General features: G+C 71.7%; 54 protein-coding genes, 3 tRNA genes, 1 pseudogene and 1 riboswitch (2 of these 59 only partly in view). Of the genes and pseudogenes, 39 read left to right on the top strand and 19 right to left on the bottom strand.

Annotated features, from left to right (window positions below; genetic code table 11):
- From AB0K03_RS03570 to AB0K03_RS03605, 8 genes are all read left to right on the top strand, one after another.
- Nucleotides 1-771 carry the 3' portion of a discoidin domain-containing protein gene (locus AB0K03_RS03570; RefSeq protein ID WP_364679909.1) on the top strand. Its footprint begins 972 nt before the window's first position, so only the last 771 of its 1,743 coding nucleotides appear in the window; its start codon lies off the left edge, out of view; its stop codon occupies nt 769-771.
- A gap of 82 nt (nt 772-853) precedes the next feature.
- Nucleotides 854-2,107 carry a DUF1996 domain-containing protein gene (locus AB0K03_RS03575; protein ID WP_364679911.1) on the top strand — a complete coding sequence of 418 codons (1,254 nt, stop codon included), beginning with the start codon at nt 854-856 and terminating at the stop codon, nt 2,105-2,107.
- Between the two features lie 164 nt (nt 2,108-2,271).
- Nucleotides 2,272-3,318, top strand: coding sequence for a LacI family DNA-binding transcriptional regulator (locus AB0K03_RS03580; RefSeq protein WP_364679914.1), 1,047 nt, complete (start codon nt 2,272-2,274; stop codon nt 3,316-3,318).
- Nucleotides 3,319-3,351: 33 nt separating this feature from the next.
- A complete protein-coding gene (locus tag AB0K03_RS03585; protein ID WP_364679917.1) occupies nt 3,352-4,056 on the top strand; it encodes a hypothetical protein in 705 nt (234 codons plus the stop codon).
- A 4-nt stretch (nt 4,057-4,060) separates the two neighbouring features.
- Complete coding sequence (locus tag AB0K03_RS03590; RefSeq protein ID WP_364679919.1) at nt 4,061-4,702, top strand: SDR family oxidoreductase; 642 nt, start codon at nt 4,061-4,063, stop codon at nt 4,700-4,702.
- 38 nt (nt 4,703-4,740) lie between these two features.
- Nucleotides 4,741-5,442 (top strand): tetratricopeptide repeat protein, encoded by a 702-nt coding sequence (locus AB0K03_RS03595; protein ID WP_364679922.1) that lies wholly within the window; start codon nt 4,741-4,743, stop codon nt 5,440-5,442.
- A gap of 199 nt (nt 5,443-5,641) precedes the next feature.
- Nucleotides 5,642-6,037, top strand: a complete 396-nt coding sequence (locus AB0K03_RS03600; RefSeq protein ID WP_364679925.1) for a hypothetical protein — start codon at nt 5,642-5,644, stop codon at nt 6,035-6,037.
- A gap of 83 nt (nt 6,038-6,120) precedes the next feature.
- The gene (locus tag AB0K03_RS03605; protein WP_364679927.1) at nt 6,121-6,795 is read left to right on the top strand and encodes a DUF6766 family protein; all 675 of its coding nucleotides are present in this window, start codon (nt 6,121-6,123) and stop codon (nt 6,793-6,795) included.
- Between the two features lie 49 nt (nt 6,796-6,844).
- Here AB0K03_RS03605 and AB0K03_RS03610 read toward each other — a convergent pair whose 3' ends face one another.
- The gene (locus tag AB0K03_RS03610; RefSeq protein ID WP_364679929.1) at nt 6,845-7,738 is read right to left on the bottom strand and encodes a hypothetical protein; all 894 of its coding nucleotides are present in this window, start codon (nt 7,736-7,738) and stop codon (nt 6,845-6,847) included.
- Nucleotides 7,739-8,087: 349 nt separating this feature from the next.
- Between AB0K03_RS03610 and AB0K03_RS03615 the strand changes: the two genes are divergently transcribed.
- Nucleotides 8,088-8,993, top strand: coding sequence for a TIGR03619 family F420-dependent LLM class oxidoreductase (locus tag AB0K03_RS03615; RefSeq protein WP_364679932.1), 906 nt, complete (start codon nt 8,088-8,090; stop codon nt 8,991-8,993).
- 73 nt (nt 8,994-9,066) lie between these two features.
- Entirely contained in the window at nt 9,067-9,600 is a 534-nt protein-coding gene (locus AB0K03_RS03620; protein ID WP_364679935.1) for a DUF3558 family protein, read from the top strand.
- A 3-nt stretch (nt 9,601-9,603) separates the two neighbouring features.
- Here the strand turns inward: AB0K03_RS03620 and AB0K03_RS03625 are convergent, their stop codons facing one another.
- Nucleotides 9,604-10,794, bottom strand: a complete 1,191-nt coding sequence (locus tag AB0K03_RS03625; protein WP_364679937.1) for a glycoside hydrolase family 64 protein — start codon at nt 10,792-10,794, stop codon at nt 9,604-9,606.
- Between the two features lie 327 nt (nt 10,795-11,121).
- Between AB0K03_RS03625 and AB0K03_RS03630 the strand changes: the two genes are divergently transcribed.
- The gene (locus tag AB0K03_RS03630; RefSeq protein ID WP_364680719.1) at nt 11,122-11,769 is read left to right on the top strand and encodes a carbohydrate-binding protein; all 648 of its coding nucleotides are present in this window, start codon (nt 11,122-11,124) and stop codon (nt 11,767-11,769) included.
- 150 nt (nt 11,770-11,919) lie between these two features.
- Here the strand turns inward: AB0K03_RS03630 and AB0K03_RS03635 are convergent, their stop codons facing one another.
- Nucleotides 11,920-12,336: a cupin domain-containing protein gene (locus AB0K03_RS03635; protein WP_364679940.1), complete on the bottom strand. Its 417-nt coding sequence runs from the start codon at nt 12,334-12,336 to the stop codon at nt 11,920-11,922.
- A 34-nt stretch (nt 12,337-12,370) separates the two neighbouring features.
- On the opposite strand from AB0K03_RS03635, the gene AB0K03_RS03640 reads away from it, so the two are divergent.
- Entirely contained in the window at nt 12,371-12,832 is a 462-nt protein-coding gene (locus AB0K03_RS03640) for a YfbM family protein (protein ID WP_364679946.1), read from the top strand.
- Between the two features lie 64 nt (nt 12,833-12,896).
- Here the strand turns inward: AB0K03_RS03640 and AB0K03_RS03645 are convergent, their stop codons facing one another.
- From AB0K03_RS03645 to AB0K03_RS03655, 3 genes are all read right to left on the bottom strand, one after another.
- Nucleotides 12,897-13,883: a hypothetical protein gene (locus tag AB0K03_RS03645; RefSeq protein ID WP_364679949.1), complete on the bottom strand. Its 987-nt coding sequence runs from the start codon at nt 13,881-13,883 to the stop codon at nt 12,897-12,899.
- A 185-nt stretch (nt 13,884-14,068) separates the two neighbouring features.
- The gene (locus tag AB0K03_RS03650) at nt 14,069-15,238 is read right to left on the bottom strand and encodes an ISL3 family transposase (RefSeq protein ID WP_364679951.1); all 1,170 of its coding nucleotides are present in this window, start codon (nt 15,236-15,238) and stop codon (nt 14,069-14,071) included.
- 167 nt (nt 15,239-15,405) lie between these two features.
- Complete coding sequence (locus AB0K03_RS03655; RefSeq protein ID WP_364679954.1) at nt 15,406-15,996, bottom strand: SMI1/KNR4 family protein; 591 nt, start codon at nt 15,994-15,996, stop codon at nt 15,406-15,408.
- Between the two features lie 195 nt (nt 15,997-16,191).
- Between AB0K03_RS03655 and dinB the strand changes: the two genes are divergently transcribed.
- The gene (dinB, locus tag AB0K03_RS03660) at nt 16,192-17,382 is read left to right on the top strand and encodes a DNA polymerase IV (RefSeq protein WP_364679956.1); all 1,191 of its coding nucleotides are present in this window, start codon (nt 16,192-16,194) and stop codon (nt 17,380-17,382) included.
- A 26-nt stretch (nt 17,383-17,408) separates the two neighbouring features.
- Nucleotides 17,409-18,161: a precorrin-6A synthase (deacetylating) gene (cobF, locus tag AB0K03_RS03665; RefSeq protein WP_364679959.1), complete on the top strand. Its 753-nt coding sequence runs from the start codon at nt 17,409-17,411 to the stop codon at nt 18,159-18,161.
- Nucleotides 18,162-18,305: 144 nt separating this feature from the next.
- Here the strand turns inward: cobF and AB0K03_RS03670 are convergent, their stop codons facing one another.
- From AB0K03_RS03670 to cobN, 3 genes are all read right to left on the bottom strand, one after another.
- The gene (locus tag AB0K03_RS03670; RefSeq protein ID WP_364679960.1) at nt 18,306-20,795 is read right to left on the bottom strand and encodes an FtsX-like permease family protein; all 2,490 of its coding nucleotides are present in this window, start codon (nt 20,793-20,795) and stop codon (nt 18,306-18,308) included.
- A 3-nt stretch (nt 20,796-20,798) separates the two neighbouring features.
- Nucleotides 20,799-21,590, bottom strand: a complete 792-nt coding sequence (locus tag AB0K03_RS03675; RefSeq protein ID WP_364679962.1) for an ABC transporter ATP-binding protein — start codon at nt 21,588-21,590, stop codon at nt 20,799-20,801.
- A 70-nt stretch (nt 21,591-21,660) separates the two neighbouring features.
- Nucleotides 21,661-25,206: a cobaltochelatase subunit CobN gene (gene cobN / locus AB0K03_RS03680; RefSeq protein WP_364679965.1), complete on the bottom strand. Its 3,546-nt coding sequence runs from the start codon at nt 25,204-25,206 to the stop codon at nt 21,661-21,663.
- A gap of 49 nt (nt 25,207-25,255) precedes the next feature.
- Nucleotides 25,256-25,330, bottom strand: a riboswitch (cobalamin riboswitch).
- A 200-nt stretch (nt 25,331-25,530) separates the two neighbouring features.
- Here cobN and AB0K03_RS03685 point away from each other — a divergent pair.
- From AB0K03_RS03685 to AB0K03_RS03695, 3 genes are read left to right on the top strand one after another with little or no spacing between them, the layout of a single operon-like run.
- Entirely contained in the window at nt 25,531-26,790 is a 1,260-nt protein-coding gene (locus AB0K03_RS03685) for a precorrin-3B synthase (RefSeq protein WP_364679967.1), read from the top strand.
- Between the two features lies 1 nt (nt 26,791).
- Nucleotides 26,792-27,409, top strand: coding sequence for a precorrin-8X methylmutase (locus AB0K03_RS03690; protein WP_364679970.1), 618 nt, complete (start codon nt 26,792-26,794; stop codon nt 27,407-27,409).
- A 2-nt stretch (nt 27,410-27,411) separates the two neighbouring features.
- Entirely contained in the window at nt 27,412-28,917 is a 1,506-nt protein-coding gene (locus AB0K03_RS03695) for a precorrin-2 C(20)-methyltransferase (RefSeq protein WP_364679972.1), read from the top strand.
- 86 nt (nt 28,918-29,003) lie between these two features.
- On the opposite strand, the gene AB0K03_RS03700 is transcribed toward AB0K03_RS03695, so the two are convergent.
- The 3 genes from AB0K03_RS03700 to cbiE all read right to left on the bottom strand — a co-directional run bounded on the left by AB0K03_RS03700 (nt 29,004) and on the right by cbiE (nt 31,815).
- A complete protein-coding gene (locus AB0K03_RS03700) occupies nt 29,004-29,741 on the bottom strand; it encodes a cobalt-precorrin-6A reductase (RefSeq protein WP_364679975.1) in 738 nt (245 codons plus the stop codon).
- Complete coding sequence (gene cobM, locus AB0K03_RS03705) at nt 29,729-30,472, bottom strand: precorrin-4 C(11)-methyltransferase (protein ID WP_364679978.1); 744 nt, start codon at nt 30,470-30,472, stop codon at nt 29,729-29,731. Before cobM ends, AB0K03_RS03700 begins: the two co-directional genes overlap by 13 nt.
- 128 nt (nt 30,473-30,600) lie before the next feature.
- Complete coding sequence (cbiE, locus tag AB0K03_RS03710; RefSeq protein ID WP_364679981.1) at nt 30,601-31,815, bottom strand: precorrin-6y C5,15-methyltransferase (decarboxylating) subunit CbiE; 1,215 nt, start codon at nt 31,813-31,815, stop codon at nt 30,601-30,603.
- Between the two features lie 456 nt (nt 31,816-32,271).
- Between cbiE and AB0K03_RS03715 the strand changes: the two genes are divergently transcribed.
- From AB0K03_RS03715 to AB0K03_RS03725, 3 genes are read left to right on the top strand one after another with little or no spacing between them, the layout of a single operon-like run.
- Complete coding sequence (locus AB0K03_RS03715; RefSeq protein WP_364679983.1) at nt 32,272-33,801, top strand: ferric reductase-like transmembrane domain-containing protein; 1,530 nt, start codon at nt 32,272-32,274, stop codon at nt 33,799-33,801.
- 39 nt (nt 33,802-33,840) lie between these two features.
- Nucleotides 33,841-34,383: an FMN-binding protein gene (locus AB0K03_RS03720; RefSeq protein ID WP_364679986.1), complete on the top strand. Its 543-nt coding sequence runs from the start codon at nt 33,841-33,843 to the stop codon at nt 34,381-34,383.
- A 9-nt stretch (nt 34,384-34,392) separates the two neighbouring features.
- Nucleotides 34,393-35,142, top strand: a complete 750-nt coding sequence (locus AB0K03_RS03725; protein ID WP_364679988.1) for an FAD:protein FMN transferase — start codon at nt 34,393-34,395, stop codon at nt 35,140-35,142.
- A 17-nt stretch (nt 35,143-35,159) separates the two neighbouring features.
- Here the strand turns inward: AB0K03_RS03725 and AB0K03_RS03730 are convergent, their stop codons facing one another.
- On the bottom strand, nt 35,160-36,347 hold the full coding sequence (locus tag AB0K03_RS03730; protein ID WP_364679990.1) for a GNAT family N-acetyltransferase: 1,188 nt from the start codon (nt 36,345-36,347) through the stop codon (nt 35,160-35,162).
- 243 nt (nt 36,348-36,590) lie between these two features.
- On the opposite strand from AB0K03_RS03730, the gene AB0K03_RS03735 reads away from it, so the two are divergent.
- The 3 genes from AB0K03_RS03735 to AB0K03_RS03745 all read left to right on the top strand — a co-directional run bounded on the left by AB0K03_RS03735 (nt 36,591) and on the right by AB0K03_RS03745 (nt 36,861).
- Nucleotides 36,591-36,663, top strand: a tRNA-Gly gene (locus AB0K03_RS03735).
- Between the two features lie 37 nt (nt 36,664-36,700).
- Nucleotides 36,701-36,771, top strand: a tRNA-Cys gene (locus AB0K03_RS03740).
- A 15-nt stretch (nt 36,772-36,786) separates the two neighbouring features.
- Nucleotides 36,787-36,861, top strand: a tRNA-Val gene (locus AB0K03_RS03745).
- A 264-nt stretch (nt 36,862-37,125) separates the two neighbouring features.
- On the opposite strand, the gene AB0K03_RS03750 is transcribed toward AB0K03_RS03745, so the two are convergent.
- Nucleotides 37,126-37,347, bottom strand: a complete 222-nt coding sequence (locus tag AB0K03_RS03750; protein WP_364679992.1) for a hypothetical protein — start codon at nt 37,345-37,347, stop codon at nt 37,126-37,128.
- Nucleotides 37,348-37,667: 320 nt separating this feature from the next.
- On the opposite strand from AB0K03_RS03750, the gene AB0K03_RS03755 reads away from it, so the two are divergent.
- A complete protein-coding gene (locus tag AB0K03_RS03755; protein WP_364679994.1) occupies nt 37,668-38,720 on the top strand; it encodes an IS630 family transposase in 1,053 nt (350 codons plus the stop codon).
- A 34-nt stretch (nt 38,721-38,754) separates the two neighbouring features.
- A complete protein-coding gene (locus tag AB0K03_RS03760; protein WP_364679997.1) occupies nt 38,755-39,096 on the top strand; it encodes a DUF488 domain-containing protein in 342 nt (113 codons plus the stop codon).
- On the opposite strand, the gene AB0K03_RS03765 is transcribed toward AB0K03_RS03760, so the two are convergent.
- Nucleotides 39,009-39,779 (bottom strand): hypothetical protein, encoded by a 771-nt coding sequence (locus tag AB0K03_RS03765; RefSeq protein ID WP_364680000.1) that lies wholly within the window; start codon nt 39,777-39,779, stop codon nt 39,009-39,011. The genes AB0K03_RS03760 and AB0K03_RS03765 overlap by 88 nt on opposite strands.
- On the bottom strand, nt 39,776-40,771 hold the full coding sequence (locus tag AB0K03_RS03770) for an ABC transporter ATP-binding protein (RefSeq protein WP_364680002.1): 996 nt from the start codon (nt 40,769-40,771) through the stop codon (nt 39,776-39,778). Before AB0K03_RS03770 ends, AB0K03_RS03765 begins: the two co-directional genes overlap by 4 nt.
- A 139-nt stretch (nt 40,772-40,910) precedes the next feature.
- On the opposite strand from AB0K03_RS03770, the gene AB0K03_RS03775 reads away from it, so the two are divergent.
- The 6 genes and pseudogenes from AB0K03_RS03775 (at nt 40,911) to AB0K03_RS03800 (ending at nt 45,622) form a co-directional block, all read left to right on the top strand.
- Nucleotides 40,911-42,155 carry a histidine kinase gene (locus AB0K03_RS03775; RefSeq protein ID WP_364680005.1) on the top strand — a complete coding sequence of 415 codons (1,245 nt, stop codon included), beginning with the start codon at nt 40,911-40,913 and terminating at the stop codon, nt 42,153-42,155.
- A gap of 13 nt (nt 42,156-42,168) precedes the next feature.
- The gene (locus tag AB0K03_RS03780; RefSeq protein WP_364680007.1) at nt 42,169-42,813 is read left to right on the top strand and encodes a response regulator transcription factor; all 645 of its coding nucleotides are present in this window, start codon (nt 42,169-42,171) and stop codon (nt 42,811-42,813) included.
- A gap of 112 nt (nt 42,814-42,925) precedes the next feature.
- Nucleotides 42,926-43,018, top strand: a pseudogene (locus tag AB0K03_RS03785) (VOC family protein); the annotation flags it as partial.
- Between the two features lie 222 nt (nt 43,019-43,240).
- Nucleotides 43,241-43,978: a hypothetical protein gene (locus AB0K03_RS03790; RefSeq protein WP_364680010.1), complete on the top strand. Its 738-nt coding sequence runs from the start codon at nt 43,241-43,243 to the stop codon at nt 43,976-43,978.
- 104 nt (nt 43,979-44,082) lie between these two features.
- Complete coding sequence (locus AB0K03_RS03795; RefSeq protein ID WP_364680013.1) at nt 44,083-45,024, top strand: hypothetical protein; 942 nt, start codon at nt 44,083-44,085, stop codon at nt 45,022-45,024.
- Between the two features lie 76 nt (nt 45,025-45,100).
- The gene (locus AB0K03_RS03800) at nt 45,101-45,622 is read left to right on the top strand and encodes a DUF4262 domain-containing protein (RefSeq protein ID WP_364680015.1); all 522 of its coding nucleotides are present in this window, start codon (nt 45,101-45,103) and stop codon (nt 45,620-45,622) included.
- Between the two features lie 29 nt (nt 45,623-45,651).
- Here AB0K03_RS03800 and AB0K03_RS03805 read toward each other — a convergent pair whose 3' ends face one another.
- Nucleotides 45,652-46,500 (bottom strand): aminoglycoside phosphotransferase family protein, encoded by an 849-nt coding sequence (locus AB0K03_RS03805; protein WP_364680018.1) that lies wholly within the window; start codon nt 46,498-46,500, stop codon nt 45,652-45,654.
- Between the two features lie 177 nt (nt 46,501-46,677).
- Here AB0K03_RS03805 and AB0K03_RS03810 point away from each other — a divergent pair, with 177 nt between their 5' ends.
- The 6 genes from AB0K03_RS03810 to AB0K03_RS03835 all read left to right on the top strand — a co-directional run bounded on the left by AB0K03_RS03810 (nt 46,678) and on the right by AB0K03_RS03835 (nt 51,972).
- Nucleotides 46,678-47,379 carry a class I SAM-dependent methyltransferase gene (locus AB0K03_RS03810; protein ID WP_364680021.1) on the top strand — a complete coding sequence of 234 codons (702 nt, stop codon included), beginning with the start codon at nt 46,678-46,680 and terminating at the stop codon, nt 47,377-47,379.
- The gene (locus tag AB0K03_RS03815) at nt 47,376-47,729 is read left to right on the top strand and encodes a hypothetical protein (protein WP_364680023.1); all 354 of its coding nucleotides are present in this window, start codon (nt 47,376-47,378) and stop codon (nt 47,727-47,729) included. The genes AB0K03_RS03810 and AB0K03_RS03815 overlap by 4 nt, the downstream gene beginning before the upstream one ends.
- A complete protein-coding gene (locus AB0K03_RS03820) occupies nt 47,729-48,529 on the top strand; it encodes a nitroreductase family protein (RefSeq protein ID WP_364680026.1) in 801 nt (266 codons plus the stop codon). Before AB0K03_RS03815 ends, AB0K03_RS03820 begins: the two co-directional genes overlap by 1 nt.
- 4 nt (nt 48,530-48,533) lie before the next feature.
- The gene (locus tag AB0K03_RS03825; protein ID WP_364680029.1) at nt 48,534-50,153 is read left to right on the top strand and encodes an alpha/beta fold hydrolase; all 1,620 of its coding nucleotides are present in this window, start codon (nt 48,534-48,536) and stop codon (nt 50,151-50,153) included.
- A 69-nt stretch (nt 50,154-50,222) separates the two neighbouring features.
- Nucleotides 50,223-51,371: an FAD-dependent monooxygenase gene (locus AB0K03_RS03830; protein WP_364680032.1), complete on the top strand. Its 1,149-nt coding sequence runs from the start codon at nt 50,223-50,225 to the stop codon at nt 51,369-51,371.
- Nucleotides 51,372-51,402: 31 nt separating this feature from the next.
- The gene (locus AB0K03_RS03835) at nt 51,403-51,972 is read left to right on the top strand and encodes an OsmC family protein (RefSeq protein ID WP_364680035.1); all 570 of its coding nucleotides are present in this window, start codon (nt 51,403-51,405) and stop codon (nt 51,970-51,972) included.
- A gap of 75 nt (nt 51,973-52,047) precedes the next feature.
- Here AB0K03_RS03835 and AB0K03_RS03840 read toward each other — a convergent pair whose 3' ends face one another.
- A complete protein-coding gene (locus tag AB0K03_RS03840; RefSeq protein WP_364680038.1) occupies nt 52,048-52,632 on the bottom strand; it encodes a DinB family protein in 585 nt (194 codons plus the stop codon).
- A 200-nt stretch (nt 52,633-52,832) separates the two neighbouring features.
- Between AB0K03_RS03840 and AB0K03_RS03845 the strand changes: the two genes are divergently transcribed.
- Nucleotides 52,833-53,627 carry an ABC transporter ATP-binding protein gene (locus AB0K03_RS03845; RefSeq protein WP_364680040.1) on the top strand — a complete coding sequence of 265 codons (795 nt, stop codon included), beginning with the start codon at nt 52,833-52,835 and terminating at the stop codon, nt 53,625-53,627.
- Nucleotides 53,621-56,200 carry an FtsX-like permease family protein gene (locus AB0K03_RS03850; protein WP_364680043.1) on the top strand — a complete coding sequence of 860 codons (2,580 nt, stop codon included), beginning with the start codon at nt 53,621-53,623 and terminating at the stop codon, nt 56,198-56,200. Before AB0K03_RS03845 ends, AB0K03_RS03850 begins: the two co-directional genes overlap by 7 nt.
- 17 nt (nt 56,201-56,217) lie before the next feature.
- On the opposite strand, the gene AB0K03_RS03855 is transcribed toward AB0K03_RS03850, so the two are convergent.
- Nucleotides 56,218-56,225: the 3' end of a transporter substrate-binding domain-containing protein gene (locus AB0K03_RS03855; protein ID WP_364680046.1), read on the bottom strand. The gene runs 874 nt beyond the window's last position; the window shows 8 of its 882 coding nt (coding positions 875-882); its start codon lies off the right edge, out of view; it ends in the stop codon at nt 56,218-56,220.

Consider the following 56,225-nt stretch of genomic DNA (forward strand, 5'->3'; position numbering starts at 1 on the left):
ACCGGCGGCGCGCCGACCACGCCGCCGGCCAAGCCCGCCGACCCGGCGTTCCCGGCCACCCGGCTGGTCTTCCAGGACGAGTTCAACGACCCGGCCGGCACGAAGCCGAGCACCGCGAAGTGGACCTACGACCCGGGCTTCCCGCAGAACGGTGAGGTCCAGTACTACACCGAGAACAGCAACAACGCGCAGATGAACGGCCAGGGCCAGCTGGTGATCGAGGCCCGCAAGGAGAGCGTCAACGGCCGCGACTACACCTCGGCGCGGATGAACACCGGCAACAAGTTCCACGTCCAGTACGGCCGCATCGAGGCCCGCATCAAGGTCCCGAAGGGCAACGGGCTGTGGCCGGCGTTCTGGATGATGGGCGCCGACTTCCTCACCGGACGCCCGTGGCCGTACAACGGCGAGGTCGACATCATGGAGGTCCTCGGCCGCAACACCAGCGAGGCCTACTCGACGCTGCACGCCCCGCAGTACAACGGCGCCGGCGGCTACGGCCAGAAGTACGCCACCGTGGACCTGTCGCAGGACTTCCACGTCTGGGCGGCCGAGTGGGACAGCAAGGGCATCAAGTTCCTGCTCGACGGCAACCAGGTCTTCTACGCCGGCAAGGCGACCGTCGAGGCGACCCGCGGTCCGTGGATCTTCGACCACCCGTTCTACATCATCCTCAACCTCGCGGTCGGCGGCGACTTCCCCGGCCCGATCGACGCTTCCACCCCGTTCCCCGCCCGGATGCTCGTCGACTACGTCCGGGTCTATCAGTGACCTGACGGCGGCATCCATCTCGCCGGGGCGGAGCCCCCATCTCCGCCCCGGCACCCCTTCTCCCCCAGGAAGAGGACACCCCATGCGCCTAGCTCTGGCGGCTTCCGCCGCCGCCCTCATGCTTCTTTCTCCGGTCACCGCCCAGGCCGCGGCGGACAGCCTGCTCTCCCAGGGACGTACGGCCACCGCATCGTCGACCGAGTCCGCGGCCTTCCCCGCCTCGAACGCCGTCGACGGCAACCCGGGCACCCGCTGGTCCAGCGCGTTCAGCGACCCGCAATGGCTCCAGGTCGACCTCGGCGGCACGGCCACCGTCTCGTCCGTCGTGTTGAACTGGGAGGCCGCGTACGCGAAGACCTTCAGCCTGAGGATCTCGGCGAACGGCAGCACCTGGACCGATCTCAAGACCGACGTCGCCGGCACCGGCGGCCGGCAGAGCGTCGCGGTCTCCGGCTCCGGCCGCTTCGTCCGGCTCGAGGCGCCGGCCCGCGCCACCCAGTGGGGCGTCTCGCTCACCGAGTTCGAGGTGTACGGCACCGGCGGCGGCACCGCTCCCCCGCCGACGATCCCGCCGGGCGCCGTACGCGTCGCGGAGTTCCTGGCCGACTGCCCGGCCAGTCACCGCCTGCCCGACGACCCGATCGTCTTCCCGAACATGCCCGGCGCCTCGCACATGCACAGCTTCTTCGGCAGCGAGACGACCAAGGCGAGCACGACGGTCACCGACCTGCTCAACGCGAACAGCAACTGCAACCCGTCGGTGGACAAGTCGGCGTACTGGATCCCGACCTTCTACGACAACGACGTCCCGGTCGAGCCGGCCACCGGCGTCTTCTACTACCTCGGCGAGGGGGTCAGCGACGCGCTGATCGCCCAGACCCAGCCGTTCCCGCTGGGCCTGCGCATCGTCGCGGGCAACGCGCGCGCCACCGGCCCGGACGACACCACGATCTCGCGGTGGTCCTGCCTGGGCGCCGGCGAGGTGAACCCGTCGCACGACTTCGTCACCTGCCCGCCCGGGTCGATGCTGGAGTCGTACCTGGACTTCCCGCACTGCTGGGACGGGGTGAACCTGGACTCGCCGGACCACAAGAGCCACATGGCGTACCCGGTGGACAACGCCTGCCCGGCCACCCACCCGGTGGTCGTGCCGAAGCTGCGCCAGGTCATGCGCTACCCGGTCAACGGCAACCCGGCCGGCTTCCGGCTGGCGTCGGGGCGCGGGTACACGATGCACGGCGACTTCTTCAACGCGTGGCCGGTGGACGAGATGGCCCGCCGGGTGAACGACTGCATCCGCGTCATCGTCAAGTGCGGCACGAACGGCCGTCCCTGATGTCCGCCCCGGCCGCCGGCGCCACCCCCGGCACCGGCGGCCGGGATCGGGGACCCGCACCCACCGGCCGGGGCCCCGGGCCCGCACCCGCACCCACCGGCCGCGGCGCCCGGGGGCCGGAAAGCGCTCTCAGAGAAATCCGGGCCGGTGCTATAACAGACGCCATGAATCCCCGGGCCGGACGCGGCGGCCAGCACCCGACGATGGACCAGGTCGCCGAGGCGGCCGGGGTGTCGCGGGCGACCGTGTCCCGGGTGATCAACGGCGCGCCCAGCGTCGACGCGAAGATCCGGGAGATGGTCCAGCGGGCCATCGCCGAGACCGGGTACGTGCCCAACGTCGCGGCCCGCTCCCTGGTCACCCGCAAGTCCAACTCGGTCGCGCTGGTCATTTCCGAGCCCGACCGCCCGTACGACTCCTCGTTTTTGAACCGGATCTTCACCGACCCGTACTTCGGCCGGGTCACCGCCGGGGCGACCAGCGCGCTGCGCCCCCACGACATCCACCTGGTGATCATCCCGACCGACTCCACCGACCACCATCACGTGCTGCGCTACCTGCGGCAGGGCCACGTCGACGGGGTTCTGCTGATCAGCAGCCACGAGCAGGATCCGCTGCCCCGGCAGGTGCACGAGCTCGGCATCCCGGCGGTCGTCTCGGCCCGGCCGGCCTCCCCGCTGGCGGCCAGCTTCGTTGACGTCGACCAGCGCCTCGGCGCCCGGCTCGCCGCGGAGCACCTGCTCGCCCGGGGCTGCCGCCGGCTTGCCACGATCAGCGGGCCACTCGACATGCCGGCCGGCCAGGACCGGCTCGACGGCTTCCGGTCGTACCTGGCCGACCGGGGCTGCACCGACGTGCCGTGGCTGGAGGGCGACTTCACCCGGCACGGCGGCGAGGAGTGCGCCCGGCGCCTGCTCGCCGAGCATCCGGACATCGACGGGCTCTTCGTCGCCAGCGACCTCATGGCCGAGGGCGCGCTGCGTGCCGTGCAGGACCTCGGCCGCCGGGTGCCCGAGGACGTCGCCGTGGTCGGCTTCGACGACAGCAGCGCGGCGCTGGACTGCCGGCCGCTGCTGACCACCGTCCGGCAGCCGGTGGAGGAGATGGCGGCCGAGATGGCCGAGGTCCTCATGGCCCACATCGCCTCGCCGGGCCGGCTCCCCCGCTCGGTGACCTTCCAGCCCACCCTGGTGATCCGCGAGTCCGCCTGATCACCCCCGGGCGGCATCGGTCACCATGATTGCGTGGGCGACCTGCTGATCAATCTTCTCGCCAGCGTCATCGCCGGCGCCGCGGTGTGGCTGGCGCAGTTCGCCGTCCGGCGCCGGCGCCTCGATCGGGAACGCGCTTTCTTCGGGCTCACCCCCGGCGCCGGCAGCCTGCTGGTGGCGTCGCGGCACTTCTCGTCGCCCAGCGACGACAGCGTGCACCGCCGGGATGTGGCCGCCCTGGTGGAGCTGGCGACCCTGGTCCGCGAGTGCGGCGCCCGCGCCGACGTCATCGGCGGCGCGGAGCTGCGCCAGGAACTGGGCCGGGTGACCGAGTTCTGCGTCGGCGGCCCCTCGGCGAACCCCCGTGCGGCCGTTCACCTGCGGACGGTCCTGCCGGGAGTGGAATACCGCCCCGACGAGGGAAACTCCTTCATGATCGGAGCGACCCGGTACGCCAACAGCCGCGACGTCCGCTACGCGATCCTGGCGCGGTTCCAGGCGCCGACGGCCGGCCGGCCGGTGCACCTCCTCGGCGGGCTCAGCTCCGACGGCAACCTGGCGGCGGCCCGCTACCTGGCGGACCACCACCGCGACCTGCTCCGGCAGTACGGCACCGACCGGCCGTTCTGCCTCGTCCTGCGGATCCGGGAACCGGAGGCGTACGGCACCGACTTCACCGAGGTGGCCGCCGACGTGAGCGACGTCGCGTTCACAGCGGTCCGGAACGGAGAAGACTGAGCCCATGGACATTCTCGTCGCCGGCGGGCACGGCAAGATCGCGCTCCGCCTCCTGCGGCTCCTCGCCGAGCAGGGACACACCGCCCGCGGACTCGTCCGGTCGCCCGCGCACGCCGCCGATCTGGAGGCCGCCGGCGCCGTGCCGGTGCTCGGCGACCTCGAGCGGGACGAGACGCTCGACGCGTACGTGCGCGGCGCCGACGCCGTGGTCTTCGCCGCCGGCGCCGGGCCGGGCAGCGGGCCCGAGCGCAAGCGGACGGTCGACCTGGGCGGCGCGGTCAAGCTCGCCGACGCGGCCCTCTCCACGGGGGTACGCCGCTACGTGATGGTCTCGTCGATCGGCGCCGACCGCCCGGAGTCCGCGGGCGACACGATGCGGCCGTACCTGCTGGCCAAGGCGGAGGCGGACGACTACGTGCGGGCCTCGGGCCTGGACGCGACGATCGTGCGGCCGGGGTCGCTGACCGACGACCCGGGCACCGGCCTGGTCCGGATGAGCCGGGAGCTCGGCGGCCGCGGGCCGGTGCCGCGCGACGACGTGGCGGCCGTGCTGGCGTACGTGCTGAGCTCACCGCGGACGGTCGGCCTCACCTTCGAGCTCTTCGGCGGCGACACCCCCGTCCCCGAGGCGGTCGACTCCCTTTAGGGGCCCGCGCCGCCTGCCACGGCAGTAGCGTGGCGCGTATGGGGACGACGGGGGACACACTGACGGCCGGCAACGAGGCCATGTACGAGGCGGCGTTCCGCACCGGCGACTACTCCGCGGCGGAAGCCACCTTCACCGGCCTGCTGGAGAGGGCCCGGTCCGACGGCGACCGGGCACTCGAGGCGGCCGCGCTCGACCGGATGGGGATGCTCGCCCACTTCCGGGCGATCGAGGGTGACCCGGCGCAGGCCGACGCCGACACCGAGCAGCGGCTGTTCGAGCAGGCTCTGGCGATCCGGCGGGAGCTGGACGACCCGGCCGGCGTCGCCGAGTCGCTCTTCGGCCTCGGACTCGTCCACCAGGTGCTGCGGGGCGACTGGGACACGGCGATGCCGTGCTACCACGAAGCGCTGGAGTTGGCCGAGCAGCACGGCGACCTGCTGCTGCGCAGCGAGCTGCACCGGCACATCGGCTTCTTCCACACCCTCGACGACCTGGGGTCCGACCGCGCCCTGCACCACCTGCGGATCTCCCACGACCTGCGCGCCGAGCTGGGGGATCCGCGCTGGATCCCGGGCGGCACGGTGGCGCTCGGCCTGGCCGAGATCGCCGACGGCCTGCGCGAGCAGGGCCTCGCCCACGTCCGCCAGGCCCTGCAGCAGGCCCGCGACGCCGGGCTGAGCGCGCAGCGCATCGAGTGGATCGAGCGGTTCCTGCGCGAGGCGGAGGCCGCGGCGTGACCACGCTCGAGGAGGCCTGGGGCCTGGTCCGCGAGGACAGCGGCCCGGCCGTGGTCGCCACGACTGGGACGAGTACGACCGGGTGATGGCCGAGCAGCGGCGTACGGCCGTGCTCATCACGCCGTCGCGGGTCTACAGCAACTGACACCGTCACGATCTTCGATGATTGGAAACGGTCGGTCCTGGGAAAGCGCGGCTCGTGCTGAGGCGAGTGATTCCCGCGCTGCTGCTGGCGGGGCTGGCGGGCTGCGGATCGGTCGGCGAGCGCGGTGACGCCGCCGCCGGCGTGGCGCTGAGGTTGCTGACCGCGGTCGACGGCCGCGACGGGGCGGCGGCGTGCGCCACGCTGGCCCCGGACACCCTCGAGGCGGTCGAGTCGGCCGCCGGTCAGCCGTGCGACCAGGCCATCCTCGACGAGGACCTGCCGGCGCCGGGCCCGGTCACCGGCACCGACGTGTACGGCCAGTGGGCCCAGGTCCGGCTGACCGGCGACACGCTCTTCCTCGCCGTCTTCCCCGGCGGCTGGCGGGTGGTGGCGGCGGGCTGCACACCGCGCGGCGACAAGCCGTACGACTGCGCGATCCAGGGAGGGTGAGCAATGCGTGCGCTGTTCGTCCTGCTGCTGGTCGTGGTGGCCGTCGGGCTGGCCTACTTCATCACGCTGGGGGTGCTGCACCGGTGAAGCGGTTCGTCAAGGAGAACGCCCTCGGTCTGACCTTCGGCCTGCTGTTCCTGCTCGTGCTGGCCGGGCAGGCGTTCGCCGGGGTGGCCGACTACAACCAGCAGCAGCTCGCCGAGGGCCTGCCGCGGATCGGCTTCGCCCGCTACGTCACCTCGGCGAGCTTCGCGGCGGACGTGGCGGAGAACTGGCAGTCGGAGTACCTGCAGTTCTTCCTCTTCATCTACCTGACCGTGTGGCTGGTGCAGAAGGGCTCCCCCGAGTCCAAGGAGCTGAACAAGGTCGGCCGCGAGTCCGAGCAGGACCAGAAGATCGGCCCGTACGCCGAGGAGAACTCCCCGAAGTGGGCGCGGGCCCGTGGCTTCCAGCTGTTCCTGTTCTCGAACTCGCTGGGCCTGGTGATGGGGGCCATCTTCATCGTCTCGTGGCTCGCGCAGTTCATCGCGGGCCGGGCCGCGTTCAACGAGGAGCAGCTGGGCAACCTCGAGGACCCGTTGAGCCCGGCGCAGTACCTCGCGGCGCCGGACTTCTGGAACCGTACGCTGCAGAACTGGCAGTCCGAGCTGCTCGCGGTGGCGTCGATGGCGATCCTGGCGATCTACCTGCGCCAGCGCGGCTCGTCGCAGTCCAAGCCCGTCGGCTCGCCGCACACCGCCACGGGCGACGAGAACTGACGCGCGGCGCGGGGTGGGCACCGCGGCGCCCACCCCGTACCGAAGATTTTCAGCCGGCGAGCAGCCGTCCGACGCTCGCCGCGCCCTCCTCGCCCAGCGCGGCCCGCAGCGCGGCCGCGGTCTCCTCGGGCGACAGCCGGCCGTTGCCGACGGCGTCCAGCGCGGTCCGCGCGCTGACCTGCTCCCCCACCGGCGCGGCCGCGGTCTTGGCCAGCGCGTCGATGCTGGCCTGCACGTGGTCCACCCGGTCACGGATCTGGTAGCCCAGCACCGACGCGACGATGGCCCGGTTGAGCGCCCAGTTCGCGCCGACGGTCGGGTTGGTGGCGGCGTCGGAGCCGGGGTTCGCGATGCCACCCGGGGGGATGGAGCCGTTGGACGACTTGCCGGGGTCGTACGCCAGCACGGCCCGGGCCAGGGCCTCGCGTCCGGCGGCGCTGCGCGCCCACTCCGTCATCCAGGCGGTGAACTCGCTCTTGGTCACGTCGTCTGCCTCCAGCAGTCCCCAGGGGCTGGTGTCGCGCTCCTGGGCGGTGGTGTAACGCGCGGAGAAGTGCGCGTGCTCGGTGTGGGGACTCGCCCCGGTGTAGGAACGCGCCGTCCAGCCCCAGGACCGGGACCAGATCCGGCGGTTGTAGATGACGTTCTGCAGCCGGTCGTCGCGGCCCTCCCGGTGACGCGTGACGATGATCTCCACGCACTTGGTCATGGTCCAGCCGGACTTGCGCAGGTCGTCGTCCACATCGATGGCGTGGACCTCGTTGATGTTGTCGCTGTCCTCGTACGGCGTGTTGCCGGTCTCGTCGGGGTTGTGGTCCGACGAGCTCGCCGCGTGGGAGGTGTCCCCGATGGAGCCGTCCGAGGCCTTGTCCCGGTTCGGCGCCAGCTGGTTGAACTCGTTACGTAGAGAGACCAGGCACGGCACCAGAATCCAGCTGGCCATCCGGCTCCTCCTCCCAGGGGTCGGGGACGGGGTCGCCCGCGTAGTCCTCGGCGGGCCCGGGGTCGTGGTCGCCGGCGTACTGCTCGCCCGCGGCGCGATCCTCGGCGTTCAGGGGGTCCTGGCGCTGCGGTCCGGGCGGGTCGCTCATGGGGTCGTGCTCCTTGTCTCCTCGGATCGGACCGACGGCCCGATGATGGCGCGAATTCGGGCCGCCTGAGTACCCCGGGCGGGCGATCGCGATTCCGGTTCACCCGGTAAATACCGCCTTCTGAGATTCCGCGGTTCAATCTGGCCGATTGTCATGAGCCGGTGACACCTCGCCGCCGCCCCGGGCAGTACGGTGATTCGCATGTTGATCAGCTGCGGCTGCCCCGTGTCCGGGGTCTGGGCCGATCCCCTGTCGGTGTCCGGCTTCGCGATGCGCGCCGAGGAGCTCGGCTACCACGGGCTGTGGGCGTTCCAGCGGCTGCTCGCCGGCGAGGGACAGGACCTCGCGCCGGTTTACCGTAGCGTGCTCGACCCGATGCTGGCGCTGACGTACGCCGCCGCCCGCACCTCCGCCGTCCGGCTCGGCGTCGCGGTGATCAACCTGCCGTACCTGTCCCCCACGTACCTCGCCAAGCAGGCCACGACCCTGGACGTGCTCTCCGGCGGCCGCTTCGACCTGGGGCTGGGCACCGGCTGGTCCGACGTGGAGTTCGCGGCGACCGGCTCCGACCCGAACCCGCGGGGCCGGCGCACCGAGGAGTATCTGCGGGTGCTGCGGACCCTCTTCGCCGGCGAGGTGGCCTCGGTCGAGGGCGAGTTCTACCGGGTGCCGCCGAGCCGCATGGCACCGCCGCCCGTGCAGCCCGGCGGCCCGCCGATCCTGCTCGGCGGGACGGCCGACGTCGCGTTGCGCCGGGCCGGGCGGATCGCCGCGGGCTGGGTGAGCAGCAGCCGCGCGAGCCTGCCGGACATCGCCCGGGGCGCGCAGATCGTGCGGCGGGCCGCGGAGGAGGCGGGCCGGGATCCCGGCGCCGTCCGGATCGTGGTGCGCGGCGTGGTCAAGGCCGGCCTGCGCGACGACGCCGTGCCGCTGTCGGGCACGTGGGACCAGATCCGCGACGGCGCGCAGCGGTACGCGGAGGCCGGTGTCACCGAACTGTTCTACGACCTCAACTGGGACCCGGCGATCGGCTCTCCGGATGCGGACCCGCGCGCGGCCGGCGAGCGGGCCGAGGAGATCCTCACCGCGCTGGCACCGAACGGCTGAAGATCTCCCGCAATCGTGTCAGCCCGGGGTCCCGGTCCTTCCTGCCGGCCCTCGGGGACGGCAGTGTGACGCCATGAAGCGCTGCCTCGCCGCCCTCGTCGCCGCCGTCTGCGTCGTCTCCGCCACCGGATGCGGTGCCGTCACCGGCGCCGACGCGGCTCCGGCTCCCACCGCAACCCGGCCGGCCCCGTCGCCGACGCCGTCGTCGGCGAGCGGGCTCGGCGACTCCGTGAAGGACTCCGGCGACATCCCCGACCCGTGCACGCTGCTCAGCGACGCCGAGGTCGAGAGCCTGACCGGCCGGGGCATCACCCGGACCGACGAGGACGGCGCGAAGCCCGGTGACACCACCCGCTTCTGCCAGTGGCAGCAGCCGGGCGGCCAGCTCGCCGTCTTCCTGTCGCGCACGACCGAAAGCGACTTCACCGTCACGATCGACGGCGCCACCCCGGTGGACGGGGTCGGCGAGGACGCCTTCGCCCTCGCCGGCCACCTGTACGTCCTCTACGGCACGGTCTCGATCGACGTGTACGCCCGCGGCGACAGCGACGACGAGAACCTGGCCGAGGCGAAGAAGATCGCCAAGGTGCTGATGACCCGGATCTGACGCCTACTCGAACGGCGTCAGCGTGATGCCGATCGAGGTGGGGTTGCCGTCGTGCACCAGCGACTCCTGGTTGGCGACGTCGTCGAAGGCGAACGCGTACGCCTTGCCGTCGACCATCTGCTCGTGGATGACCTTGGCGTACTCGTTGGTCGGGTCGTTGCGGTAGAACGTGGACGGATCCGTGCTCGGCTCGACCGGCTGCGAGCCCAGCGTGGTGCGCTGCAGCGCCGCGCACAGGCTGCGCGCGATCGGGCCGACGACCAGGTCGTTCGGCGCGCCGAGGTTGCCGTCGCAGCCCCAGACGTTGGCCGTGCTCGGCTTGGTGAACGTGGCGACCTGCGCCCCGCTGCCGTCGGTGAAGGTCATGACGTCGCCGGCGGTACGGCCCTTGAAGACCTTGTCGGGCTGGTCGGCGAACGGCTTCACGACCAGGTCGGTGGTCGCGTACGCGGCCCACGCCTCGTCGATGTAGGACGCGAGGTAGTCCGGGTCGAAGGAGCCACCGTCGGCGCCCTTGCCCGGCGAGAGCACCCGCAGCACGGTCCCGTCGTCGCGGGTCTGCACGAGCTTGGCGAACTCGGGGTCGGCCTTCATGGCGTCGACGACGGCGCCACGCCCACCCGGCTTCAGCTCGCCGGTCGCCTGGGTCCGGCTGTCCGAGCCGGTCACGCTGACCTCGTGCGGCACGGCGAACATGTCCACCTGCGAGCTGTTGAGGAACACCCCGGCGTCGTTGAACGTGAACTCGCTCCAGTCGAACAGGATGTCGCTGTTGGCGTCCCCGGCGGCCCAGGGCGCGGGCTGCACGAGGCCGCCGTCCTGGCTCAGCTTGAAGTCGAGCTTGTCGCCGAACGACATGTACATCCGGCCGGACAGACCGCGCGGCACGCCGATGGTCTTGCTGGCCCCGTTCGCCGGCCCGGCGATCGACACGTCCGGCGCCGGTACGGGCGGGTTCGCGCCACCGGTCCACGGCGTGAACGTCCCGGCCTCGGTGACATAGCCGAGCTTGCCTCCGGATTCGCCGAGCACGTACAGGTGCACGGCCTCGCTGCGTCCGGAGTCGTTGGTGACCGTCAGCGGCAGCACGTCCGGCCCGGTGGCGGCTTGCGCGGTGGGGATGACCGCGATGGCCGCGGGCACGGCGACAGCCGCGACGGCGAGTCCGAGCAGGGTTTTGCGATTCAGTCGCACAGGCACTCCAGTGTCCGGCCCCCGGTGGCGGGGCCCGGCGTCCGGCCGGGAGGGATCCCACGCCGGCCAGGAGCGCTTCGGGGGCGGACACGGAAGGGGGATGCGTCCTGACCGTCACGCTCCGCATCGCCGCCTCGGCGGTGAGAGCGCTCTCACCACCATGGTACGGCGGTCCAGAGATGTCAACCGATGGCCGGAGCCCTTAGCACACCAGGAAATCTTCCGCATTGGTCATCAGCGAGCGGGGTCGACCGGCCTCGCACCCTGGCTACGGTGCGTTATTTCGTCGCTCATCACAGTGGTCCGCTATTCTCTCGACCCGTGAGCATGCCCGCACCGGCACCGCCCGGGGTGTACCACTCGCGCTCGAGGGTCACCCGGCGCCGCGTCGCGCTCGCCGCGGCCGGCCTGGCCCTGCTGCTGCTCGGTTATCTCCTCGGGCGCCTGCAGGACGGCTCGGCGGATCCCGCGCCGGCCGCCGCCGCACCTGTCGCGCCCCCGCCGTCATCGCCGTCCCCGTCGCCGAGCCCTTCGGAGACGGAGGAGGAGGCGCCGGTCGGCGGGATCGACGCGTACACCACGATCCAGGCAGAGAGCGCCACCAACCAGCAGGGCACGGAGTACGAGGACACCGAGGACGAGGGCGGCGGCCAGAACGTCGGGTGGGTCAACAACGGCGACTGGCTGCGCTACGACCAGGTCAACTTCGGCACGACGCCGGCCACCCGGTTCGCCGCGCGGGTCGCCTCGGACGTGGGCGACGGCGTCACCGGCCGGGTCGAGCTGCGCCTCGACAGCCCGGCCGCGGCGCCGATCGGAGGGCTGACCGTGGGCAACATGGGCGGCTGGCAGAACTGGCAGACCCAGACCACCGTGATCACGCCGACGACCGGCCTGCACACGCTGTTCATCACGTTCGCGAGCGACAGCGGCACGGAGTTCCTCAACCTGAACTACTTCGCCTTCGGCCACTGAAGACGCCGCAGGCGGCGCACCCTTCCGGGATGCGCCGCCTGCAATCGGTCACCGGCTCGCGCCGCGGAGACCTCGATCCGGCGGGGCTTCGCCCGCTCGGCGACCGGGATCCGCAGCGTCAGCACGCCGTTATCGTGCCGGGCCTCGAGCTCACTGCATCCGGAAGTCGGCGAAGTCGAAGCCCGGCGAGACCACACAGCTGACCAGCGCCGGCTCGCCACCCACCGGGTACGCGCTCTGCCACACCCCCGCCGGCACGAGCGCCTGCGGGTTCCGGGCGTCCACCAGCACCACGTCGCCCGGCTCGACCGGCTTCTCCCCGCTCCCGCCCAGGCGCAGCTCGAGCGTGCCCGAGTGCAGGAACCACAGCTCGTCGGACCGCACCACGTGCCAGGCCGACGACTCGCCGGGCTGGAGCAGGAAGTAGATCCCGGTGGCGGCGGCGCGCGGGCCCGCGTACCCGTCGGGTTCGAAGACGACGCGCGACCGGAAGGTCTCGCGGAACCACCCGCCCTCCGGGTGGGGTTGCAGATCGAGGGCCTCGGCCAGCGGCGGTCGCGTCGTCATGGCCCCATTCTCGGCGTCTGGCAGACTGCCCGCCATGGGCATGATCTTCGCGGGCCGCCGGCTGACCTCCGAGCAGGCGCGGGACCTGGCGACCGACCCGTCGCTCCTGGAAACGCGCGGCGAGGCCGAGGTGGACCTCGACAAGGCCTGGCACGGGATCCACTTCCTGCTCGCCGGCAACGCCTGGGAGACGACCCCGGGCGCGGGCGAGGCGGTGCTCGGCGGCGACCCGATCGCCGAGGAGGAAGGGCACGACGCGCGCCTGCTCACCCCGGACCAGGTCGCGGCGATCGCCGCCGGGCTGCGCGACGTGGACGCCGCCGCGCTGCGGAGCCGCTACGACGCGGCGGCCCTCAAGGAGGCGGAGATCTACCCCGGCATCTGGGACGAGGACGACGTGCTCGACACGTACCTGCTGCCCAACTTCGACAAGCTCAGGTCGTTCTACCTCACTGCGGCCGGGCAGCACCAGGCAGTGCTGCTGACCATCGCCTGATCACGCCGGCGGTGCCGCGCGCGCTCTCGGCAGGGCGCGGCCGACCGCGGCCGCCGCCGGAGGTCTACGCGGAAACCACCCTGATCCGGACCGTGGCGGTGCCCGTATGGCCCGCCGAGTCGCGGGCGGTGACGGAGATGACGTGCTCGCCCTCGCTGAGCTCGTCGGCGTTCCGCGGCAGCCAAAGCCCGGTGCCGAGCAGGCCGTCGCGGTCCGAGGACCACTGCACGGCGGCGTCGTGGAGGCTGCCGTCCTCGGCGTCGTAGGCCTGGGCGCCGAACACGATGCCCTGTTCGCCGGTGAACACCTTCCCCGCCACCGGGGCGGACACACTGACGATAGGCGCCAGATCGGGCAGCGAGAACGTCGCGGAGACCGCCGCGGTGCTATGGACTCCGTCGCCGGCGATCACCTTGACCTGGGCGTGGCTGCTGCCGGGCAGCGACCATCGCGGCGCCGACATCGACGAGCCGGTGAGGCCGACCCCGATGACCTGCCAGCTGGCACCGCCGTCCGCGCTGTACAGCACGGTGTGGGACAGCGGGGCCGATCCGGCGGCCGCCGACGACCAGGAGATAGTGAGCCGCTCGGCGCCCGTCGCAGGAACGTCGACCGAGACCGTCGGCACGGCCGTCGTGGCCGTCGTGGCTGTCGTGGTGGCCAGGGTGCGACCGCCGGCGGTGCGGAGCTGCACCCGGGCGACGCCGGTCAGGTCGGCGGGGACGACGACGGTGAACAGCGACGCCTGCGGGCCGGCCCCGGCGCCGTCCGGCCCCGCGTCGGCGTCCTGGTGCTCGGGGGTGAACCGCACCCTGTGCACCACCACACCCGCGGCGTCCTGCAGGACCAGTTCGTGGGTGCCGTCGGGGTCGCTCGGGGTGGGTGCCAGGTCGACCGCCAGGGCCGGCTTGAACTGGGCACTCGCGCCGTCGGCCGCGATGATGCCGCGCAGTGTCAGGCCCGAGCCGACCGGCCGGGGCGCGGCTTCCCAGCCGCTGATCGGGTTCCAGTGCGCCGGCGCCGCTGAGACGAACCCGGCCAGCACTGCCACCGCACCGCATACTGCGACGACACCGATACGCCGACCAACCGGCCAGGACCTGAGAACCACGAGCACCCCGCCTGTAGCCGATCACCGTCACCCGAGGCGGTTCTCATCGGCGCACCCGGCGGCTTACCGCAGGTATTGACACTAAGTTGAGGTCACCCCGATGAGTCGTACATATGTGCGAATACTCAGGTTTCCATGGGCAGATCCAGGTTGACTCCGCCAAGGCAGAGGTAGATGGCCGCGGTGAGGGCGTCCAGGTTGCGGAAGCCGAAGCCCCGTCGTTGGATGAGCCGGATCTTGGCGTTGATGCCTTCAAGGCGGGAGTTGGACAAGCCGAGTTCAACGGCGGCGACGATGGCCTCGGCGTGTTTCTCGATCCGGCGTACGAGGTTGACGAACGCAGGAATGCGGCTGCGTTTCGCGGCGGTGCACCAGCGTCTCAGGTAGGCGCGGGCGTCGGCGGGATCAGTGGTTCGGTAGAGGTCGCGAAGTTGTTCCTTGAGTTCCCACGTGCGCCAGAGGCGGTAGCGGTGGCGGCGGAGTAGACCGAGGATCTGGCGGTGCTGGCCGTCGAGGTTTTCTCGGCCGGCACGGACGGCGAAGCGGGCGCGGCGCCAGTCGCGCCGCTCGGGCATGCCTGGGCCCGACGGCATGGTGGGTGCTTCGGCTCGGTAGACCGATTCGACGACCTCGTTGGTCCACTTGATGACGTGGAAGGGGTCGAGGCAGATCCGTGCTTGCGGGATCTGCTCGCGTGTGACGGGGAGGTAGACGCTGCTCCCGTCGAGGGTGATCGCCTCGATCGTGGCCGAGCGTTCGGGGCCGAGCACGGTAAAGAAGTCTTCGAAGGCGGCCTTGGAGCGTTCTTTGCCGACCCAGACGACGTTTCCGGTGTCGTGGTCGGCGACGATGGTCAGGAACTTGTGGCCGCGCTTGTAGGAGATTTCGTCCACGCCGATGCGGTAGAGCCGGTCGAGTCGGGCGTCATTGATGTGGTCGGCCACGACGCGGGTGACGATCGCGTCGACTGCTTCCCACGAGCAGCGCAGCAGCCGGGCGATGCTCGCCTTGTCCATCCGCTGGGCCAGCCACGCGGCGACGTTCTCGAAATCGGTGGTGTGCCGGGCGTTCGGCCGGGCCCATGGCACCTGCTCGGTGCGTACCCTCGCGCAGGCTCGGCAGTCGATGCGGTGGATGTCGGCCTCCAGCCAGACCTGGCAGGCGCCGAAGTCCAGATGCCGCCACCGGCGCCGCGACGAGTCGTAGCGGGCTTTCGTCGGAGTGCCGCATGGGCACATCATGCGCCGCTGCCTCCGGCGGAGGCTGATCACCAGCCCTTGCGCGGTGAATGCCACCGACTGCACTGTCGCCCCAGATAGGCGAAGGATCCGGTTGAATGCTGTGGTTAGCCGCACAGCATGATCAACGAGTAATGCAGGTGGCGCGATGAGTCCCGCGGATCTGTTCGGTCTCAGTGGCGTGCCGTCCGGTCACCGGGCGCTGTGCCATGTTGCCGGCCGCGTCAGCCCCAGGGGAACTCCCAGTTGCCTTGCCGGGGATCAGCGGAGGGGGACGTGTCGACGGCTGTGACGTCGATGCGGTCCAGGCGGTCGGCGATGTCGGTGAGCATCGCTGCCACGCTCGGCCACACCGGGCCGTCTGCTCCGTCGTACTTGAAGTACTCCATGACACAGCCGTGCATGGCTCCGCCGCGGCAGTCGACGAACATGCCGTCAGCCTCTCCGGCCGGAGGAATCCATTCCGGCAGCCACAACGGCATCGAGTCCGTCGTCCCGGCAGGGTCGGCGCTCATCGCCGCCAGTTCCCCGTCGTCGGCATGCTCGCCGGCCACCTGCAGGCGCATCCGCCGATAATTCCGAGACTTCGCAACGCTGAAAGGTGGATACAGCGGTGGGATCAGGTAGCCGGGTGGCCAGCCTCCGTCGAGGTCCATTCCGTCTACCTGTAGCCAGAAGTCGCGCAGGTCGCTGGGTAGCGCATACCCCAGCTCCGCCTCGTAGGCCTGCAGCAGGTGCTCTCCGGCGGGAGGGTTCAGCCGTTGCGCGGTGCTGGGTGCGTGTGTGTGCAGCCACTCCGAGAGCCGCTGCCACACTGCGGGCACTGGACCAGTAGTCATCGATCGTCCCGCGCCGGGAAGGTGGTACCCATGTCCGCAGCGTAGAGGCGATAACCCGCAGGTCCGGTGAATTCGGTGGAGAGATCCGCGCTCCCGGCCACACTTGCGCCGGTTGACCGAAGATCACCCACACAAACCCGAGTAGTCGCACATATGTTCTAAGATGACGCCGTGACTGACCGGGCGACCATCCTGCACGCCGACCTCGACTCGTTCTACGCGTCGGTCGAGCAGCGCGACGACCCCGGGCTGCGGGGCCGGCCGGTCCTGGTCGGCGGCGGGGTCGTGCTGGCGGCCAGCTACGAGGCGAAGGCGTACGGGGTCAAGACTCCGATGGGCATCGCTCAGGCGCGCGCCCTCTGCCCGGGGGCCGTCCTCGTCCCGCCGCGGATGAAGGCGTACTCGGCGGCGAGCAAGGCGGTCTTCGAGGTCTTCCGGGACACCACGCCGATCGTCGAGGGGATCTCGATCGACGAGGCGTTCCTCGAGGTGGGCGGGCTGCTCAAGATCCGGGGTACGCCGACCGAGATCGCCGTACGGCTGCGCGCGGAGGTGCGCGAGCGGGCCGGCCTGCCGATCACGGTCGGGGTGGCCCGGACGAAGTTCCTGGCGAAGGTGGCCAGCGGGGTGGGCAAGCCCGACGGCCTGCTGGTCGTCCCGCCCGGCGAGGAGCTGGCGTTCCTGCATCCGCTGCCGGTCGAACGGCTCTGGGGCGTGGGCCCGGTGACCGCCGCCAAGCTGCGCGAGCGGCAGATCCGCACGGTCGGCCACGTCGCCCGGATCGGCGAGGCGGCCCTGGTCACCATGCTCGGCGCGCACGCCGGCCGGCACCTGCACGCGCTCGCCCACAACCGCGACCCCCGCCGCGTCCGGGTCGGGCACCGGCGCGGCTCGATCGGCTCCCAGTGTGCCCTGGGTCGCCGGCCGCGACCGTTCCCGGAGGTCGAGGCCACCCTCGCCGCGCTGGTCGACCGGGTCACCCGCCGGATGCGGGCGGCCAACCGGGCCGGGCGGACGGTGACGCTGCGGCTGCGTTTCGGCGACTTCACCCGCGCCACCCGCTCCCGGAGTTTGCTCAAGGCCACGATGCAGACCCGGCCGATCCTCGAGACCGCGCGCGGCCTGCTGACCGCCGCCCGGCCGCTGATCGAGGAGCGCGGCATCACGCTGGTCGGGGTGGCGGTCGGCAACCTGGACAGCGACGGCTCGGTGCAGCTCGAGCTGCCCTTCGACGACCCGCACGACGACGGCCTCGACAGCGCGCTCGACGCCGTACGCGATCGGTTCGGCTCGTCGTCGGTGACCCGGGCGGCGTCGCTGGGCCGTGAGCTGAGCCCCTCCGTGCCCCTCCTCCCGGACTGAGCCGGGTGTCGGGCAGACTGCACGGCGTGCGGAAGATCTACGTCATCGGGATCGGGGCCGGCGACCCCGACCACCTGACCCTGCAGGCAGCCAAGGCGATCGGCCGGACGGACGTGTTCTTCCTGCTCGACAAGGGCGAGGCCAAGGAGAGCATGATCGAGCTGCGGCGCCGGATGCTCAAGGCGTACGGGAAACCGGGCCGCCGCATCGCCGAGGGGCGCGACCCCGACCGCGACCGCAGCCCCGCCGACTACGAGGGCACGATCGCCGACTGGCGGCACCGCCGCTCCGAGGTGACCGAGGCGCTGATCAGCGAGCACCTGCTCGACGGCGAGATCGGCGCGTTCCTGGTCTGGGGCGACCCGTCGCTCTACGACTCCACCATCGCGATCCTCGAGGAGATCCTGGCCCGTGGCCGGACCCGCTTCGAGTACGAGGTCGTGCCCGGTATCAGCAGCGTCTCCACGCTCGTCGCGAAGCACCGGATCGGCCTGAACCGGGTGGGACAGCCGTTCCAGGTGACGACCGGCCGGCGGCTCGCGGAGCAGTGGCCGCCCGGGGTGGACGACGTGATCGTGATGCTGGACGCGCACCAGAGCTTCGGGACGGTCGAGGGCGACGTCGACATCTACTGGGGCGCGTACCTCGGGACGCCGGACGAGCTGCTGATCTCCGGGCCGCTGGCCGAGGTCGCCGACGAGATCCGCCGGGTGCGCGCCGAAGCCCGCGAGCGGCACGGCTGGATCATGGACACGTACCTGCTGCGCCGCCGCACCTGAGGCCGTACGGTCAGATCCGGAAGGCCGCGACCAGCTCGCCCAGCTCGTCCGCCATCGCGGCGAGGCCGCCGGCGGCCTGCCGCACCCGTTTCCGCAGCGCAGGCGGCGCCGGCCCGGATGAGCCGGCACCGCCTGGGCCCGCGGCTACTCCTTGGTCCCGATGCTCTCGACCGCCGGCACCCGCAGCAGGCGGCCGATCGGCAGCACCGTGGTGACCAGCGCCAGCAGCGCCGTCCCGCCGATCACGGCCACCCAGCCCAGCGCGGGCACGTACGGCACCGGGTCGCCGGTCAGGGCGTTGACCACCGCGACCAGCGTGGTGGCCGCGATGCCGCCGCCGATCACCAGCGCGACCCCCAGCAGGCCGGTCTGCTCGGCGTGGACCATCCGTTTGACCTGCCGCTTCGTCACCCCGACCAGGCGCAGCAGGGACAGCTCGCGGCGCCGGGCCAGCGCCGCCATCACCATGGTGTTGGCGGCCGCGAGCGCCGCGTACCCGACCATCACGCCGATGAGCAGCTTGTTCAGCCACGCGCTGACCGCGAGATCCTGAGCGAGCTGCTGGTTCAGGTCGGCGGACGCCACGAGCGCGCTGCCCGGGTACCGCGCCGCCAGGGCCGCCAGCGCCCGGTCGGCGTCCGCGCCGGGCGCCGTCCGGATCAGGACCTGGTCGTCGAGGTTCCTCGCGGTGTGCCCGGCGACCACCTCCCGGGGCAGGGTCACGTCGCCGAAGCCGAGCCCGCGCTGGTAGATCGCCGCGACGCGCAGCTCCACCGGGGTGCCGTCGCCCAGCCAGAACCGGGCCCGGTCGCCCACCTTCCAGCCGGAGCTACCGGCCTGCAGTTGCGACACCGCGACACCGTCGGCGCCCAGGTCGGCCATGCTGCCCGAGGTGACGCGCAGGTCGAGCGTGGCGGCGCCGCCGACGTCGACCGCCTGGGCCGGGACCGCCTCGGCGTCGCCCAGCACCTTCAGGATCACGGACGTGCGCCGGACGCCGGTCGCGGCCTGCACCCCGGGGACGGCGCGGGCGTCGGCGACCGCGCTGCCGGGCAGCCCGGCCGGGGAGACGAGCGCGTGCTGGGCCAGCGTGCCCTCGCGGACCTGCTCGACGGTCTGCCGCTGCAGGTTGTCCTGCAGGAACCACACCGAGCCGCCGAAGCCGACCGACAGCACCAGCGCGGTCAGCACGGTGGTCATGCCCTGCGCGCTGGCCTTCAGGTTCTTCGTGGCCAGGTAGCCGCTGGTGCCCCACACGCCGCGCAGCAGCGGGGTGAGCAGCTGCGCGCTGGTCCGGTTGATCCACGGCGCCAGCAGGGCGACCGCGGTGACGAAGAGGTACAGCATGCCGATCGCGCCGGCGAGCGCGGTCTGGCCGCCGGCGCCGACGGTGAGGGAGCCGGCCGTACCCGCGCCGGCCAGCGTCAGCACGCCGAAGACCAGCCGCACCTTGCCGCTCTCGGCCGGCTCGACCGCGGCCTCGCCGAGCGCCTCGGTCGGACGGATCCTGGTCACCCGGCGCGCGGCGGCGAGGGCCGACAGCATCGCGACCAGCACGATGGTCAGCACGGCGGCCGGTGCGGAGAGGACGCCGATGCTCATCGGGAAGCCGGCCGGCAGGAAGCCCCGGCCGGCGAACTGGCCGTGGACCCACTCGGTCGCCAGGTAGCCACCCGGGACGCCGATCGCGGCGCCCGCCAGGCCGAGCAGCATGGCCTCCGCCACGACCATCCGGCGGACCTGCCCCGGAGTCGCGGCGACCGCGCGCAGCAGGGCCAGGTCGCGGCGGCGGTGCCGCACCGAGAGGCCGATCGTCCCGGCCACCACGAAGCCGACCAGCATCACCACGTACCCACCGAGCGACGCGCCGATCGTGATGAGCAGGGTCCGCGCCGAGCCCTCGTCACTCTCGGCGGCGCCCAGGTCGCTGCCCGCGTACGCCTTGGCGCCGGTCCCGCCGGCCACCTTGCCGACCGCGGCGGCGACCGCCTTTTTGTCGGCCCCGGGCTCCGCCACGACGCCGATCGCGTCGACCTTGCCCGAATTGGCAGCGAGCTTGGCCGCCTGCGCGTCGGTGAAGAACACGCTCTCCGGCCCGGCCCCGGTCGCGATGCCGCTGACCCGGAACTCCCGGGCCGAGCCCCCGACGAGCAGGGTGGTGCGATCGCCGGGCCCGGCGTCGCCCGCCAGGCGGGCGTCGAGCACCACGTCCCCGGCCTGAGCGGGCGGGTCACCCTTGATGATTTCGTACGGGGTCAGCACGGCGGAACTCCACCCGTGGCCGGTGGCGGGTCCGGACCCGACGACGGGAACCCGGACGTCGGCGACCACCGTCGCCACCCCCGGCACGCTGCGGAGCTCGTCGGCCAGGGCGGCCGGCACCGTGCCGCCCTCCGGCAGCGCGACGGTGACCCGGTTGACGTCACCGAGCTCCTTGGTGGTGAAGGAGAGGTCGCGGTGGGCCACGACGACGTCGGCGGCGGCGTACTGCTGGGCGGCCGGTCGATATCGCAGGCCGGACTCGACCATGGCGCCCAGCGCGGTGAGGATCACGACCCCCACGGTCAGGGCGACCAGCGTGGCGAGGGCACTGCCGATCCGGCGGCGCAGCATCTGAGCGGCGAGCTTGATCATGGTTCACCGCACCCCCTGCACGGTACGGCCCAGCGACGCGAGCTCCTCGGCGATGCGGTTCGCGCCCGGCTGCGGCATGTCACGCACGATCCGGCCGTCGGCCAGCACCATGACGCGGTCCGCGTACGAGGCGGCCACCGGGTCGTGGGTGACCATGATGACCGTCTGGCCCTGCTCGTCCACCACCGCCCGCAGCAGCGCGAGCACCTCGGCGGCGGTCTGGGTGTCCAGGGCGCCGGTGGGCTCGTCGCAGAAGATGACCTCCGGCCGGGTGGCCAGCGCCCGGGCGATCGCCACGCGCTGCTGCTGGCCGCCGGACAGGGCGCTCGGCCGGTGCCGCAGCCGGTCACCGAGGCCGACGCGCTCCACCACCTCGGCGAGCCACCGCCGGTCGGCCCGTACGTCGGCCAGCCGCAGCGGCAGCAGGATGTTCTCCTCGACGGTCAGCGCGCCGATGAGGTTGAACGCCTGGAAGACGAACCCGACGTGGGTACGCCGCAGCTTCGTCAGCGCGGTCTCGGACAGCCGGGAGAGCTCGGTGGCGCCGATCCAGACCCGCCCGGACGTGGGCCGGTCCAGCCCCGCCGCGGTCTGCAGCAGCGTGCTCTTGCCGGAACCCGAGGGGCCCATCACGGCGGTGAAGGTGCCCCGGGCGAAGGTGGCGTCCACGCCGGCGAGAGCGGTGACGCCCTGCCCGCCGGTGCGGTAGACCCGGGTCAGTTGCTCGGTGCGGACCGCCACCGCACCCGGGGTCGGCGTCACGTCCTGCGCTGGTGTTTTCGCTGCTCTCCACATGCCTTGAACGCTATGGAGATCAGCCGTCCCGCTGAATGCCGCCAGCTGCCGAGCCTTGGTAGTGCAGGCCCTACTCCTCGCCCTCCAGGTCGCCTTCCGTCTCGAGGAAGACCTGCTGCAGCGCCGCGAGGGTGTCCGGGTCGGGGGCCTCCCACAGCTTGCGGTCGGCCGCCTCGAGCAGGCGCTCCGTGATGCCGTGCAGGGCCCACGGGTTCGACTGCGTCATGAACTTCTTGTTCTCCGGGTCCAGCACGTACGACGCGGCGAGCTGCTCGTACATCCAGTCGGCCACCACGCCGGCGGTGGCGTCGTAGCCGAACAGGTAGTCGACCGTCGCGGCCAGCTCGAAGGCGCCCTTGTAGCCGTGCCGGCGCATCGCGGCGATCCAGCGCGGGTTGACCACGCGGGCCCGGAAGACCCGGGCGGTCTCCTCGGTGAGGCTGCGGGTCCGGGTCGCGTCCGGGTTCGTCGAGTCACCGATGTACGCGGCCGGCGCCCGCCCGGTCAGCGCCCGTACGGTGGCGATCATGCCGCCGTGGTACTGGAAGTAGTCGTCGGAGTCGGCGATGTCGTGCTCGCGGGTGTCGATGTTCTTCGCCGCCACCTCGATGCGCCGGTACGCGTTCTCCATGTCCCCGCGCGCCGGGACGCCGTCGAGGCCGCGGCCGTACGCGAAGCCGCCCCAGACCGCGTACACCTCGGCCAGGTCGGCGTCGCCGCGCCAGTTGCGGCTGTCGATCAGCGGGAGGATGCCGGCGCCGTACGCGCCCGGCCGGGACCCGAAGATCCGGGTGGTGGCCTGCCGCCAGCTCTTGCCCGCCGCCGTGTCAGCCGTCGCATGGGCCCGCACGAAGTTCTGCGCCGGGGTCTCGTCCAGCCCGGCGACCAGCCCGAACGCGTCGTCGAGCAGCGCCACCACGTGCGGGAACGCGTCCCGGAAGAAGCCGGAGATGCGCACGGTCACGTCGATGCGCGGCCGGCCCAGCTCGTCCAGCCCGATCGGCTCGATGCCGGTGACCCGGCGGGAGGCGGGGTCCCAGACCGGGCGTACGCCGATCAGCGCGAGGATCTCGGCGATGTCGTCGCCCGCGGTCCGCATGGCGCTCGTGCCCCACGCGGAGAGTCCGACCGACTTGGGCCAGTCGCCGTGGTCCTCGCGGTAGCGCTTGAGCAGCGACTCCGCCATCGCCTGGCCGGTCTCCCAGGCGAGCGCGCTCGGGATGGCCTTCGGGTCGACGGAGTAGAAGTTGCGGCCGGTCGGCAGCACGTTGATCAGGCCGCGCAGCGGGGAGCCGCTCGGGCCGGCCGGCACGTAGCCGCCGTCCAGCGCGTGCAGCACGTTGGTCAGCTCGTCGGTCGTGCGCGCCAGCCGGGGCACGACCTCGCGGGCCGCGAACGCCAGGATCTCTCGCACCTGGGGATCGTCGGTGATGTCCGGGACGTCCGCGGGCCAGCCGGCCTCCTCCATCGCCGCGACCAGCGTCCGGGCCTTCGCCTCCACCGCGTCGGTCTCGGCGGTCGAGGCGTCCTCGCGCAGGCCGAGCGCCTCGCGCAGGCCCGGCAGCGCCGCGACCTGGCCCGCCCACATCTGCTTGGCGCGCAGCATGGCCAGCACCAGGTTGACGCGCGGCTCACCGGTCGGCGCGGCGCCCAGCACGTGCAGGCCGTCGCGGATCTGCACGTCCTTGACCTCGCACAGCCAGCCGTCGACGTGCAGCAGGAACTCGTCGAACTCCTCGTCGCCGGGGCGGTTGGCCAGGCCGAGGTCGTGGTCCATCTTGGCGGCCTGGATCAGCGTCCAGATCTGCGAACGGATGGCCGGCAGCTTCGCCGGGTCCAGCGCGGCGATGTTCGCGTGCTCGTCGAGGAGCTGCTCCAGCCGGGCGATGTCGCCGTACGACTCGGCGCGCGCCATCGGCGGGATCAGGTGGTCGACCAGCGTCGCGTGCGCCCGGCGCTTGGCCTGGGTCCCCTCCCCCGGGTCGTTGACCAGGAACGGGTAGATCAGCGGCAGGTTGCCCAGCGCCGCGTCGGTGCCGTCGGAGGCCGACATGCCGACGTTCTTGCCCGGCAGCCACTCGAGGTTGCCGTGCTTGCCGACGTGCACGACCGCGTGCGCGCCGAACTCGTCGGCCAGCCACCGGTACGCCGCCAGATAGTGGTGGCTCGGCGGCAGGTCGGGGTCGTGGTAGATAGCCACCGGGTTGGCGCCGAAACCGCGGGGCGGCTGCACCATGACCACGGTGTTCTCGTCGCGCAGCGCGGCCAGCACGATGTCGCCGTCGTCCACGTACAGCTCACCGGGCGGCGGGCCCCAGTGCTGCTCCATCGCCTCGCGCAGGTCCTCAGGGAGCGTCGCGAACCAGGCCGCGTACCGCTCGCCGCTGATCCGGACGGTGTTGCTCTCCAGCTGCTCCTCGGTCAGCCAGTCCGGATCCTGCCCGCCGGCGGCGATGAGCGCGTGGATCAGCGCGTCGCCGTCCTGCTCGGCCACCCCGGGGAACGACCCGGTCCGGTACCCGCGCTCGGCGAGCGCGGCCAGCAGGCGCACGGTCGAGGCGGGCGTGTCCAGCCCGACCGCGTTGCCGATCCGCGAGTGCTTGGTCGGGTACGCCGAGAGCATCACCACGATCCGGTGCTCGGCGGGCGGGATGTGCCGCAGCCGCGCGTGGGCCACGGCGATGCCGGCGACCCGGGCGGCGCGCTCGGGATCGGGTACGTACACCGACAGCCCGTCGCGGTCGAGCTCCTTGAAGCTGAACGGCACGGTGATGATCCGGCCGTCGAACTCGGGGATCGCGACCTGGGTGGCGGCGTCCAGCGGGGACAGTCCGTCGTCGCCGGCCTCCCAGGCGTCGCGGCTGCTGGTCAGGCACAACCCCTGCAGGATCGGCACGTCGAGGTCGGCGAGCACCCCGACGTCCCACGCCTCGTCGTCACCTCCGGCGCTCACGGTCGCGGGCTTCGTGCCGCCGGCGGCGAGCACGGTCACGACCAGGGCGTCCGCCTTGCGCAACTCGGCCAGGAGCTCCGCTGACGCCGTACGCAGAGAAGCAGTGAAGATCGGCAGCGGGCGACCGCCCTCGGCCTCGATCGCGCGGCACAGCGCGTCCACGAAGGCGGTGTTGCCGGCCATGTGGTGCGCCCGGTAGTAGAGGACCGCCACCGTGGGCCCGTCGACGGGCTGCGCCTCCCGCTCGAGCACACCCCAGTCGGGGGCGGCCACCGGCGCCGCGAAGCCGTTGCCCGTCAGCAGGATCGTGTCGGAGAGAAAGTCGTGCAGCGCCGCGAGATTGTCCGGCCCCCCGTACGCCAGGTAGCCGTGCGCCTCCGCGGCGACACCGGCCGGCACGGTCGACAGCTTCATGAGGTCGGCGTCGGGCGCCTGCTCGCCGCCGAGCACCACCACCGGCACCGGCCCGGCCAGCAGCGCGTCGAGCCCCTCCTCCCAGGCCCGGCGGCCACCCAGGATGCGCACGACGATCAGCTCGGCCCCCGCGGTCAGCGCGGGCAGCTCCTCGACGGCGGTGCGGGCCGGGTTGCCCAGGCGCCACCCACGGCCACTGGCCCGGGCGCTGAGCAGGTCGGTGTCGGACGTCGACAGCAGCAGGAACACGGCTCTCCCCTCGGGGTCCGCGCCCCGGCTAGGTGCATCACGGCGACCGGAGTTCCTGGCTCCCGAGCCCGATGGGGCATCGGTGACAGTGGCGGGACCGCGCCGGATTCGCACCGGCTTCCTCCGCGGCGTCGCCGCACGTGGCCTCCCACTCTGCCGACCGCGCGGGGCCGCGTCAACGTGACGAGATCGGCGAGGTCGCTCGGCGCGCCGGGTTGGGCGCGCCGCGTTCCGCGTGACCCGATCCCGTCGGCGTGAGGGCGGGGTGTGACGATGGCGACCGGCCGGAGGAAAGTGTCGGGGCCGATCCGTAGTATCCGGGCCGTGCTCTCCCCCCATCGTTCAACCCCGGCCGATGCCTGCCCCGGCGCCCTGCGGCTGCACGACGCCGCCGACGGGCCGCTCGCGCGCGTCCGCATCCCCGGCGGCCGGATGACGGGCGCCCAGCTCGGGGTGCTGCGGGACATCGCCGCGGAGTGGGGCGACGGGCACGTCGAGCTGACCAGCCGTGCCAACCTCCAGCTGCGCGCGCTGACCGGCGCCCCGGCGGTGCAGCTCGCCGCCCGTCTCGCGGCCGCCGGGCTGCTGCCGTCGCAGACCCATGAGCTCGTACGCAACATCGCCGCGTCCCCGCTGATCGGCGACCCCTCCCCGATCGCCGGCCTCGACCGGGCACTGTGCGCGGACGCCGCCCTCGCCGCCCTGCCCGGACGCTTCCTGTTCGCGATCGACAGCGGGGCCGGCGACGTGGTGTATTCCGCGGATGTGGCCGCTCTCCCGCTCGGTGACCGGGTGGCCGTGCTCCTCGCCGGGCGCGACGTGGGGCTGCGCATCGACCCCGGCCAGATCGTCCCGGTGCTGCTCGCGGCGGCGCACGCCTTCCTCCGGCTGGCGGAGGAGACCGTCGCCGCCGGGCAACGCCGGCCGTGGCGCCTGCGGGAGTTGCCCGACGGCCCGGCGCGGGTGGCCCAGGCGCTGGGAATGCCGCTCGACGCCCCTTCCCCGCAGCTGACGCGGCCCGCACCGCGCGAGCCGATCGGGGTGATCGGCGAGACCGCCGCGGCGGCCCTGGTTCCGCTCGGCCGGCTCACCCCTGCCCAGCTCACCGCCCTTTCGACGGCCTCGGTGCTGGTCGTCACGCCGTGGCGTGGCATCGTCGTGCGCGACCTCGCGCCCGGTGAGACCGGGCCGTGGGTGCACCGGCTCGCCGCGGCCGGGCTGGAGGTCGCCGCCGGGTCGCCCTGGATCGGCGTCACCACCTGCGCCGGCCGGCCCGGATGCGCCAAGGCGCTGGCCGACGTGCGCTCCGAAGCATCCGCCGCCGTGCGGGCCGACGCGCCTGCCGCCGTCGCGTCCGCTGCCGGCGGGCTCCCAGTCCACTGGGTGGGGTGCGCCCGCGGCTGTGGCAGCCCTGCGGGGCCGCACGTGCGGGTGGAGGCCACCGGGTCCGGCTATCTCGTGACCGGACCGGACGGGGTGGCGACGGTCGCGGCGTCCTGGTCACACGGGTCGTCTCGGCCGTCGGGGTCGCCGCCACCGGAAGACGAGCTGGCGGCGCTGGTCGCGGCCGTGAGGAAGGGCTGACATGGAGTACGTGCGCGACGGCGCGGAGATCTACCGGCGGTCGTTCGCCACGATCCGCGCCGAGGCCGACCTGTCCCGGCTGCCGTCCGACGTGGCCCGCGTCGCCGTCCGCATGATCCACGCCTGCGGCATGGTCGACCTGGTCGACGACATCGGCTGGAGCCCCGGCGTGGTCACCGCTGCGCGCAAGGCCCTGCTCGGCGGGGCGCCCATCCTCTGCGACGCCGAGATGGTCGCGTCGGGCGTCACCCGCAAGCGGCTGCCCGCGGACAACGAGGTCGTCTGTACGCTGCGCGACCCGGCAGTGCCGCAGCTCGCGGCGACGATCGGCAACACCCGCAGCGCGGCGGCCCTGGACCTGTGGGGCGACCGCCTCGGTGGCGCGGTGGTGGCCATCGGCAACGCGCCGACCGCGCTGTTCCACCTGCTGGAGATGGTCGAGGCGGGGGCGCCCCGGCCCGCGGCGGTGCTGGGCATCCCGGTCGGGTTCATCGGCGCCGCCGAGTCCAAGGACGCTTTGGCGGCGTCCGGTCTGGAGCATCTGATCGTCCGCGGGCGCCGCGGCGGCAGCGCGATCACGGCGGCCGCGGTCAACGCGCTCGCCTCGGAGGAGGAGTGAACGTGGCGGGTCGGCTGTACGGCGTCGGGCTGGGCCCCGGCGACCCGGACCTGGTCACCGTCAAAGCGGCCCGGCTCATCGCGGAGGCCGACGTGGTCGCGTACCACGCGGCGCGCCACGGGCGCTCCAACGCGCGGGCGATCGCGGCGGCTTACCTGCGCGAGGGGCAGATCGAGGAGCCGCTGATCTACCCGGTGACCACCGAGGGCACCGACCACCCGGGCGGCTATCAGGGCGCCATCGACGACTTCTACGCCGACTCCGCCGAACGGCTCGCCGCCCACCTCGACGCCGGCCGCGACGTCGTGGTGCTGGCCGAGGGCGACCCGCTCTTCTACGGCTCCTACATGCACATGCACAAGCGGCTCGCCCACCGGTACGAGGCCACGGTCGTGCCCGGCGTCACCTCGGTCAGCGCTGCTTCGGCGGTGCTCGGCCGCCCCCTCATGGAACGCGACGAGGTGCTGACAGTGCTCCCCGGCACCCTCGCCCCGGACGACCTGGCCGCCCGCCTGGCCGCCACCGACTCGGCCGCGATCATGAAGCTGGGCCGCACCTTCGAGGGGGTCCGCCAGGCCCTGGAGGCCGCGGGGCGCCTCGACGACGCCTGGTACGTCGAACGCGCCACGACCGACCGCGAACGCCACGCCCGCCTGGCCGACGTCGACCCGGCGACGGTCCCGTACTTCTCGCTGGCCCTGCTTCCCAGCCCGGCCGCCGCAGCGTTCGCGGCCCCCGGCTCGAGCCGCACGGCCGCCGGAGCCGGCACGGTGACCGTCATCGGCCTGGGACCGGCCGGCCGCGAATGGCTCACCCCGGAGGCGCAGGCGGCGCTGGCCGAGGCGGACGACATCGTGGGCTACGGCCCGTACGTGAACCGTGTCCCGGCCAACCCGCGCCAGCAGCGGCACGCCTCGGACAACCGCGTCGAGGCCGAACGCGCGGCTTTCGCCCTGGACCTGGCCAAACGCGGTCGCCGGGTGGCGGTCGTGTCCTCCGGCGACCCCGGGGTGTTCGCCATGGCCGCGGCGGTCCTGGAGGTCAGCGAGGATCCGCAGTGGAAAGACGTCCCGGTACGCATCGTCCCGGGCCTCACCGCGGCGCAAGCCGTGGCGAGCCGCGCGGGAGCGCCGCTGGGCCACGACTTCTGCATCATGTCGCTCTCCGACCGGCTGAAGCCGTGGGACGTGATCGCGTCCCGGCTCGCCGCGGCGGCGGGCGCGGACATGGTGATCGCGCTCTACAACCCGGCCTCGCAGAGCCGCAAGGAACAGCTGGTCCGCGCCCGGGACCTGCTGCTGCAGCACCGCGACCCGCAGACGCCGGTGGTGGTGGGCCGCGACGTCGGCGGCCCGCAGGAGTCCGTACGGATCACCACGCTGGGCGACCTGGACCCGGCGACGATCGACATGCGGTGCCTGCTCATCATCGGGTCGAGCCAGACCCGCACGGTGACGCGCGGCGACGGCTCGACCCAGGTCTTCACCCCACGCCACTACCCCGGCTGACTCCGGCGCGCGGGGCCGGCGGTGTCGCAGCCGCTGCACCTGCTGGCCGCCGCGGCGGCCAGCAGGTCGCGTTCGCCTGGGGACGGTCAGCGACGTCCGGTCGCTCCGAGCGCGGTCAGCCACTCCACGGCCGCGTCGACCGTCGCCGCGACCGGCACACCCGCCGGCAGCGGTGGCCGGTCGACCATCACCACCGGTATCCGCAGCTCCCTGGCGGCGTCCACCTTGGCCGCCGACCCGCCGCTGTTCTTGGTGACCATCACGTCGATGCGGTGCCGCAGCAGCAGCTCCCGCTCGGCGGCGAGGTCGAACGGCCCGCGCTCCAGCACCACCTCCAGGTGCGGCGGCATCGGCGGGACCGGCGGCTCCACCGACCGGGACACGAACCGCAGCCCGTCCAGCGCAGCGAACGCGGCGATGCTCTGCCGTCCCGTGGTGAGGAAGACGCGCTTGCCCAGCGCGGGCAGCAACGCGGCGGCCGCCTCCAGGTCGGCGACGCGATGCCATCGGTCAGCCGGCTGCTCCGTCCAGCCCGGCCGGCGCAGGATCAGCAGCGGGATCCCGGCCCGCGTCGTCGCGGCTGCGGCGTGTGCGGTCATGGTCGCGGCGAACGGATGCGTGGCGTCGACGACCGCGTCGATGCGTTCCTCGCGCAGGTACCGCTCGAGGCCGTCGACCCCGCCGAAGCCACCCGTACGCACCTCACCCGGGGGCAGCAGCGGGTTCGACGTACGGCCGGCGAGCGAGCTGATCACCGGCACCCGGCCGGCCAGGGCACGCCCCTCGGTGGTGCCGCCGAGGACGAGCGCTCTCAGCTGCGGCATCGCTCGGTCGAGTACAGGTGGCTGTCCGGGAACTGCGACGCGCTGAGCGCCGCGCCGACCACGATCACCGCGGTCCGCCGTACCCCGGCCTCCCGCACCTGCCCGGCGATGTCGGCCAGCGTGCCGCGCAGGATGAGCTCGTCCTCGCGACTGGCCCGCGCCACCACCGCGACCGGGCAGTCCGCGCCGTAGTTCGGCACGAGCTCGGCGACGACGGCGTCGATGCGCTGGACGGCAAGGTGCAGCACCATCGTCGACCGGCTGGCCCCCAGCGTCGCGAGGTCCTCCCCCGGGGGCATCGCGGTCGCGCGCTCGGCGGTCCGGGTCAGGATCACCGTCTGCGCGACCTCCGGCACGGTCAGCTCACGGCCCAGCGAGGCGGCCGCGGCCGCGAAGGCGGGCACACCCGGGGTCACGTCGTACGGCACTCCGGCCTGGTCGAGCCGGCGCATCTGCTCGGCCACGGCGCTGAACACCGAGGGATCGCCGGAGTGCAGCCGCGCCACGTCGTGCCCGGCGGTCGTGGCCCGCACCATCTCGCCGACGATCGCATCCAGGTCGAGATTCGCGGTGTCGACCAGGCGTGCCCCGGGCGGGCACGAATCCAGCAACTCCCGCGGCACGAGGCTGCCGGCGTACAGGCAGACCGGCGAGGCGGCGAGCAGCCGCTGTCCCCGTACGGTGATGAGATCCGCGGCCCCCGGCCCGGCGCCGATGAAATGCACCGTCACCGCGAACCCACCGCCAGCATGGTCCCTGCCACCGTCGTCCTCACTCCACCGTCATCCGTCATCGCTCGCCCACCGGCCAGATCGCGGCCGGCATCATCGCTCGGCCACCGACCAGATCGTCATCGGCATCATGGCTTGACCACCGACCAGATCGTCACCGGCATCATCGCTCGCCATCCCGTGAAGCCGCCGACCGGCGAGGCACGGTTCACGGCGACCCGGGTCAGCTCCCCGCCGAGCCTGCCGTACCAGGCGGCGATCACGGCCTCGGACTCCAGCGTGACCGCGTTCGCCACCAGCCGGCCGCCCGCGGGCAACGCCTCCCACGCCGCCTCCAGCACCCCGTCCCCCGTCACGCCGCCGCCGATGAAGACCACGTCGGGCGCCGGCAACCCGGCAAGGGCGCCGGGCGCGCGGCCTTCGACAACCCGCAGATCGGGTACGCCCAGAGCGGCCGCATTGGTCCGGATACGCCCCACCCGCTCGGGCGAGGACTCCACCGCGACCGCCCGGCACGCCCGGTGACTGCGCATCCACTCGATCGCGATGCTGCCGGAGCCCGCGCCGACGTCCCACAGCATCTCGCCGGGCTGCGGCCCCAGCATCGCCAGGGTCACCGCCCGCACCTCACGCTTGGTCAGCTGCCCATCACTGTCGTACGCGTCATCCGGAAGCCCCGGCACCACGGGCCGAGCCGCACCGCCACGCCCGCACTCGACGGCCACAACGTTCAACGGGTCGGCCCCGGAAGTGTCCAGCGTCGCCGCCGTACCGCTGAGAACCGTCTCGTCTGGACCGCCGAGCTGGGCGAGCACGGTGACTGTGCTGTCGGCGTACCCGCGGTCCCTGAGCAGCTGGGCGATCTGGGAAGGAGTGTCCGCGTCCCGGCTGAGCACCAGAATCCGCCGGCCCGGGTGGACCAGCGGATGCAGCCTCTCCACCGGGGCATTCACGAGGCTGAGCACGTCGGCATCGGTAAGCGCCCAGCCCAGCCGCGCCGCGGCCAGCGACACCGACGACGGGTGCGGGATCACGCGCACGGCGTCGCGGCCGACCAGGCGCACCAGGGTGGCCCCGATGCCGTGGAACATCGGATCTCCGCTGGCCAGCACGGCGATCCGGCGGCCGCGATGCCGCTCCAGGAGGCCGGGAAGGGCGGGCAGCAGCGGCGAAGGCCACGCGATCCGCTCCCCAGCCGCCTCGGAGGGCAGCAGGGCCAACTGGCGGTCACTGCCGAAGATCACGTCGGCGCCGGTCAGCGCGGCGACGGCCGTACCCGCGAGCCCGGCCCAGCCGTCGGCGCCGGTCCCGACCACGGTGAGGCCGGCGGGATTCTGAGTCACGCCGTGACCGTAGCCGCCGGCGCGCCGCGACCTCCCGGCCGGACCGAGCGGGGATAACTCCGTCACGGAAGCACCGTCCAGGCTCGCCGGGCTCACCGCGCAAGCGCCCGCCCCGGACACCCGGCCGCGCAACCCCGTCGCGGATCCACCCGGCCGCGCAAGCCCCGACGCGACTGCATCTGGCCACGCAACCCTCGTCGCGGGTCCACCCGGGCGCGCAACCCTCGTCGCGGGTCCACCCGGACGCGCAACCCTCGTCGCAGGTCCTCCCGGCCGCGCGAGACGCCTCGGAGCGGGACCGCCGTCCCTCTGGGGAGGAGTTTTTCCGCCCGGCGTTGAGCCTTCCCGGGCCGAAGCGCGTAGTACCCGTCGACGGCCTCCCGAGACCGGGTCGTCACGTTCGCCGCTGGGGGGTGGCGGCCGACGCGGAAGACGACAGCCGGGCGGGTGAAATCGATGGCGCGACCAGGGCCGATGATGTTCGAGACGTTCGCGGATCAGCGTCCGGCGCCGGGCTTCGCGGACCAGCGTCCGGCGCGGGACTTCTGGGAGCAGCCGGACCTCAACGAGGGCGTGCCCCGCGGCGACATCGTGGTCGAGGCGCCGGGTGACCCGTCGGGCTGGCAGGGTTCCGGGCCGGCGATCGCCACCGACGACCGGCCGCCCGCGGAGGCCACCTCGGGCAACCGCCTGCTCACGGTCCTGCTGTTCTTCGCCGGCCTGGCCACGAGCGTCGCGCTGTGGCTGTTCGAGACCGAGGCCGGCACGGTCAACGACACCCCGACCCTGATGATGGCGATCGGCCGGATCACCGGCCTGGCCGGCGGGTACGTCCTGTTCATCCAGCTGCTGATGATGAGCCGGGTCTCGTTCCTCGAGGAGTGGGTGGGCGCCCGCGACCTGCTGCGCTGGCACCGCTGGCTGGGCACGTCCCTGGTCGTGCTGGTCGGCGCGCACGTCGTCTTCATCGTGTACGGCTACGCGCTGACCTCGGAGACCGGCGTCGTCGACCAGGGCTGGACGATGATCACCACGTTCCCGGACATGATCAGCGCCACGGTCGCCACCGGCCTGCTGGTGTTCATCAGCCTCATCTCGATCCGCGCGTTGCGCAACAAGCTGCCGTACGAGCTGTGGCACCTGATCCACCTGACCGGCTACCTGGTCCTGCTGCTCGGCTACGGCCACCAGATCGCGATGGGCGCCAACCTGTCCGGCAAGTTCGCCGACATCTTCTGGCCCGCGCTGGGTGCCCTGGTCATCGCCGCCGTGGTGTGGGGCCGCCTGATCGAGCCGGTGTGGCTGAACCTGCGGCACCGCTTCGAGGTTGCCGAGGTGGTCGCCGAGGGCACGAACACGTTCTCGATCTACATCGACGGCCGCCGCCTCGACAAGCTGCCCGCGCAGGCCGGCCAGTTCATGCGCTGGCGTTTCTTCACCCGCAACGGCTGGTGGCAGTCCCACCCGTTCTCGCTGTCCGCCGCGCCGAACTCCGAGTGGCTGCGGCTCACCGTCACCGCGGTCGGCGGCCACACGGCGAAGCTGGCCGAGATGGAGCCCGGTACGCCGGTGTGGGCGGAGGGCCCGTTCGGCACGTTCACCGCGCAGCGCCGTACGCGTCGCCGCGCCCTGCTGATCGCCGGCGGCAGCGGCATCGCGCCCATCCGTGCGCTGCTGGAGGACATGCCGCCGGACACCATCGTCATCTACCGGGCCAGCCGCCCGGACGAACTGGTGTTCCGCGAGGAGCTGGAGGACCTGGCGGAACGCCGCGACGCCTGGGTGCGCTACATCGTCGGTTCCCGCACGGACCCGGGCCCGCGCCGCCTGTTCACCGCGAACGGGCTGCTCGGCCTGGTGCCCGACGTCAACCGGCGCGACGTCTACCTGTGCGGACCGCCCGGCCTGGTGGGCGCGGCGGTGCAGACGCTGCGGGAGCTCGAGGTGCCCGACAGCCAGATCCACCTCGACCCCTTCGAGTTCTGAACCGAGTCCTGAAGCCGAATCCGTAGCCCGGGAGTTTTGATGCGACGCAGCACCGCAGCAGCCGTTGGGACCTTGACCGGCGCCGCCCTGATCGTGGGCGTACGCCTCAGCGTGTCCGCGCCGGCCGTGCCCACGGCCGCGCCGCCCGCCGTCGACCTGGCCGGCTCCGGTCAGGACGCCACCACGGACCCGACCAAGAAACCGTCCTCGAAGAAGCCGCCGAAGAACGACGGCGACGAGGACGACGACGCCGGCTCGTCGTCGGGTGACTCCGGCGCGTCGTCCGGCGAGGCCGGCGGGAGCGGGCTGAAGGACGGGATCTACAAGGGCGCGGCGGTCAAGAACCCGTACGGCACGATCCAGGTCTCGATCAAGGTCCAGGGCGGCAAGATCTCGGCGGCGGACGCCACGTACCCGACGACCGGCGAGAGCGCGGAGATCAACCCGCCGGCGGTCGCGACCCTCAAGCAGGAGACGCTGAAGGCGCAGAGCGCCGACGTGAACGCGGTCTCGGGCGCCACGTTCACCAGCGAGTCGTACGTGAAGTCGCTGCAGGCCGCGATCGACAAAGCGAACGCGTAGATTTCGCCTATGCACCACGCCGAGCACGTCATGGGTACGGTCGTCAGCATCGACCTCGCCGACGAGCTGCCGCCGGCCACCCTCGAGTCGATGATCGGCGACGTGTGCGCGTGGCTGCACGAGGTCGACCGCCGCTTCAGCACGTACCGCGACGACAGCGAGGTCAGCCGCTTCCGCCGCCAGGAGATCACGCTCGCGGACTGCTCCCCGGACATGCGGCACGTCCTGGAGGCGTGCGCGGACCTGTGGCGCGAGACGGACGGCTACTTCGACGCGTACGCGGGCGGCCCGCTCGACCCCTCCGGCTACGTCAAGGGCTGGTCCGTGGAGATCGCCTCCGCACGCCTGGCCGAGGCGGGCTCGGTGCGCCACTGCGTGAACGCCGGCGGCGACATCCGCGTCCGTGGGCTGGCCGCCTCCGGAAAGCCGTGGCGGGTCGGCATCCGGCACCCGTGGGAGGCCGACAAGCTCAGCTGGGTCCTGTCGGTGACGGACTGCGCCGTGGCCACGTCGGGCACGTACGAGCGCGGCGACCACGTCATGAACCCCCGCTCGGGCAAGCCGGCCCGGGGACTGCGCTCGATCACGGTCGTGGGACCGGACCTCGCCATCGCCGACGCGTACGCGACAGCCGCCCTCGCCATGGGCGAGCCGGGCATCGGCTGGCTCGCCAAGCTGGTGCCGGACGGCTACGAATCCGCCGCGGTGACCGACGACGGCCGCGCCTTCAGCACCGCCGGCCTCCCAGCCGCTGTCTGACCCGATGCCGTTCCTCATCAGAAGTCCGCGAACAGGTACGGCATCTTCTTCGGGAACAACGCACTCAACGCCTCCACGGCAGGCGCCTCCACCCGGCCGAACCCGCGCGTCATGACCTCGACCGGGTCCAGAACCCCGTACGCGAGCGCCGAGATCCCGTGGCAGTTCAGCGTCGCCTGCGGCTCGTCCTTGGTCTCCTCCACGGCCAGGGAGCCGGCCTCGCCGGTGAGCCGATAGCGCCCGGCGAGCAGCTCGTCGTCCACCACCTCCACGGTGACGCCCAGCTCCGCCCCTGAGCGCAGGCCGTTCAGCGCGTCGATCGACAGCAGCCGCACCATCGGGCCGCCCATGCGCGGATGCTCGACCCGGCCCTCGGTGACGACGGCGAAATCGGTGCCCCACAGCTCCGGCACCTCGTCCGTACCGATGGTGAGCCGGACCCGGGCGACCTGATCGACGTGCCGGGCGAAGAACTGCAGCAAAAGCGCCCGGCCCATCGCCCCGGTAGTGAGCAGGTCGCCGGCCACCAGGTCACCGCCGTACTCGTCGATCCGGTACGTCACGGCGCCCACCACCTCGCCGTCGACGCGGGCGATCGCCACCCAGCGCGAAGGACTCTCCCGGAACTCGGCCGTACGCGTCTCGTCGTACACCGAGAAGCCGTGCCGTTCTTCCAGCAGCCGCAGCGTCAGCGCGTTGTAGTCGTCGAACCCCTCCGTGATGTGCACCCGCTCCACGTCGCCCGGCAGATCGGTCCTGAGGAGGTGGGAGAGGCCCTCGGGGGCGAAGGTCGCGGTGCGCACGCGTGGCACGCCGACGTAGCCGAGCCGCCCGTAGAACGAGGGGCGGAACGGATAGAGCGCGCTGACGGCACACCCTTGCTCCCGCATCTGCCAGATCAGCCGCGTCATGAGCTCCCGCACGAACCCCCGCCGCCGCGCCGACGGATGCGTCGACACCGAGGCGACCCCGGCCATGTCATGGACGACCCCGCGCACGTTCTGCCGCATCGGAAACGCGGCGACCCCGGCGAGCGTCCGCCCGTCCTCCTCGGCGATGAGACTGGTCGCGGTGCGGTAGTACTTCATCCGCCGGGCATAGGTCTCCCGCTCGGCGTCGGTCCAGGGCGAGGGCATGAACGCGTACGTCTGCAGCGGGAACATCGTGCCGGTGCGCTCGTCGGCGGTGATCTGTCGGATCTCCATGGCCCCATCCAACCCGGAAGGGCCCGGTTCCCGCTCGGTTGTTCCGCCGGCCTGTGGATAACTCCGACGCCAGGCCGCTGACCTGCGCCTTCGCCCCGGTGCCCGGTTTGCCGGACTTCCCCATGAGCAACGTTCTGACCTGGGCCGACGGCGACACGCGACGCGCCGGGGGACCCCGGTTTGGCAAGGCACGGGCGGACCCGCTAATGTTTCATCCGTCGCCGGGGGAACCCGGGGGGACAAGCGGACGTAGCGCAGCTGGTAGCGCATCACCTTGCCAAGGTGAGGGTCGCGGGTTCGAATCCCGTCGTCCGCTCGGAGAGGCCGCCACAGGTTACGTGCGGGGCCGGCTCGGTGGAGTGGCCGAGAGGCGAGGCAACGGCCTGCAAAGCCGTGTACACGGGTTCAAATCCCGTCTCCACCTCGGCATCAAGATCGAGGGCGATTGGCGCAGCGGGAGCGCGCTTCCTTGACACGGAAGAGGTCACTGGTTCGATCCCAGTATCGCCCACCACAGTTTGTGCAGCTCAACGGCCCACTACCGGACCACCGGTAACGGGCCGTTTGCGTTGCGCCGCTTACGGTGGGAGCACAAGATCATCTGCGGTCGGTCGGCGAGGCCGACGCTGGCGCCCCGACCGTCCGGGGGCGTGGCGCCCTTGCGGGTGATGGCGTGAAGGTCGACACCCCGTCCGGGCTGATCGGCGTCGGCTACGAGGGCCGCACGGTCGAGTAGGCTGCGCCCCGCCAGCCGGACCGCAGATCCACGAGACGGTACCTAATAGCCGCCGTTGCCGCCGGGGCCGTTGTGGGTGCCGACATTACGAGCTTGGACGGCGTGTCGTTCCGCGGCGTAACGCTGTGCCGCGGAGGCCGCCGTGCGGCTTGCCGCGTCGTCATCACCGGATGGCATGCGGTGCCGGTCGCGCAGGATTACGTACGTCATCGAGGCCGCGACCAGGATGACCACGATCACCAGCAGTATCCAGAGCGAGATCATGATCGCATCGTAGGCGACGCGAGGTCGAAGATCTATCGGCGACTACCGACGCCGGCTAATCACACAACGTTACGGCTTGACCGGCTCATCGACCGGATCGATCTGATCACTTCTGCGGTCCCGTGGGCCAAGCCGGTGAACGCCATCACGACAGCGTTCCGGCCGCGCAGTGCGTCGAGAATCTAGTGCCTCGTCTTTGAACGTTGGCGGTGTTATCCGTCGGTTCTGAGGCTGTTTCGGGCAGGCTGTTCCTCTCGCTGTGGTGTGAGAGGTGATGCCGGGTGGGCCGACGCCCGGAAGTGTTCGTCAGGGCTCTGTCGATGGCCGAAGGCCAGCGGCTGCAGAAGATCACCCGGACGGCAAAGGACCCGGTGCGGCTGCGCCGGGCGATCGTGGTGCTGATGTCCGGTCAGGGCCAGCCGGTGCCGGACATCGCGTATCTACTCAAGGCCACCGAGGACTACGTCGGCGACGTGATCCACGCGTTCAACGACAGGGGGTTCGACGCCCTGGACCCAAAATGGACAGGGGGCACACCGCACAAGATCAGTGAGCAGATCCGCGACTGGATCTGCGTGATCGCCCGGTGTGACCCCCGCTTCCTCGGCCGGCCGTTCTCGGGCTGGTCGCTGTCCAAGCTGCGCGACTACCTGATCGACACCGGCCAGGTCGCCACGATCAGTGTCGAGACCGTCCGGCGGATCCTGCACGAACGCGGCGTCACCTGGCAGACGTCGACGACCTGGAAAGTCAGCAACGACCCCGACTTCACCACCAAGATGCGAGCGATCCTGGACCTCTACGACCATCCACCGGCCGGCGGCCGAGTCGTCTGCGTCGACGAGTTCAGACCGTTGAACCTGCAGCCCCGGCCCGGCAAAGCCTGGAAACCACAAAGCCGGCCGGTCCGGCTGCGAGCCACCTACCACCGTGACCACGGTGTCCGGCACATGATCGCCAGCCTCGACCTGTCCACCGGGAAAATCCACTACCGGATCCGGAACCGGAAACGCTCCAGCGAATTCCTCGACTTCCTCAAGTCCCTACGCCGCCGCCGGCCCGGCCAACGCCTGTATCTGATCCTGGACAACTTCTCCCCGCACAAACACCCCACCGTCCGGGCCTGGTGCCAAGCCAACGATGTCGATCTGGTGTTTCTGCCGACCTACAGCTCCTGGCTCAACTGGATCGAGGCCGAGTTCGCCGCCCTGCGCTACTTCGCGCTCAACGGCACCGACCACCGCTCCCACGAAGAGCAGGACGCCGCGATCGGTGACTACATCCGCTGGCACAACCAGCGCGCCCGGCCAAAGACCGGATACGCGACCAAGTCGAAGATCCGCCACCCGGATTACCCGTTCAAGGCCGCATGACGAGGCACTAGAGGCCTACCTCGTCGGATTGGATGTGTCGCGGCTGGTGGACGTGCGACTCAATCCCATCTCCCGCAAGCCGAGCCTGACTAAGACCGCTCTGGGCCGGACGCTGGCCGAGGCTGGCATCGTTCATGAGCACCGGCGCGAGCTTGGCAATCCGAAGGCCGACCGGGCAGGGTTCGCCGGTGGCGTGCACGACGCGTCGGGCTGGTGGGTCCACGGGCTGCAACACAAGGTGACGCACACCCTCACGGTCGCCGCCGGCTGCGACGCCGCGGCTACTGCTCACAACTCCCGTCGCTCGAGGATGACGACAGCGACGGCCACCAGCGCGACCGTCGAGGCCAGCGTCACTCCCACCGCGGGAAGGTAGTCGGTGACCTCGGCCGCGGTCCCGGTCAGCAACCGGCCCGGCACCGCCGTACCGATGAACGGCACCTGCTGCGCGACCCCGGCCACCAATGTGACCAGAACGGACAGGCTCGCGGTGACGATCTGTCCAGTGGCCCGCGCTCCGATCAGTGTGACGACTGCGCCGACCCAGATCAGGTACAGGCAACTCAGCCCGGCTCCCGCGAACAGGTCGCCCAGGGGCGGGGCACCGATCAGGACGGTGGTCTCGTACCAGGCTCCGGCCAGGCCGAGCAGGTACACCAGCACGGTCGCGCCGGCGGCGACCGCGAATCGGGGAAGCAGCAGCGTCGCCGAGGCAGGCAGCCGGCCGTACCGGGTTCCTCTGGTCAGCGACCAGTGGTACAGGCCGGCGGCGCGGCTGCTGTACGGGCTGAGCGGGCCGGCGATGGCCACGATCAACACGACCACGCCGAGCTGGCTGACCTGGTTGACGTAGGCCGCGATGCCGCCGGCCGGGGTGGGGCTCGGCAGGGTGGCTGCCAGGGCCCGGGTCTCCGCGGAGTGTTCGAACAGCCAGGCGAGATTGGCCGCCATGATCGGTAGGCACAACCCCAGCAACAAGAACAAACCGAACAAGCCGATCAACCGATGGGTACGGATCCAGCGGACCAGTTCGAGCCGCAGCAGACTGGTGGGGTTCATGCGCCTACCAACTCTCCGGTGAGGGCGCCGGTCAGCGCCAGGAACGCTCGTTCGAGGTCGCCGGTACCGCCCGGGCCGGTCTGCGGGTCGAAGGCGGTCAGACCGGTAGTCGGCCCCTGATACACCAGCCGGCCGCGGTGCACGACGCCGACAGTCGACGCGGCCTGCTGGATCTGGGTCAGGTCATGACTGGAGATCAGTACTGCGGTCCGCTCGGCCAGCCGTTTGAGCAGTGTGACGAGCTGCGCCCGGCCGGCCGGGTCGAGTGCCGCCGTCGGCTCGTCCATGATGATCAGCTCGGGATAGCCGACCAGTGCGACGGCCAGCCCGAGCCGCTGGGTCATGCCCCGGGAGAAGCCGCCGACCCGGCGATCGGTCACGCCGGCAAGCCCGACCTCGGCAAGGATCGTGGCGGTCGCCTCGACCGGCCGGTCCGGGGCGGTCAGCCGACGGGCCAGATCGACGACCTCCCGGGCGGTCAGCCACGGCTCGAACTCCGGAACGTCCGGACAGATCGCGAGCTTCGCCGCCGGGAAAGCCCGCTCGACCCGGCCGGTGTCGGGCCGGCGCACGCCGGCGATCAGGGCGAGCAGGGTGGTCTTGCCCGACCCGTTCGGGCCGACGAGACCGTAGATGCCCCGGCGAGGTACCACCAGGTCGACGCCGAGGACCCCGGTGCCGTCCGGGTACCGGCGGACCAGCCCGGCGGTGCGCAGGACCGGATCGACGACGTCGAAGCTGGTGTCCCCGGCGGTGCCGGGCGCCGACGGCCCCTCGCTGAGGCTGCGGGTCCCCCGCCCCAGGAAGAGGTACGCCAGCAGCCCCCACGGGAACGAGGCCAGTGCGACGGCGGTCCACCCGACCCGCGGCAGGTACCGTGGCGCCGGTCCCCGCCAGATGTCCACCAGGCCGGCCACGATGCAGCCCGCGACGAGCAGCAGGGCCGGCGCGATCGCGGCGGCCACCTCGGGAGACAGGTCGTTGTCAAGCACGATCCCGACCGTACGGAGCGGGCGTGCCACCCACGACCGGGTGCACTCCCCAGTCTGTGGTGTAGCCGGCTACACCTTGATCGATCGAGGCCTCCTGACGAACACTCGACCGCGACGGGTGGAAACGGGGGTCGACGACGTGCGAACGAGCCTGCACCGGGCGTGGCTTGGGAGCCGGCAGCTGCTTGTCGGCGGCCGGACCGCGCTGCTCGCACTGGTGGCGTTCGTGCTGACCGCCGCGGCGCTGGCCTCCAGCCCGCCGCTCGGGGCGCTGTTGCTGCCGGTCGCGGCCACCGCGAACCGCAAGGTCGCGACGTCCGAACGGCGCCGGGTCGGCCGCCTGCTCGGTACGCCGGTGGAGTACCGGTATGCGCCCCTGCTCGACGCGGCGACGTCGGCGCGCCAAGGGTACGCCCGGCGCTGGTTGACGATCATCGTCCGTACTCTCGCCGCCCGTTCGACCTACCAGGACGCCGCGTGGACGGCCGTACACGGTCTGCTCGGCACGGCCCTCACCGTGCTGGTCCCGGCGCTCTGGGCGGCCGCCGTCGCCGCGGTCGCGGCCGTGCCGTGCTGGCTGTTCGTGCCCGGGACGAGCGCGGCCTGGCTGCTGCCGACGGCGCTGGCCCCGGTGACCCTGCTCGCCCTGCGGTCGCTGCCGGCGTTCGCCCATGCGCAGGCCCGCCTGTCGGCGCGGATGCTGGCCGAGCCGGCACAGGCGCGCATGTCGGCCCGGCTGGTGGAGCTGGCCGAGACCCGGGCCGGCGCCCTGGCCGCGCACAGTGCGGAGCTTCGCCGGATCGAACGCGACCTGCACGACGGCGCGCAGGCGCGGCTGGTCTCGATCGCCCTGCGGTTGTCCCTGGCCGAACGGCGGATGACCTCGGATCCCGCGCTCGCCGCCCACCTGGTGGGCCAGGCCCGGGAGGGGGCCGAGGCGGCCATGGGCGAACTGCGCGACCTGATCCGCGGGCTGTACCCGCCGATCCTCGCCGACCGGGGCCTGGTCACCGCAGTCGAGGCGCTCGCCACCCGTAGCCCGGTGCCGGTGACCGTCACCGTGGACGCGCGGACCGTCGAGCGGCCGCCGGCGGCGGTGGAGGCAGCCGCGTACTTCGCGGTGTCCGAGGCATTGGCCAACGTCGCCAAGCATTCCGGCGCCGGGCGATCGACTCTCGACGTGGATCTGGACGACGAGCGGTTGGTGATCGTGGTGACCGACGACGGCGCCGGCGGCGCCGACGAGTCCCGCGGCACCGGTCTGAGCGGAATCCGCCACCGGGTCGCCGCGTTCGACGGCAGCCTGTCGCTGTCCAGCCCGGCGGGCGGTCCGACGGTGCTGACCATCCGGCTGCCCTGTACGGCCGAGGCGGATCCACTGTGAACCGGGGGCGGCCGTGCGGGTCGTGATCGTAGAGGACAACGTACTGCTGGCCGAGGGGCTGCGGCTGATGCTGGAGCTTGAGGGGGCGACAGTCGTGGCGGTGCTGCATACCGCCGAGGAATTCCTGACCACCATCGGCGAGCACGCCCCGGATGTCACCATCACCGACGTACGCCTGCCGCCCGCCTTCAGCGACGAGGGCGTCCGGGCCGCCGCCGAGGCCCGGCGCCGCTGGCCCGGCCTGCCGGTGCTGGTGCTGTCCCAGTACGTCGAGCACGTCTACTCTGCCGAACTGCTAGCTCAGGGCGCCGGCGGGGTCGGCTACCTGCTCAAGGACCGGGTGTCCCGAGTGGACCAGTTCCTCGACGCCCTGCGCCGGGTGGCGGCCGGCGGCACTGCGATCGACCCGGAGGTGATCGCCGAACTGTTCCGCCGCCAGCGGCAGGACAGTCCGCTGGAGCGACTGACCGCTCGGGAGCGAGAGGTGCTGTCGCTGATGGCGCAGGGCCACTCGAACACCGCGATCGCCGAGTTGCTCATCCTGACCGAGCGATCGGTGAGCAAACACATCGGCAACATCTTCGCCAAGTTCGACCTGCCCCCGGACGACAGCGCACACCGCCGGGTACGCGCCGTCCTGACGTTCCTGAACTCCTGACAGCGGCGGCGGATCTCACCTTACGAACCCATTCGCCGCCGACAACGCGCGCTCGTCCGCCGGCTTCGACCTGCCTCTGGCTTGATCGGGCAGGCGGCGGTGGGAGCAAACGTTCGTTCGGGGCCCTCGGTCCGAACCGTACGGCCGGGTCGCGGTCTTTCTCGACATCGCCGGTAACCGGTGGGACCTTCTCGGAGCTTCCTGACGATCCCAGCACGATCCACCGGCAGGGCCGTCCGCCGGATCGGGTCGAGCCCACCATGGGCCTGCCCTTGCCGTGCCTGGTCGAGGCACGCCGTCGAAAAAGCGGGCGGACACGACAGCGGCGGCACGGTACATTCTCGTCGCTCAATGATCAGCCCCCGGCCGGGCGACGGTGATCGTCGCTTCGGCCGTTGTCACGAGACGGAACAGTTACTTGCGCAGCATGCCCACCAAGCTCACGTTGGCCGCCTTGACCATTGCCGCGACGGCACTCGCCGGTTGTCAGGACGACAAAGCGGATCCGGCGCAACCGGCCACCGGCCGGGCAGCGTCATCGGCGTCCGCCGCTACCGGGATCGCGGTGTTGAGCGCCGACGAGATCATGCAGCAGGCGAGGGCGACACTCACCGCGGCGAAGTCCTTCCGGGTCAAGGGAAACGTCCGACAGGGCGGCCAGCAGACCAGGATCGACGTCAAGGTCAGCCGAACGGGATTCATCAGTTCCATGTCCATCGGCAAGGCCGAGGTGAAACTCATCTCCGTCGACGGCAAGAAGTACCTGCGGGCGAACGAGCAGTTCTGGATCGTGGCGACCGATGCCCGGCAGGGTAAGGCACTGGCTCGGGGAATCGGTGACCGGTGGGTCGCCGGAGCGGACACGGACCAGTCGTTCGCGAACCTGTTCGCCATCGGTTCCGCCGACCGTTTGTTCAAGCCCGAAGGTGCGCTGAGCAAGGGCGAGGAGAAGCAGATCGGCGGCGTTCCGGCGATCGCGCTCAAAGACGCCGGCGATCCCGGCACGACGTTCTACGTCGCGACGACCGGGGAGCCGTACCCGCTCCAGATGACCGGCACGGATGGTTCCGTGATGAAGTTCAGCGACTTCGGCGCCTCATTCACCGACCTGGAGGCGCCGACGGCTGGAAAGGTCGTGGACCTCGGCCAGTTGACCGGCGACTAGCACCGGCCGCCAGCCGGGATACCGGACGAAGCGCAAAGCTCAGGAAGATCTCACATCCGGTCCTTGCCCGCCGATGGGGTGACAAGTCGCGGAAGCGTAGGAGGGTGACGTTGGCCGGGTCCGGACGGACGCGCACGGTACTGCGCTGGCCCGCCGTACTCGCCACGATCGCCTGTGTCCTGGCCGCAGCGGGCTCGGCATCTGCCCGGGCCACGCCGGGCGGCGACGCGGCCCTGTACGCGCAATGCCGGAACGCGATGCAGGAGATCACCGATGACTATCGCGACGCGGACAACGTCTCGGTTGCGATGGTCTGCGAGCGGCCGGACGGCACATCGGTCGACCCGAAGCTGTGGTTGCCGGCCGCCCCTGCCCGTACGGCACCGACCCCGGCGATGACCGGGGACCACCGGGGTTGCGTCGCCGGCCCCGGGCGGCCGGTGGTCGGCACGACCCTGACCACCGTGTGGGCGACGAGCGGTCCGGGCGAAATCATCTACGAGTACCAGCCGTTGGACGGCAGCGAAACCATCGACTCGTCCGGTTCCCGGGTTCTCGAATTCGGTCCGGGCGACCTGGCGCCGGGCGGGAGCTACCGGTGGCGGGCACGGGTCGACGACACCGCGGATCGGGCCTCCGGCCAGGCGACCTTCTACCCGGACGACGAGCAGGCCTGGTCGCCGTGGTGCGAGTTCACCGTGGCCGCTGACGCTGTCGACTACCGGCCCCTGGGCGACGTCAGCCTGGAAGCACTCAACGAGCTGGGCCTGCGCCCCGATCGCCAGTACGCGCTCAGCTTGTCCAGCCGCCAGCAGCGCCTGCTCCGCGAGGGTACGGATGTCGGCCGGACCAGCGCCCGGATGACGCTGACCGGGCCACGCTGGGCCGATCTGCTGATCCAGCTGACCGAATCGGCCTTCCTCGCCGATGAGGTCGCCGCCGAGGCGGACGAGGAGGACTCGGCACCGCCGGACGGAACCGTCTACCGCGAGCTGGTCGACGTCCTTTCCATCGAACTCGGGGGCCCACGGCACCCGAAAATCTAGGCCGAGGGCCGCCAGGCAACGACCTGCAGGTGGTGGACGACCGAAACGGCGATAGGTCGTTGGTTAGGCTCTGCCCGTGTTCGAGTCTTCGCGGATCTGCCGCTGCGTCATCTGTCACGACTACGGCGATCGTGGCGACTACGACGCTGCCGACCGCGGGGCGATCGGCAATGTGGAGAAGTTCGGGTCGAGCGTCATCGGTGTCCCGGCGGACGATCAGGGGCCGGGTTGGGCGTACACGATCGGTCGCTGGCACAGCCGAGGCGGACCGGAACTGGCCATGTTCGGGCTCGACCTTCCCGTCATGCAGTCGTGCTTGAACACCCTCGGGGAACGCGGCGGCCTGGCCGACGGCCAATCTCACGACGACGTCATCAAGGGATATCCGGTACGCCTCAGAGCCGTTGAGCCGACCTGGTATCGGGCGTTCTTCGGCCACGGGATCTGGTTCTATCGACGCCCGCCCATCCCTTTCCTCGAGGTCGTCTGGCCGGACCGCGAGGGCGCATTCCCGTGGGACACCGGTGACCTTTCCCAGCCGCACCTCTGGCTCGCGCCGGCGGAGCACCCGCAAGGGGTCTGGACCCAAGACGTTTGATCACCTCGGCCGGGCAAGCGCCACGACCGTCACCCGGACACGAGAACCTCGGCGATCATGCGGTGACCTTGGGCTTCGAAAGGCTCGTCACCCACTCCATGGGCCCAGCCTGCCGTCCCGATCGCTTCGCGGACCCGATTACGGCGCCACGCGCCCGCCTCGCGCGGATCAGCCCCGTACCCGTCAAGGAATGCCGCCTCGAATCGGGGATCGCGGCGGAATTCCTGAACGGCCAGGCGGGCGAAGTCGGTGGATGCGGGCCGCAACGCCGCGCGACCGAAGTCGATCACGCTGACGACACCGTCGTGAATGAGCCAGTTGCGCGGCTGCCAGTCACCATGGGTGGCTACGAGCGTGGCCGGTGGCGTCGGCCACGTAGCGATCTCGGCCCGTAGCCGCTGCACGATGGCCGGCTCAATCCGATGTGGTGCGGCGAGCCAGGCCAGCGCTTTTTCGTTCTCGCGTCGCTCGTAGTCGTCGTCCGTGACGGCGGTCTGGGCGTGCAGCAAGGCGAGTAACTCACCTGCCTGCCGGTAGGTGCGCGGATCGTCGGCGTGTTCGCTGTCGAGGACAAGCTCGCCGGCGAGGTACCGAGTGACGAGGAGTTTCGCCTCCGCGCTGCTGTGTACCAGGATCGGTGCTCGGCCCCGGTCGGTCCACGGTCGTAACCAGCTGAGGTGAGCGTGGAGTTCCCGCGCGATGTGATGGTCGTTGTCGCCGCCGGCTTTGACGATGAACCGGGACCCGGCCCAGGTGACTTCAAGGACCGTGGTCTGCACCAAGCCCCAGCTGTGATCCTTCTCGACGACCCCGCCGGGTAGCCACTGCTCCACGAGCGCCTGCTGTTGTGGGGAGAGTTTCCCGAGCCCGGAGACCACAGCGCGATCGTACGGGGTGGGAAGCCACCAGCATCACGCCAAGCCGGCGGCCGGGATCGCCCCACCGGAGATGCCGCCACGGCGCCGCAGATGCGAACCTGACGGCGGCAGCGCAGGATGGGCGGTGGGCGAGATTTTTGCGCGGCTCCGGCGACAGGGACGGTGAGGGACGGTGGGATGACGCGTGCAGGGCTCACCCGCCGAGACACCGAAGTGCGGGAGTTCATGGATGATCCCGACTGCGACCCCGACCGGCTCCAGCACACCTACCAGCATTTCAGCACCATCAACCGGCTCCTCTCCGGCTGGCGGAGCATCTACCGGCGTTCGATCCGGCCACGCCTGGACGCCGACCGGCCCACCACGCTGCTGGACATAGGCTTCGGGGGCGGGGACATCTGTCGCGCTCTGGCGAGGTGGGCGGCCCGCGACGGGCTGAGCTTGCGGACGACGGCCATCGACCCGGATGAGCGCGCGCTTCGTCATGTGCGACGGCTGCCCGATGCCGGGGTTCACTTCGAGCAGGCGTCGAGTGCGGATCTGGTCGCCCGTCGGGAACGGTACGACGTGGTCATCTCCAATCACCTCCTCCACCACCTCGACGCGGTGGCCCTTCCCGCCTTGCTGGCGGACAGCGTGACGCTGGCGCGCCACCTGGTCATCCACAACGATCTGTCGCGGGGGCGTGCCGGGTACGGGGTGTACGCCGTCGCTACGTTGCCGTTCGCCCGGCGATCCTTCATCCATCAGGACGGGCTGCTCTCCATTCGCCGCAGCTACCGGCGCCGGGAGCTGCAGGCGGTCGTTCCGCCGGGGTGGCAGGTCAGATCGATGTTTCCGCAACGCCTGCTGCTCACCCATGAAGGAGGTCATCGATGAGCGGCCGCCGGACGAGCGGGCGGGCGACGCTGGCCCTGATCACCGCCGCAGCGGTGAGCTACACGTGCAACGCCGCCTTCGGCGCGGCCGTCGCCGTGGGTGCGATCGACAACGGGCGCATTCGCTGGGTTCATCATGCTCTGTACGTCGCGACCTCGTCGTTGACCACGGCCGCGGTCGCTGCCGGCGTGATCGAGGGCCGGCCTGCCGGTCTTGCGTTGCTGCCGGCGTTCGGTCCGCTCGTCGCGCTGCCGTACGCCGGCGGACGGGTTCGCCGGCATGCCGTTCTCGCCGGGTCGGCGTCGCCGGCGTTCGCCACCGCTCTCGTTCTGGCCTGGAGGAGTCGCTGATGGAGTTTCTCGATGTGGTGCGTCGCCGCAAGACCACCAACGGCGCGTTCCTGCCCGATCCGGTCTCCGAGGAGCACCAGCGGCTCCTGATGGAGGTCGCCGGACGCGCCCCGTCGCAGCTGAACAGCCAGCCGTGGCGATTCGTGATCGTGGAGGAACGCCCGACGATCGAGGCCATCGCGCGGATCAGCGGGGAGAGTATGACCGAGGCGATGTCCAACGGCACCTTCTTCGAGCGTTACAAGCCGTACTTCCGGTTCAGCAGGGAGGAGATGGAACGCCGTCGCGACGGGATGCTGTTCGACCGTCTGCCCGCACCGCTGCGCCCGTTCACCAGTCAGGTGTTCACGTCCCGGGGGCAGAAGCTGATGAACGCCATGCGGGTGCCGCAGAGCCTGGGCGAGGAGAACCGCAAGCTCGTTGCCGGCTCCCCGTTGCTGCTGGGCGTGATGCTCGACCGGTCCGAGTACCGGCCGGGAGAGCTGTCCTCGTTCTATTCCGTGTTCAGCATGGGCGCGGCGATGGAGAACGTCTGGCTCACCACCGTCGAGCTCGGCATGGGCATCCAGTTCATCTCTTTCCCGATGGAGGTGCCCGGGCGGTGGGATGAGATCGTGCGCCTGCTGCGGGTTCCGGACGATCTCGAGCTGATGGCCGTCTACCGCCTGGGCTATCTGCCTGCGGAGCAGCGGCGTCCCCCGATCGACTGGACCAGCTCGCAGCGCAAGGTGCCCTCGCAGTACGTCTTCCGCGGCACCTGCGACACCCCCCAGGAGGGCTGGGACCAGCGAATAGACTGACCTCGTGCTCTACAGGTTCGGCGAATGCGAGCTCGACACCGAGGCGTTCGAGGTGCGTTCGGCCGGCCGGATCGCGGACGTCGAACCACAGGTCTTCGAGATCCTCGCCTGTCTGCTGGCGAATCGGACCCGGGTCGTCCCGAAAGAAGAGCTGCGCGAGGCGGTGTGGGGGAACCGTTTCGTCTCCGACTCGGCGCTGACGACGCGGATCAAGCAGGCGCGTAAGGCGATCGGCGACGACGGCCGGACACAGCAGTTCATCAAGACGGTGTACGGCCGTGGCTACCGGTTCGTGGGCGAGGTCTCCGTGGCGTCGGCGACTTCCCTGCCGGAGGCCGCTTCCGACAGCGAGATCCATTCCGTCCCGCCGACCCGGTATGTCGTCAACGACGACGCCTCGATCGCGTATCAGTGTTTCGGCGACGGCCCGAACCTCGTGCTGATCGAGGGCTTCGCCACCAACGTCGAGGTGCAATGGGAGCATCCCGCGATCGCCCGTTTCCTGCTCGGTCTCGGGACGTTCTGCCGCGTCGCCGTCATGGACAAGCGGGGAACGGGGTTGTCGGAGCGGCTCGGCCGGGGCGAGGCCCCTCCCCTGGATCAGCGGGCCGACGACGTACGGGCCGTGATGGACGCGGCGGGCATGGACCGGGCGACGGTCTTCGGCTCCTCGGAGGGCGGGTCGCTGTCGATCCTGCTGGCGGCTACCCATCCGGAGCGGGTCGAGCGCCTGGTGCTGCACGGCACGTGGGCGCGACATCCGTGGCTCGGCCGGCCCGACCGGCCCGAGTTCGCCGCGGTGGAACGGTATTGGGGCAGCGGCCGGACCTACGCCTGGCTCGCCTCCTCGATCGGCGCCACGGCCGGCGGACGCCGGTTCCTGGGCCGGCTCGAACGCCAGGGTGCGACGCCGGGCACCGCGCGCCGGCTGGCCGAGCTGATGAGCGGGATCGACGTGACGCCGCTGTTGCCGAGCATCCACGTTCCCGTCCTGGTGGTGCACCGCTCCGAGGACGCGATCTACGGCATCGGGCATGCTCATGACCTGGTACGCGGGATTCCCGACGCCGAACTCGTCGAGCTGCCCGGCAGCGATCATTTCCTGTTCAGCGGCGACACGGGACCGATTCTGGCCGCGGTGCAGCGGTTCGTCACCGGCTCGGCGCCGCCGCCCGCGCGGGACCGGTTCCTCGCCACCGTGCTGTTCGTCGTGGTGGCGGACGCCGGCGGTTTCGCCCCGATTCCGGACGGCCACATCGGTACGGTGCGGCGCATCGTGCAGGACCATCAGGGTGAGCTGATCAGCGTGACCGCGGACGGCCTGCTGTGCACCTTCGACGGCCCGGGCCGGGGCGTCCGGGCGGCGTGCAGGCTACGCGATGCGCTCGCCCCGCTCGGCGCCACGGTCCGGGCCGGTGTGCACACGGCCGAGGTCGAGCGGCGCGGCGACCGGTTGGCGGGCATGGCCGTCAGCGTCGCCGGCGGCCTGGCCCGCGCCGCCGACCCGGGGACCGTTTTGGTTTCGCGTACGGTCATCGATCTGGTCGCCGGCTGGGGCCTGGCGTTCGCCGCACGGAGCGGGCCGCCGGTCGCCGGTCTGCCGGTGTTCGAGGCCGTCGCCTGACCCCGAGTCTCCACGATTTCGTCAGCTTCGCTTCATGTACGCCGGCCCGCCCGCCGTGACCGTGGAGGCATGACAGTCGTCTCCCGAACCCACGATGTGATCGTCGTGGGTGCCCGTGTCGCCGGCGCGGCGCTGGGCGGCCTGCTCGCCCGGCTCGGCCACGATGTGATCGTCGTCGACCGGAGCGGGCCGCCCGCGGACACGGTGTCGACGCATCAGATCGCCCGTACCGGAATGGTCGCGCTACGCCGGTGGGGAATGGCCGACGAGGTGCGGTCGAGCGGCAGCCCGGCGCTGCGCGAGGTCACCTTCCACCGCGACGGCGGCTCCGGCACGCGTCCCGTACGGCCGTCGTGCGGCGTCGAGTATTTCCTGGCGCCGCGCCGGTACGTCCTGGACACGCTGCTCGCCGAGGCGGCGGTCCGTTCGGGTGCGGTGGTGCGTACGGGGCTGAACGTGGTGGGGGTTCGGCGCGCCGGCGACGGCCGGGTGACCGGCGTGTCCGGCCGCGACCGGGTCGGCGGCGACGTCGAGCTCAGCGCCCGGTTCGTGGTGGGCGCCGACGGCCTGCACTCGCGGATCGCCCGCTGCGTCGGCGCCGGCGTGATCGACCGCCGGCCGGACGGGGGTGCGGCCCGGTACGCCTACTACACGGGTCTGCCGTGGTCCGGCATCGAGTTCTACGTCGCCGACAAGGCGCTGGCCGGGATTTTTCCCACCCACGACGCCGAAGCGTGCGTGTGGCTCTGCACGCCGGCCGGTTCCGGTCGCCGGGACTTCGACGACGAGCTGCGGCAGGCCGCTCCGGACCTCGCCCACCGGCTGCGTCGTGGCCGGCGTACGTCGCCGGTCAGCGGTACGCGCAGGTCACCCAACCTCCTGCGGCGAGCCGCCGGACCCGGCTGGGCGCTCGTCGGCGACGCCGGCTTCCACCGTGACCCCATCAGCGCCCACGGCATCAGCGACGCCTTCCGCGACGCCGAGCTGCTCGCCGGCTGCCTGGACGCCGCGCTGCGCGGCAGCGTCGAGGAGCCGGTCGCGATGGGCGCGTACGGGCGGCAACGCGACGCGGCGCTGGCCGACGTCTTCGACCTCACGTGCGCCCTCGGCACGTACCCGCCCGTACGGGCGTTCCTCGGCCTGATGCGGGAGCTCGGCCGGGCCATCGATGTCGAGGCGGCCGGCCTGGCCGCCCGCCCGATCCACGCCCCGTCCTGATCGGACCGGGCCTGTACCCAAGGAGTCAACGATGAGCACGACAGTCGACGACAACATCCGCAACGGCGTGGACACCACGGCCCTGTTCGCCACCATCGACGCGGTGAAGGCCGCACCCTCGGCCGCACACTTCCAGTTCCGCGCCGAGAACGAATGGCTCACCGGCACCCACAGCCGCACCACCATCGACGGCTTCTTCGGCGTCGGCGAGGAGCGCAGCCATGAGCGTTCCTTCGTGCTCGACGCCGACCACCCGGCGGTCCTCGTCGGCCAGGACAACGGCCCGGCCCCGGTCGAGCACCTGCTGCACGCCCTGGCGGCCTGCCTCACGGCCGGTCTGGTCAACGTCGCCGCGGCCCGGGGCATCCGGCTCGGCGAGGTCCGGGCCCACGTGGCCGGTGACATCGACCTCAACGGGATCCTCGGGCTCGATCCCGCGATCCGCAACGGCTTCCGGAGCATCTCGGTCCGGTTCACGGTCAAGGGCGACGCCCCGGCAGACGTCCTCCGCGCGCTCGTCGAGCAGTCCCGCAGCCGATCCGCCGTCTTCGACGTGATCACCAATCGGGTTCCGGTCACCATCGACGTCGAGACGTCGTGACGTCGCCCGGCCGGTGACGGTCGTGGGGGCCGGGTGGCGGACCCGCGACGCACGGGATGCGTCGCGGCCGGTCTGTCATGCGAACCGGTCGGCGATCTCCGTCAGCTTCGTGACGTAGCCCGGCCAGTCGTAGCCGTCGGGGACGTTGGTGTTCTCCCGCCGCAGGCCGATCGCCGCGTCGTGCTGTTCGCGCATGATGTCGGCATGACCGGCGTGCCGGGCGAGGTCACACGTCACGTGGATGACGATCCGGTGCAGGGTCACCCGCCCCTCCGGCCACCACGGCACCCGCCCCGGCGCGTCCAGCGGGAGCTGCTCGATCGTCTGGTCGGCGAACACCCCGACACGGCGGTAGAGGTCGATGAGGCCGTCCTTGGTCTCGTGCTCCGAGGCATACCAGTCTGCCTGGGGGTCCTCGTCGAAGGCTTCCAGGGGAACCAGTTCCTCCGGCGTCGGGAACTCACGCCCGAAGGTCGGGCCGAAGTAGCCGGCTTCGACGTTGAGGCAGTGCTTGAGGACTCCCAGCAGGTTGTTGCCGGTCGAGGTGCGGGGCAGCCTGGCCGCCCGCTCGCTCAACCCGTCGACCTTCCAGATCAGGTCATCGCGAGTCGCCCGGAGGTAGTGATGCAACGCTGCCTTCAAATCGCCCAGATCAGTCACGCCCGCAAGTCTCCCCCACGCACCGGTCGCCGGGCACCGCGGTCAGGACCTTCGACCCTGTGCCCGGCCCGGAGACGTCCACGACTGTCAAGGACGGACGAGCGCAGGACGAGCCCGCGCGCCACTCCTGACCGTACGCGCGCGGCGTTCAGTGTCGGGAGGCCGGCGGCCTCTCCCAGCGGGTGCCGAGGGAGCTACGAGTGGATGCGACGGGGGTCGCCGCGCGTGCGACCGATCTGTGGAAGGTGTACGGCAGCGGCGAGGCGCAGGTCATCGCCCTGCGCGGGGTGAACGTCGAGCTCGAGCGCGGTCGTTTCACCGCCGTCATGGGTCCCTCCGGGTCCGGCAAGTCCACGCTCATGCACTGCCTGGCCGGCCTCGACTCGGTCACCCGCGGCCGGGTCTGCATCGGCGACACCGAGGTCACCGGTCTCGGCGACGCCGGCCTGACCAGGTTGCGCCGGGACAAGGTGGGGTTCGTCTTCCAGCAGTTCAATCTGCTTCCCACCCTCACCGCCGCCGAGAACATCCTTCTGCCGCTGGCCATCGCGGGGCGCAAACCCGACAGGCAGTGGTACGACACCGTCATCGACACCGTCGGGCTGCGCGACCGTCTCGGCCACCGGCCCGCCCAGCTCTCCGGCGGGCAGCAGCAACGCGTCGCCTGTGCGCGCGCCATGGTCGCCCGGCCGGACGTGATCTTCGCCGACGAGCCCACCGGCAACCTCGACAGCCGCTCCGGCGCCGAGGTGCTGGCGTTCCTGCGCAGGTCCGTACGCGACTACGGCCAGACCGTCGTCATGGTCACGCACGATCCCAACGCCGCGAGCCAGGCCGACCGGGTCATCTTCCTCGAGGACGGTCAGATCGTCGACGAGATGCGCGACCCCACCCCCGAGGCGGTGCTCGACCGGCTCAAGGGCCTCGACGCATCCGCCGCCGCGCCAGACGCCGCCGCGACGACGAATGCCGGTGGGAGTGACCGTCGATGCTGAGGGTCAGCCTCCGTGGCCTGTTCTCCCGCAAGCTGCGGCTGGCCCTGGCGCTGGTGGCCATCGTGCTCGGTACGGGTTTCCTGTCCGGCGCGTTCGTGCTCACCGACACCCTCGGCGCGCGCTTCGAGAAACTGTTCGAGTCCATCAACCAGAACGTCGCCGTTCAGGTCGCGCCGACCGAGGAGTCGACCGAGGACGGGCAGCCGCCGCGCCTCACCGCGGAGCAGCTGAACCGGCTGCGCGTGCCCGGCGCGGCGGCAGTCCAGGGCGACGTGAGTGCCGTGGGCGTGGTCCCGTTCGACGTACGCAACGGCCGTCCGGTGACCCTCTACGGGGCGCCGCAGCTCGGCGGCGGGGTCACCGGCGACGACCCGTTCTCGCTGGTCGGCATCGCCGACGGGCGGTGGCCCGCGCGGGCCGGCGAGGTGGCGATCAGCCGCTTCACCGCCGAACAGGCGCACGCCACGGTCGGTGACCGGATCAAGGTCTACCTGCCGCGGGTCAACGCGGCCCGGGAGTTCTCGGTGGTCGGCGTCGTCACGTACAGCGGCGATCGGGCGTCGCTGGCCGGCGAGACCCTCGTCCTGTTCCAGGAGGCCGAGGCTCAGCGGATCTTCTACGGGCGGACCGGGGTCTCCTCCGGCGCGTACCTGGCGGCTGCGGAAGGCGTCTCGCACAAGGAGCTGCGCGACCGGGTGGCTCCCCTGCTGCCGGCCGAGTTCCGGGCCATGACCGGCGAGCAGGCCAACCAGGAGCAGGCGAACGCGGTCAACGAAGGGCTGTCTCAGCTCACCCGGTACTTCTTCGGGCCGTTCGCGATCATCGCGGTGATCGTCGCCGTCTTCCTGATCTTCAACACCTTCACCATCGTGGTCGCGCAGCGGACGCAGGAGCTGGCGCTGATGCGCGCCATGGGTGCGAGCTGGGCGCAGGTGGCCGGCTCCGTGCTGGTGGAGGCCGTACTGGTGGGACTGGCCGGTTCCACCCTGGGTCTGCTGGCCGGTGTCGGGCTCGGTTACGCGGGCACCGCCCTGCTGACCGGCCTGCTCGGCGTCGAGCTCCCGGGCGCGGGGCTGGCCGTCGGGGTGACTCCGGTCGTGCTGGCGTACACGGTCGGCGTGCTGGTCACGGTCCTGTCGGCGCTGGTGCCCGCCGTGAAGGCGTCGGCGGTGCCGCCGCTGGCGGCGATGCGCGAGGTGGCCAGGCCGGACAAGCCGCTGCGGGCGTTGTCCGTGGTGGGTGCGGCGCTGGCGGTCCCCGGCGCCGCGCTGGTGGGGTTGAGCCTGACCGGCGTCGGCGGGTTGACGCTTCCGGCGTTGTTGCTCGGCGTCGGGCTGGTCTTCCTCGGCGTGGCGCTGCTGTCGCCGCTGCTCACCCGGCCGCTGGCCGGTCTCATCGGCCGTGCCGTCGGCTGGGGGACGAGCGGCAAGCTGGGCGTGCGCAACGCGCTGCGCAATCCGCGCCGTACGGCGGTCACCGCGGCCGCCCTGATGATCGGCGTCACGCTGGTGAGCGCGGCCGGCGTGGTCGGCGCCTCGTTCAAGTCCACGATCGAGCAGGAGGTCACCGCCACCATCGGCGCGGACATCGTCGTGCAGACCAACCAGACGCAGGGTCCGCCCAACGGCGAGACCGGCTTCTCCGCGGCGGCGATGCAGAAGGTCCGCGAGCTGCCCGAGGTGCGCCGGGCCCTGTCGCTGTTCCTCACCATCGACGCGAAGATCCAGGGCAGGACCAACCGGTCACTCGGGATCGCCGCCGTCGACCAGGACTTCGCGGTGGCGAGCGACATGCTCGGGCTGACGCGGGCCGACGGCGACCCCGGCACGCTCGGCGAGGGCGAGTTCGTGACCGACGACAACACCGCCGACGGCCGCGGCTGGGCGGTCGGCGACCAGGTCGCGATCGCTCTGAGCAAGGGCGGCGAGCGGCAGTACCGGCTGGTGGGGACGTTCAAGAGCACACCGCTCTTGAACGGCACGGTGTTCCTCCCGCAGTCGGCGGTGGCGGACTTCGCCGGGCCGCTCGCCAACCAGGGGTACGTCGACCTGGCCGACGGCGCCGACGCCACGGCCGCCACCGCGCGGATCGAGCAGATCATGTCCGACTTCCCGCTGGTCACCGTCGGCGACCGGTCCAGCCTGGTGGATCAGTTCGACTCGTTCATCGACATCGCCCTGGCCATCGTGGTGGTGCTGCTCGGCCTGGCGATCCTCATCGCCCTGCTCGGCATCCTCAACACGCTGCTGCTGAGCATCTACGAGCGGACCCGGGAACTGGGCCTGCTCCGGGCGGTGGGGCTCAGCCGGTTCGGCGTCATGCGCATGGTCGGCACCGAATCGGTCGTGATGGCGGTCTTCGGCTGCCTGCTCGGGATCGTGGTGGGACTCGGGCTGGGGGTCGCGCTGTCGGCCGCCCTGATCGACATCGACTTCCTCAGCACGATCGCCGTACCGTGGGTCGACCTGGCCGTGTTCGTGCTGCTCGCGGCGCTGGCCGGGGTCGCGGCCGCGCTCTGGCCCGCCTGGCGGGCGGCCAAGCTCGACGTGCTGGACGCCATCGCGTACGAGTGATCGACGACGCCGGGATCTCAGCAGC

Source organism: Actinoplanes sp. NPDC049316 (assembly GCF_040677315.1).
Lineage (GTDB): Bacteria > Actinomycetota > Actinomycetes > Mycobacteriales > Micromonosporaceae > Actinoplanes.

Excerpts from the sequence above, each read along its gene's own strand:
- AB0K03_RS03700 (WP_364679975.1), bottom strand. The coding sequence starts at position 29,741 with ATGCCGCAGCTGAGAGCGCTCGTCCTCGGCGGCACCACCGAGGGGCGT.
- AB0K03_RS03715 (WP_364679983.1), top strand. The coding sequence starts at position 32,272 with ATGGCGCGACCAGGGCCGATGATGTTCGAGACGTTCGCGGATCAGCGT.
- AB0K03_RS03765 (WP_364680000.1), bottom strand. The coding sequence starts at position 39,779 with ATGAACCCCACCAGTCTGCTGCGGCTCGAACTGGTCCGCTGGATCCGT.
- AB0K03_RS03610 (WP_364679929.1), bottom strand. The coding sequence starts at position 7,738 with ATGGCCAGCTGGATTCTGGTGCCGTGCCTGGTCTCTCTACGTAACGAG.
- AB0K03_RS03725 (WP_364679988.1), top strand. The coding sequence starts at position 34,393 with ATGCACCACGCCGAGCACGTCATGGGTACGGTCGTCAGCATCGACCTC.
- AB0K03_RS03630 (WP_364680719.1), top strand. The coding sequence starts at position 11,122 with ATGCCCGCACCGGCACCGCCCGGGGTGTACCACTCGCGCTCGAGGGTC.
- AB0K03_RS03790 (WP_364680010.1), top strand. The coding sequence starts at position 43,241 with ATGCCCACCAAGCTCACGTTGGCCGCCTTGACCATTGCCGCGACGGCA.
- AB0K03_RS03810 (WP_364680021.1), top strand. The coding sequence starts at position 46,678 with ATGACGCGTGCAGGGCTCACCCGCCGAGACACCGAAGTGCGGGAGTTC.
- AB0K03_RS03835 (WP_364680035.1), top strand. The coding sequence starts at position 51,403 with ATGAGCACGACAGTCGACGACAACATCCGCAACGGCGTGGACACCACG.
- AB0K03_RS03830 (WP_364680032.1), top strand. The coding sequence starts at position 50,223 with ATGACAGTCGTCTCCCGAACCCACGATGTGATCGTCGTGGGTGCCCGT.
- AB0K03_RS03690 (WP_364679970.1), top strand. The coding sequence starts at position 26,792 with ATGGAGTACGTGCGCGACGGCGCGGAGATCTACCGGCGGTCGTTCGCC.
- AB0K03_RS03620 (WP_364679935.1), top strand. The coding sequence starts at position 9,067 with ATGAAGCGCTGCCTCGCCGCCCTCGTCGCCGCCGTCTGCGTCGTCTCC.
- AB0K03_RS03850 (WP_364680043.1), top strand. The coding sequence starts at position 53,621 with ATGCTGAGGGTCAGCCTCCGTGGCCTGTTCTCCCGCAAGCTGCGGCTG.
- AB0K03_RS03595 (WP_364679922.1), top strand. The coding sequence starts at position 4,741 with ATGGGGACGACGGGGGACACACTGACGGCCGGCAACGAGGCCATGTAC.
- AB0K03_RS03590 (WP_364679919.1), top strand. The coding sequence starts at position 4,061 with ATGGACATTCTCGTCGCCGGCGGGCACGGCAAGATCGCGCTCCGCCTC.
- AB0K03_RS03750 (WP_364679992.1), bottom strand. The coding sequence starts at position 37,347 with ATGATCTCGCTCTGGATACTGCTGGTGATCGTGGTCATCCTGGTCGCG.
- AB0K03_RS03615 (WP_364679932.1), top strand. The coding sequence starts at position 8,088 with ATGTTGATCAGCTGCGGCTGCCCCGTGTCCGGGGTCTGGGCCGATCCC.
- AB0K03_RS03815 (WP_364680023.1), top strand. The coding sequence starts at position 47,376 with ATGAGCGGCCGCCGGACGAGCGGGCGGGCGACGCTGGCCCTGATCACC.
- AB0K03_RS03670 (WP_364679960.1), bottom strand. The coding sequence starts at position 20,795 with ATGATCAAGCTCGCCGCTCAGATGCTGCGCCGCCGGATCGGCAGTGCC.
- AB0K03_RS03635 (WP_364679940.1), bottom strand. The coding sequence starts at position 12,336 with ATGACGACGCGACCGCCGCTGGCCGAGGCCCTCGATCTGCAACCCCAC.
- AB0K03_RS03575 (WP_364679911.1), top strand. The coding sequence starts at position 854 with ATGCGCCTAGCTCTGGCGGCTTCCGCCGCCGCCCTCATGCTTCTTTCT.
- AB0K03_RS03730 (WP_364679990.1), bottom strand. The coding sequence starts at position 36,347 with ATGGAGATCCGACAGATCACCGCCGACGAGCGCACCGGCACGATGTTC.
- AB0K03_RS03580 (WP_364679914.1), top strand. The coding sequence starts at position 2,272 with ATGAATCCCCGGGCCGGACGCGGCGGCCAGCACCCGACGATGGACCAG.
- AB0K03_RS03820 (WP_364680026.1), top strand. The coding sequence starts at position 47,729 with ATGGAGTTTCTCGATGTGGTGCGTCGCCGCAAGACCACCAACGGCGCG.
- AB0K03_RS03640 (WP_364679946.1), top strand. The coding sequence starts at position 12,371 with ATGGGCATGATCTTCGCGGGCCGCCGGCTGACCTCCGAGCAGGCGCGG.
- AB0K03_RS03675 (WP_364679962.1), bottom strand. The coding sequence starts at position 21,590 with ATGTGGAGAGCAGCGAAAACACCAGCGCAGGACGTGACGCCGACCCCG.
- AB0K03_RS03720 (WP_364679986.1), top strand. The coding sequence starts at position 33,841 with ATGCGACGCAGCACCGCAGCAGCCGTTGGGACCTTGACCGGCGCCGCC.
- AB0K03_RS03755 (WP_364679994.1), top strand. The coding sequence starts at position 37,668 with ATGGCCGAAGGCCAGCGGCTGCAGAAGATCACCCGGACGGCAAAGGAC.